Origin of the sequence: Clostridium algifaecis (genome assembly GCF_017874415.1) — a bacterium.
Lineage (GTDB): Bacteria > Bacillota > Clostridia > Clostridiales > Clostridiaceae > Clostridium_B > Clostridium_B algifaecis.
The window spans coordinates 1-44,142 of sequence record NZ_JAGGLM010000019.1 but is presented as its reverse complement, the minus strand read 5'-3'; the positions used below and the strand labels follow the sequence as shown (position 1 = coordinate 44,142).

Sequence of the window (44,142 nt, the reverse complement as noted above, 5' to 3'; positions counted from 1 at the left end):
TTTTAGGAATAATGTCTTCCTCTAAGAGTTATCTGCACAAAAATAACATAACCAATATTTTTGAGCCAGCTTGAAATTAGTTTCCGAGCTTACTCTTCATATTTTCTATTTGCCTTTTTCGAATCACCTTTACACATAACATGTGCAACTCTAGGTTCAACAGCCTCTGCTTTCTTTCCTGTTAATTCTGCTACCTTATCTGCTACAGCAGCTTTTCCTGGAACACAAAGATTTGGGGCTACATCTTTATCAAGTACTACTGCCTCTGCATAAGCACGGCATCCTGCAAATCCACAGCCTCCACATTGACCTTTTGGGAGTTCTTCTTCAACTAAATCTATAAGTGGATTTGATTCAATAGCAAATCTTTTATTTGCATATCCAAGCACAAGCCCGAATATCAATCCTGTAACTGTCATTACAACTAAAACCATAATTGCTATTTCCATAATTTACAAATCTCCTTTCTATACAGCTATCATTCCTGAAAAACCAAGGAAAGCCAATGCTAACATTCCTGCAAGAATAAAAGCAATTCCAAGTCCTTCAAGTGGTTTAGGTACATCAGCAAGTCTCAATTTTTCTCTTAAACTTGCCATCAAAATTATAGCAAGTGCAAAACCCATTCCTCCTCCAATAGCATTAACTACACTCATAAGGAATGAATAGTTTGAATCTACATTTAAAAGAGGTACTGAAAGCACAATACAATTTGTTGCTATTAAAAGTAAATAAATTCCCCACATATTATAAAGTGCAGGTGCCTGTTTTTTAATTATCATCTCAAGAAGTTGTACAAAACTTGCAATTAAAAGTACAAAAACAACTGTAGTTAAAAAAGTTAAATGGAATGGTAAAAGTACAAAGTGATATACAATCCATGCAAATATAGAACTAAGTGTCAAAACTGAAGTAACTGCCATTCCCATACCAACGGAAGCATTTAAATCTTTTGAAACTCCAAAGAAAATACAAAGTCCTAAAAATCTAGTCAAAACAAAGTTATTTATAACTACTGAACTTATAAATAAAGTAAGATACGCCATTACATTTCACCTCTGCTCATTTTTAACTTTTCCTGGTGCTGGTTATATATCTTAACTATAGAAACTAAATATCCAATTAATATAAAACCACCAGGAGGTAAAATCATGATAAGAGCTGGATTATACCATGCCCCTAATACTTTAAATCCAAATATAGCTCCTGAACCAAATAATTCACGAATTATTCCAATTACAACAAGAGCAATACAAAATCCAGTTCCCATACCAAGTCCATCAAAGAATGATGGTATTACTTTATTTTTTGATGCGAAAACTTCTGCACGTGCAAGTATAATAGCAAAAACAACTACAAGAGCCAGATATATACCCAAAGCTTTATACAAAACTGGTGCAACTGCTTGAAGTACAAGTTCAACCATAGTAACTATTGTAGCTATCGAAGTAATATATACTGGTACACGAACTTTTTGATTAACAAACTTTCTAGTTATAGAAACTACTGTATTATTTGCAGTTATAACAAACATTACAGATAATCCCATTGTAAGTGCATTGACTGCTTTGCTGGTTACTGCTAATGCTGGACAAAGGCTTAAAGCAAGCACGAAAATAGGATTTTCTGCAATTATGCCTTTTTTAAATATGTTCCATAAATTCTTCATATTACTACTTACCTCCTGTATACTTAGTAACCTGAACTACAGCCTCTTTAACGCCTTTAGTTACAGCTCTAGAAGTTATAGTAGCACCAGTCATAGCTTGAACATGTTTTGTATCTGATTTATCTTTTGTTACTTCCAAGCCATCTGCACCTTTATTTCTTAATTCTTTTCTAAATGGCTCTTCAGCAGCATTTGCTCCAAGTCCTGGCGTTTCATTATGAGATACAATGCTAAAATCAATAACTTTTCCTTGTGGTGTAACTGCGACAAGCATAGTTATAGCTCCGCCATATCCTTTACTGGAAGCCGGAACAACATATGCTATAGTCTTATTTCCTTTTTCTGCCGCATACCAATCCTTTTTCCCATTAACTTCTTTAAAATTATCTGCATTAGTTACTAATTGTTTCATAGACTGATTTTTTAGCTGTACCTGTTTTTTTGCTGCTACTGGAGCTGTAAAATAATATGTCGTTGCAATTATAATACCAGATATAAAACAGGCTGCTGTTAAATTTTTAGCAACATTAAAAATAGAAAACTTATCCTTTGCCATAAAATTACCTCCCTGCTTCTGAACCAAATTTCTTTGGTTTAACTAAACGATCAATTAATGGTGTAACAGCATTCATCAAAAGTATTGAATAACAAACTCCCTCAGGATAACCACCTTTTAATCTTATAAGTACAGTAATTGCTCCAGCACCGATTGCAAATATAATTTGTCCCTTTATAGTTATTGGAACTGTAACCATATCTGTAGCCATAAAGAATGCTCCTATAACAAGTCCTCCAGCCATCATATGGAATATTGGATCTCCAGTAAATGCACCACTTGGTCCAAATATCCATGTTAAAATTCCTACAGTAGCAATCATAGTAACTGGAATCTGCCAATTTATATAATGTTTGTATATAAGATATGCTCCACCTAAAACAAGAAGTATTGTTGAAGTTTCACCTATACATCCATTTCTATTTCCTATAAATAAAGCCTTATAAAGATTACCTGTGCCGCCAAAAGTTTCTACTAATTTAGAATATCCTTGAAGTTTTAAAATTCCAAGAGGTGTAGCTGATGATACTACATCTACGCTAGTTGTCATTTTACTCCATAGTGTCATTGCTGCCGGCCATGAAGCCATCAAAGCTGCTCTTCCTACGTGAGCTGGATTGAATATGTTGTATCCAAGTCCACCCATAGACTGCTTTGCTATTGCTACCGCTATAAAAGATCCTATTCCTACCATATAAGGTGGCATTTCAGGCGATACACTCATAGCAAGCAAAAGTCCTGTTAAAAATGCACTTCCATCACTGATAGTTATTGGTTTTTTTCTTATTTTTTGAACTATTGCTTCTGTTATAACTGCTGATAAAATACTAACTATCATGATCTTTAAAGCTGGAAATCCAAAATGATAAATTCCAAATATCGCAGCTGGAGCAAGTGCTATATTTACACTCCACATTATTTTAGATATAGACTCGTCACATCTTACATGTGGTGAAGTTGAAACAGTAAAAATTCTTTTTTTTGTTAATTCCGTTTCTGCCATTTTTCATAACCTCTCCTTTATTTTTTTTCAGCTTTAGCCTTATTAGCTGCATTTCTTGCCTTGTCCTTAGAATATTTAATATACTGGACAATGTTTCTCTTAGCAGGACATGTAAATACACAGCTGCCGCATTCTATACAATCTAAAAGATTATAGTCTTCCTTGGCTTCTTCATATAAATCATTTTGTCCAAGAATACTTAGCATACTTGGATTAAGTCCCATAGGACATGCATTTATACATCGTCCACATCTTATACATGGGGATTCTTCTCCAGTGTTTGCATCTTCTTTTGAAATAGCCAGTATGCCTGAAACACCTTTAATTACAGGAACATCTAAATTTGATAGCGCAAATCCCATCATAGGTCCACCTGTAATTAATTTAACTGGATCTTTTGAAAAACCACCGCAAAATTTTATAACTTCCTCAAAGGTTGTACCTATTCTTACCAAAATATTTTTTGGTTCTTTAATTGCGCCTCCACTTACTGTTGTTATTCTCTGTATAAGTGGAATATTTCTTTCTACAGCATCACTTATTGCAATTACTGTACCTACATTTTGAACAACTACCCCTACATCAACTGGAAGCCCGCCTGATGGAACTTCTTTCCCTGTTAAAACTTTTATGAGCATTTTTTCTGCTCCCTGTGGATATTTAGTAGGTAGCCCAACGACTTCCACTCCTGTGCCAGAAAATGCTTTTTTCATATTTTCTATAGCATCTGGTTTATTATCTTCTATACCAACATAACATTTTTTAGGTTTTAAAAGTTTCTCTACTATTTTAACTCCACTTACTATTTTGTCATCATACTCAAGCATAGCTCTGTGGTCTGCTGTTAAATATGGTTCACATTCAGCTGCATTTAAAATAAATGTATCAACTGTTTTGTCTTTTGGTGGACTCAACTTTACATGAGTTGGAAAAGTAGCACCACCCATTCCTACAATACCTTTTTCTTTTATGATGTCCATAATTTCATTTTCACTTAAATCTTCAAATTTTCTTGAAGTTGGAATTCCTTCTTCCCACTCATCTTTTCCATCATTTTCAATGACTATGGATGTACACATTCCAAAATTAGGATGAGGGTAATCGCCTACGTCTAATACCTTGCCAGAAATCGATGCATGTACATTGCTAGATACAAATCCACCACTTTTAGCAATTAACTGACCTTTCTTTACCAAATCACCTTTTTGTACAACAGGTGAAGCTGGAGCTCCAATATGTTGTCTAACAGGTATAAATACCTTATCAGGTATGGGAGCTATTTCGATGGGCTTATTGGCTGTATATTTTTTGCTGCCATCAGGATGAACTCCACCCCTAAAACTTTTTATCACTATCAACACCTCTTTCAATAAATTTTGTTACAGGAAACTTCCTGTAACAAAATCTTAGTTAGTTTTATATTAAATTTATAAAAACATTATGAAAACATATTGTTTAACAATACTATAATAAAATATTTACAGAAATATATCAATATAATATTCCAAATATCTACAAAATACGTTTTATAACTGGTTTCATAGATTGCTTTTTTCCAGTAGATTTATCAAAAATTTTTACATACAAAAGTGATAAAACAAATAATACTATACCTCCTACTATTTGAAATGTTTTTTCATTTCCACCAATTTTATCAGCTAAAACAGTTCCAATAAATACTCCTAATAAGATTGCAATAATTGGCAATATATACACAACAAATGCAGCTTTTAACATATTTGTCTGTTCTATTTCAAACATAACATGCTGACCTGGTTTTGCTCCGATAGGATTTTTAGCATTAACTACAGATGCAGCAGCTCCAGGACAAGCACCACAATTTTCACAATCACCATGTTTGCTTGTCCTAACTTTAGCAATATCGTTATCAACTTCAATTACAATGCCTGAAGATTCATTTTTCATTTATATTACCTCCTTAAATTAGTGATTGTTTTCACAATTCAACTAAAATTTAATTACATTTTAATTATATCACAATTTATAAAAATTTCATCCTGTGTCACTACTTTTTTTTATTCTGTACTAATATCTTATTATAACAACTTTTTAGTACCTATAAATCCAAATTTTAAAAAGCAATTTAATTGAATATTGTTAATTTATAAACATATAAATTTAGTTTCTGTATTATAATTATTTTTACATCTGTTATAATATTTTTATATATTATCTTTTCTTCTTATAAAAATCAAATCATATTATAAAATATTAAAATTGTAGCACCTGATATTTTGTTAAATATTTATTTAATAATTTTATACTGTAAAATGTTATATAATTATTTTATAATAACTAATTTAAAAGGTGAGATTACATTTATGAATAAATCAGACAAGGATATTTTAAAAAAAATATGTGAATATTGTATTACCAATTACTCCATATCAAACAGTTCTCCGATTATATCTTCCCTTATATATGAGCTCTGTAAATTTCACAATATAGATGCAATTCCCGTACAAGGAATTATAACTATATGTATTAATAATATTTATAGTAGAAGCTTTGCCCATTGTTTTAATGTTTATGATGGTATCATAATAGATGCCAGTATATATGAATATGCATTAATAAACAAAAGAATAGAACATCTTATACCAATGTATATAGTTGATCATATTCCTTATCACATAGAATACTCAATACAGAACCCTATGTCCGAGGACTATCGTTTTAAATTTTCCAAAGAATTTTTAAGTACTATATCAAATAATATTAAATTTATGGATCATATACATTTAAAAAGATTTAATTTAACAAATGATTCTAAGAAACAAAATTTATTTTATTGCCATTAACATAATATTAAATAAAAATATGCAAGGACTGTTTCAAAATTTATTTTTTAACAGCCCTTGCATATCTAAAAATTAAATTTATTTAAAAAGTGAAACCTATGTATTCTGAAAGTATTTCCAGCTTTTAGTGAAGTGCTGTATATTTTCTTTCCATCTTTATAAATACATAACTTTCCAACTTTATCTCCTTTTTTTATAGTGCAGCCTATCTTTTCCGGTTTTATTATCTTTGTAGTATATTTACATTCAGGATTTACAGGTATAATTATGTCTTCTCCATACTTAAGTCTTAGTTTCTTTTTATTTAAATTTATATCAACAGCATTATCATCTTTTGAAAACATCTTTTTAAATTCATAATTATTATTCACATATTCAGATATCTTTTTTGTCTCCTTCCACCTGCCAGGACAATTTAATACTACTATAATTACCTCATTTCCATTGATGTTTACAGATGTAACCAGGCATTTTCCAGCTTTTCCTGTATATCCTGTTTTAACTCCATTAGCATATGGAATTTCCCAGAGAATTTTATTTATATTATGATAACTTCTAGTAAAATCATTTTCCTTTCCATCTACATCTTTTGAATTTACAATTTTAGTGAAAAGTTCATTTTCTCTGGCTTTGCTGGTAACTACCGATAGATCATATGCGGTTGAATAATGCTCATCCTTGTCAAGTCCATGTGGAGTTTCAAAATGAGTATTAAGTACTCCTATCTCGCTTGCATATTCATTCATAAGTTTTACAAATTCCTCTACATTTCCGCTTACACCCTCTGCAATAGCTATTGCAGCATCATTGCCAGATCTCAACATGAGTCCGTATAAAAGTTCTTTAAGTTTAATATTTTCACCTTTTTTGTAGCCGACGGTCGATCCCCTAACACCTGCTGATCTCTTAGAAATTTCTATCTTCCTATCCAAATTTCCATATTTTATTGCAACTAATGCCGTCATAATTTTAGTTGTACTAGCCATAGGAACTAATTGATAAGCATTTTTTTCATATAATACAACCTTTGATTTACTATCCAGTGCTATAGCACAACCAGCTTGTATATTAGGAGATTTATTTTTACTATTTTTATCTGCCATTACTACATTAGTATTTATATTGATAACTATAGAAAAAATTAATATGAATACTAAAAAGCTCTTTAATTTTTTATTCATCTGGATATTCCTCCTAATTAAACGAGAATTTATTTATACATAAATTATTTTTTACTAAAATAATTAAATTAAACCTAATCTTAATTCCACTTAAGTATATAATTTACAATTAAGGTTATACTTATATACATATTTATTTATACAAAAATATCCTAATTAAATGGTGGTATTTCATTGAATGTTTATTTTACTAGCTATTTTAATAATTTTATTCATTTTGTTATTTGTACCTATACCCATTAAACTTCATTTTAAATACAATAATAAGAAACTTCAGCTTTACATTTTTAATATAGATATAGTTCATAAATTTAAGAATCAAAAAAAGCGCAAAAAAAAATCAGCAAAAAAAAATATTGATTCTGCAAAACATATTAAAAAAGTAAAGTTCATTTTAAAATCAATTAAAAATATTGGGTTCAAAATTCCTATAAATATTAAGTTGAATATGTCATATGGACTTAATGATGCAGCTTATACAGCTATTTTATATGGAATCATAAACTCAATTATTCAATCACTTTTTATATTACTTTCCAAAGTATTTATATTTAAAAAATGTAAAGTAAATTTATCTCCCTATTTTAATAAAAATTTTTTTAAGATAGAAATTACTAGTATAATTTACATAAGTTTTGCAAAAATTATGTATATAGTTTTACTATTAGCTATAAAAAAAATTAAATTAAAACAAATAACATAATTATGCAGATCAAGGAGGAATTTTTATGGATGGTCATCCTATAGAAAATTTATTAAAAAGCACCATGGAAAATTTAAAAGATATGATAGATGTCAATACTATAGTAGGAGACGCAATAGAATCAAAAGATGGTTCCTTAATAGTCCCAATTTCCAGAGTATCTTTTGGCTTTGCTTCCGGTGGAAGTGAATTCAATACAGAAAATGAAGACGAATCAAAATCCAATTATCCATTCGGTGGAGGTTCCGGTGCAGGAGTTACAGTTAAACCTATAGCGTTTCTAGTTACAAAAGGTGATTCCGTGAGACTTTTGTCTCTCAATCAAAATAATACTTATGATAAAATAGTAGATTCTATTCCTCAAATAATGCAATTTGCAAAGGAAATGATGTGTTCGAAAAAAACTAATGATAACTATAAAAAATCTAACGATAGTTACAAAAGTAAAGAATATAACAGTCAATCATCTGACAAAGTAAAAGACAAATATAATGAATAATATAAAAAATTCAGGCTTACCTTATAGCGTAGGCCTGAATTTTTTATATTATCTATTTTCTAATAATTGACTCTTACAATCCAGAATTTTATATTTTTATCATTCCAGCCCAAGTCCCATGGAACTTTATCCCTGTCGGTATTATGACATGTAACAAGAGCATATCCTTTTGAATCTATACCTGTTACCATGGAAATATGAGTTATGTCTCCTTTTTTTTCATAGGCTACAAAATCGCCCGGAAGAAGTCTATAAGATGCTTTATATACTTTTTCATAACTCCCATGAGCTATAACAGATGCTCTTCCGCTGTATATCATATACTCCTTAAATCCATCAGCATTCAGCCATGCTCTTGTAGCACCACTATTATCATAACTCCATGAAGAATTTTTTTTGAATTTGCCGCCTTCAAATAATATCTGAGATGCAAAATTAGCACAATCTCCGCCCTGTGAATTATAGTTTCTGTATTTTTTATTATATTTGAAACCATATATTTCTTCAGATGCTATTCCACAATATCTGTCAGCATATTCAACTACTGATTTTCTTCTATCACTTATTGTAGACATGTCTCTAATATTTTGTGACATTATATAATTCTTTATTGAGTCCACCTTTAAATTATTTATTTTCAGTGAATCTGCAAAAGGATCCTTATACCACTCTTTTGTAACAATCCATCCATTATCCTTTTTTACAATATTTAATATATGCGATGTTCCTATTCTGAAAACATTAATAACATCCGGTTTATCATTATATGCATATCTATATTGGGTTGAGCAAATCAAATTAACAGAAAGTTTATCTCCATTTTTTCTAACTCTCTTAACTATCACTTTAGGAGTTATGTCTTTAAATTTTATTCCCTGTTTTTCTTCCCAGTTTTTAATATATTTCATCTTTTTTTCTTCATATTCATATGCCCAAGTACCATACTTTGTATTCTTGTCATAAATATTTTCTACAAGCTTAAGATTTCCTTTCAATATAGCATTATTTCTATCACTAAATATTTTCTGAATTTCAGTCTGGATCTCATCTTTAGTATAAGCTTCCTCACCTTTTACTTTAAAAGCAAATAGATTAATTACAAACAAGAACAACAGTATTATATTTGCAAAACGAATGCCTGTTTTCATCAGAGAAAATTTCATATCCATACTCCTATCTCAATAATTGTAATTTAATTGACATATATATTATCTCCAATGAAACATAATTACATTCTGTTAATTTTTTCAATATATTCTTTTACATTTTTGTCCTCGCTGGGAGCTCCTGCATACCATTTTTTTTCATTATTATTTTTATTTCCAAAGTATCTAGCTTTTAAAATTATTTCAGGCCTGTATTCAAAATGTAATATATCAAAGTGGTTCCATTTTCCACCCCATACAAAGTTATTTTTTTCAAATGTTTCTACAATTTCTTTAGGATAAAAATTTATTCTGCTATCTCCTTCATTCTTACTTACCCATTTCCAGTAATCTTTCCTATCACGAGCCAGGTCTATAGCTATTCCAAAAGAATGAGGACTTTTTAAATTAGTTCCTGAAATATTCCTATAGTTAAATGTGCCACTGCTTGGGAACAAACAAGAAGATACCTTTCTGTTACTTCTAGCTATAGGTAAAAGCTCATTTACAGCATTTTCAAGAGATTTTGCAGCATTATTATTTCCATTAAACTGAAATCTCCTATAGCCTAAATTTGCCATCTTAAGATTAGCCTCAACTTTGCTCTTAGACTGTCCATATACCTCATTTAAAATAGGATATACCCTTAACCGTCCAGGATCTACATTTTTATCCATAACTTTATTTATTGAAGTAAGTGGATAAGGCTGTTCCAACATATCCTGAATATCTGTATTGAATAATTTTTCATCGAAGCTTTTATTTTTCTTATCATCATATAAAACTTTTTTTCCTGAGTTCATTATGATATATACTGATCCATCATTTTCTTTTGTTACATCTTTAATATATTCAGGATATGCCATCATTAAACATAATATATCCTGTTTCATTGTAATTTCATATTTACTAGAGTCTGTAGCTCTTACAGGACTTGCTAGTGTAATAATTACGCATATTGTAATAATTATCTTTTTCAACTTAATACCTCCAAAAGTAAATAATTTTTTATTTCTCTTTTAGGATAGTATCTTTTAAAATTAATAATTTATTCAAATCACATTCCCGGTCAAAAAAAATACACTTTCCATAGGCAGAAGTGCCGCTCCAAATATAGCAGCATTGCCTCCTAAACTTGAAAACATAACATTACATTCGTTCTTATCATATAGGCTATTATCCTCAAATACTTTATTTATTAAGTCTTCTTCTATTAAATCTTTATATGAAAACACTTCTCCACCTATAATTATATTTTGTGGATCAAAAATTAAAATTATATTTTTAATGCCCTCCGCTAGAAATCCTACATAATTATCAAGTATTTCTTTAGCCTTTAAATTGTCCTTAGTCATATCTAAAAAATCATTTAAGCTCTTATTTTTAACTCCAAATTCTTTTTTATACTCATTTAAAAGTGCTTTTTTTGAAGCATATACTTCCCAGCAGCCTTTTTTTCCACAATTACACCTTCTGCCGTTTTTTACAACAGTCATATGTCCAATTTCACCTGCTCGCTTGTTAATGCCTTTATAAACATTGTTGTTTATAATAATACCAGCGCCTATACCTTCTGTAATAGATATAAATACAAGATTATTTTTATACCCTTTAAAATTAATAAATGATTCTGCATAAGCTGAAGCGTTTGCTTCATTTTCTATAAAAATTGGCATTTTAAAGTTCTTTTCAAACTCTTTAAAATATATATTTTTTACTTTAAAATTTGTCATGTTTTTTAGAAAAAGCTTTTCTTCATCAATAGTACCTGGAAGAGAAAAACCAATGCCGAGTATTTTATCAAATGGGATTTTGTATACACTTAAAATATCTTCTATTTCGTCCTTTATTTTTAAAATCAAGCTTCTAAAATCCTGCACTTCTTCCGGCATATCAAATGCTCTTTCTTCTATTATATTAAAGTTCAAATTTGTCAAGATTATTCTAACTTTATCTTTTGTAATACAAACGCCAAAAGAATATCTTGAATTAGGAAGGAATCTAATAATTGTTGGTTTTCTTCCGCCTGTAGATTCTGCAACACCAGCATCATCCACAATTCCTCTCTCTATAAGTTCATTTATATTATTTATAACTGTTGGAATGCTTATATTCAGTTCTTGCGATATTTCTTGTTTTGTAAGTTGCTTATTTCTATACAGCAAATTAATTATTTTTTTCTGATTCAATATTTTTATAGTTTCCTGATCTACAGATTTTAATTTATTCATTCCAATGCCACCATTCAATTTTAAAAATTATTTTATATAACTCTATAATTAAGTATTATAACATTAATTTATATAGTTTTTAAATGGGCTTTATAAATAACAAAAATGGTGTTGATGATTTTTTTCATCAGCACCTAAAATTGTAAAAATAATAAGTTGAAACTTATTTGTCAGTTGCAAGTTCTTGTTTTGCTTCGCCAGCACATGCTCTAAGAGTCTCTTCAATTTCTTCAAGTGAACGATTACGTGTTTCAAATACTTTATAATGAACAAACCAGATTGCTGCAAAACAAATAACACCATAACCTATGAATAAATTACCAGTGCCAAAGTAACTTAGTAATGTTGGAAATGTTAATGATACTACTGCGTTAGAAGCCCAGTTAACTACACTTCCAAACGAATTACCTAAACCACGAATATTCAATGGGAATATTTCACCAATCATTACCCACATTACAGGTCCCCAGGTAGCTGAGAAGAAAGCGATGTAAACGGTTAATGCAACGACGCAAATAATTGAACCTGTAAATGAACCATTAGACAACTTCATTGAAAAGCTCATAACCAGTAAAGAAACACCCATTCCAAGGCCGCCATAAATCAACATTTTTTTACGATCAATTTTATCCATTATAGAAACAGCTATGGCAGTAACTATAACATTAAAAATCCCAATTCCAATATGAGCGAGTAAAGCTGCTTGAACACCAAAACCAACATCAGTAAAAATAGTTGGTGCATAATAAAGAACTGTATTACAGCCCATAACCTGTTGGAAAACAGCTAAACCAATAGCAATAACCAATGCCGGACGAACAAATTTGCCGAATAACTCGCTAAGCCCACCACTTTTAATCGCAGCTTGTTTCTTAATATCAACAAGTTCAGCGTCAACAGCTTTTTGATTATGTTCATTCATTTGATTCAAAACTTCTTTAGCTGCATCAAGTTTTCCATCTTTAACTAAGTAACGGGGACTTTCAGGCAGTACAAGAGCTCCCAAGAAAAGTATTGCAGATGGAATAGCTGCAAATCCTAACATCCAACGCCATCCAGTATATAGACCAGAGAAACTATAGTTAGTAATATATGCTAATAAAATTCCACTCATAACCATTAATTGAAATAAGCTTGACATAGATCCACGTTTTTCAGCAGGCGATAATTCTGCCAAATATGTTGGAATTAATGCTGATGCAGAGCCAACTGCCATACCAAGAATAATACGGGATATAATAAGTGTACTAAATCCTTTTGAAAATGCTGATCCAAGTGCTCCAGCAAAGAAAATAACTGCTGATAACAAAATAAGCTTTCTACGTCCATACTTATCAGACATTGGTCCAATAATTGCAGCTCCAAGAACGGCTCCTACTAATACAGCACTAACAACCCACCCTTGCTGCCATGAGTCAAGACTCATCTGTTTTTGAATAAATAAGATTGCTCCTGAAATAACTCCAGTATCATAACCAAATAGAAGACCGCCAAGTGCGCCAAAAATATATACCATTGTACTATTAATTTTTACTCCCATTAAACACATCTCCTTTTTTAATTTATATAACTGAAAATTTGTATATCGTCATATGTTTGTACTCATCTCCTGCTTTCAATACAGGAGATTTAAAATTATCATGGTTTATTGCATCAGGAAAATATTGAGTTTCAAGACAAAGTGCATTATTTTTAGCATAACAAGCATTGTCTTTACAATTTTGAGACTCATTTATATAATTTCCTGAATAAAATTGCACTCCTGGTTTAGTCGTATACACTTCCATAACTCTTCTACTGTAAGGATCAAACACTTTTGCTGCCATTCCTAGATCATTATCCTTTTTATTTAATATCCAATTGTGATCATACCCATGTCCATAAATTATTTGATCATAATTACTTGATATATTTTTACCTACAGTAGTAAGCTCTCTAAAATCCATAGGTGTATCCTCTACACTTTTTATTTCACCTGTCGGAATACTACTTTCATCATTTGCAGTAAACTTATCTGAATTTATCATAACCTGATGCTTCAATATACTGCCAGATGAATGTCCCGATAAATTAAAATAGGAATGATTGGTCATGTTAACTATTGTGTCTTTATCTGAAATTGCAAAATAATCAATTTTGAACTTATTATCATCAGAGAGAGTGTATATGATTCTAGCACTTAAATTGCCAGGATATCCTTCTTCACCATCTCTACTCAAGTAAGACAATTCAATACATTGATTTTCCTCATTATCAGTGTATGTTTTCGATGACCACAGAACTTTATCAAATCCCTTAATTCCACCATGGAGTTGATTTTCTCCCTCATTTTTCGTTAAACTGTATATCTGATCATTTATTTTAATTCTAGAATTTCTTATTCTATTCGCATTACGTCCTATAGTTGCACCGAAAAAAAATTTGCCATCTATATATCCCTGTAAATTATCATATCCAAGTACTATATCATCAAATCTGCCATATTTGTCTGGTACCATAAGAGATACAAGGGCAGCACCAAAATTTGATATTTTTATAGTCATTCCATTACGGTTTTTTACGGTAAAAAGATATACTTTTTTATTTTCTGGTAATACTCCAAATAATTCTTTTACAATCCCCATAATATAAAATCTCCTTAAAAATTTTATAAGTTGTTTATTTCTGTAAATTTGTTCTTTAAACAGTAATATAGTGATGAATATACTTTATAAATTTTATTATATTTTTCAACATTTTCTTTTATTGGCTCTACACTATCTGATGTCTTTATAAGTACCTTGCATGCTTCATCAACAGATTTAAAAAGTTTACATCCTACAGCTGCAAGTATTGATGCCCCGTATGCCGGTCCTTCTTTAGAATTAACTATGTTTACCTTAAGATTAAATACATCCGCAAGTATATGTCTCCAGAGCTTGCTCTTTGCTCCCCCTCCATTTACTCTTATTTCACTCATTTCAACATTCATACTTTTAAGTATCTCAAGAGAATCTCTAAGTGCAAAACAAACTCCCTCTAAAATAGCTCTTGTCATATCTCCTCTTTTATGAGTTATATTAAGACCAATAAAACTGCCTTTTGCATCAGGATCATTATATGGTGTTCTCTCACCCATAAGATAAGGTAAGAATAATAATTTATTACTACCTACAGAAGATCTTCCAGCTTCTGAAAGCAATTTCTCAAATGCATCTCCATCTGTATCTAAATTAACATTCTCAACCCACCATTTAAGACTTGATGCAGCTGAAAGAATAACACCCATTTGATGCCACTTCCCATTTGCATGACAAAATGAATGTAATCTATTTTCCTTGTCCATGTAGAACTTTTCGCTGCTTGAAAATACTACACCTGAAGTTCCAAGTGACACTGAAATCATACCTGAATCAACTACACCCGTGCCTACAGCACCAGCTGCCTGATCTCCAGCACCAGCTATAACTAAAGTTTCAGTCGAAAGTCCTGTTTCTCTTGATGCTTCCTTAGATACATTTCCTATAACATCAGATGATTCATACACTTTAGGCAAAACCTTTTCTTCTATCTTGAGAAGTTCTACAATTTTTTTAGACCATTTTCTATTTTTAACATCAAACATTATAGTCCCTGAAGCATCTGATACATCAGATGCAAATATACCTGTAAGTTTAAAACTTATATAATCTTTTGGGAGCATAATATGTGCTATTCTCTTATATATATCCGGTCTATTTTCTTTAACCCACAGAACCTTTGGCAATGTGAAACCTGTCAATGCCATATTTCCTGTATATTCTGAAAGTTTTTCCTGTCCAAACTCTTTATTCAAATAATCACACTGCTTTTGTGTCCTCTGATCACACCACAATATAGCTGGCATCAAGACCTGATTTTTATCATCAAGTATCACTAAACCATGCATCTGGCCGCTAAAACTTATACCACTAATCTCCTCTGGCTTTATGTTTTCTCTATTTAATAATTCTTTAATTCCATTTTTAGTACTGTTCCACCAGTCATCTGGATTCTGTTCTGCCCATCCAGCATGTGGATAACTTACATCATAATTTTTTGATACGCTTTCTATAATATTACCTTGTTCATTCATTATTATAATTTTAACGGAAGAAGTTCCTAAATCTATTCCCAAAAAATTCATAATCAATCCTTCTCTCATATAAATAATATAAGTTATCGTGGAGACAAACTAATTTGCTATCTCCACATTAATTATTACTTATCTTCAAGCATATACTGATTAACTATAGATTCTAACATTTCCTGTCTTCCTGATTTATTCTTTATGTTGCTGTTTTCAAGAGCATATTTTTCTAGTTCTTTAAATCCAACCTTGCCTTCTACTATTTCCTTACCTATCCCTGTATTAAAGCTTGAATATCTTTCTTTAACAAAATCTTCAATTGGTCCATCCTTTAAAAGTTTATAAGCAATTCTCAAACCTTTGGCGAAAGTATCCATGCCTGCTATATATGCAAGGAATAAATCTTCTGGTTCAAATGATGGTCTTCTAACCTTAGCATCAAAGTTCAATCCCCCAGGTGCAATTCCTCCATTTTTAAGTACTTCATACATAGCAAAAGTTGAATTGTATATATTAGTTGGAAATTGATCTGTATCCCATCCAAGTGCTGGATCTCCCTGGTTTGCATCAAGACTTCCAAGTGCATTATTATTTCTTGCAAGACATATCTCATGCTCATATGTATGTCCTGCTAAAGTAGCATGATTTGCTTCAATATTTATCTTAAAATATTTATCTAATTTATACTTTCTTAAAAATCCTAAAACTGTAGCTACATCAAAATCATATTGATGTTTTGTAGGTTCTTTCGGTTTTGGCTCTATAAGAAATTGTCCTTTAAATCCTATTTCTTTAGCATAATCTACTGCCATTTTAAGAAGTCTTGCAAAATTGTCTAATTCAAATCCCATGTCTGTGTTAAGTAAAGTTTCATATCCTTCACGTCCACCCCAGAATACATAATTTTCTGCACCTAATTCTTTTCCAACTTCAATTGCTTTTTTAAGTTGTGCTGCAGAATATGCAAAAACATCTGCATTGCATGTTGTCCCTGCACCATGAACAAATCTTGGGTTATTAAATAAATTAGCTGTATCCCATAATAGTTTCTTATTATATTTTTCCATTAAATCTTTGCACATTGCCACAATTTCATCTAAATTTTTATTAGTTTCTGCTAAGTCTTTTCCTTCAGGTGCTATATCCCTATCATGGAAGCAGAAATAATCAATCTGTAACTTGTCCATAAATTCAAATGCTGCTTCCATTCTCGCCTTTGCCAAGCTCATGCTATCGTTTTCATTATCCCATGGACGAAGCATTGTACCTGCGCCAAAAGGATCTGTCCCATTTGCTGTTAAAGTATGCCAATACGACATAGCAAATCTCAAATGTTCTCTCATTGGTTTGCCGCCAATTACCTCATCAGGATTGTAATATTTAAATGAATAAGCGTTTTTTGAATTTGGTCCTTCATAATTTATTTTAGAAACATTAGTGAAATACTCTTTCATTTTTATCACTCCACATCTTATTTTTAATTTACGATGTAAGTATATCACGTATAGTAAACTTTTTCAATAGGCTTTATAAAGTTGATTAAATAATTTTATAGAATATATAATTTAGAATTAAAAAAATGATTTGGTAGTGAAATTATTTGAATTTCACTACCAAATCATTGAATAGTTTAAAATGCTTAAGTATTATAATACTTTACACCTAAATACTAAATTTTTCTATTATTTCCTTCAAAACATCTGCACTTTCCCTATTTTTAGTTGCAGTAGAATTAATATTTTCAAGCTTTTTAAATATATTTGAGGTTTTTTCAGATACATTTTGTATTCCAGAAGCACCATCACTTACAGTTTGGGCCATTTCTCCTACAGCTTTTACTATGCCTTCAATTGATGCATTGAGTTCTTCCGAAACTGCACTAAAATCCATCATAAATTCATTCATAGTATCTGCGTCCTTATTGTATTGAACTGCCACATTTCCAAATTTATCATAATCCTTGTTGACTGTATTTTCCAAGAATTTTAATATGCTGCTTGAACTATCAACAAGCTTTTTTACAGAACTTTCAACTATACCAACTACATTTTTTATATTCTCTGCTGTTTGTGATGATTGTTCCGCAAGCTGTCTTACTTCATCGGCAACTACTGCGAAACCTTTTCCTGCTTCTCCAGCTCTTGCTGCCTCAATTGACGCATTTAGAGATAGAAGATTGGTTTGTTCTGTTATATCAAGTATTCCTTCTGTAAGTTCATTTATTTTATTTACAGATTTGCTATCCTCAATTGCATTTTCCATGCTATTCTTTATATCATTATAAATATTTTTTGCTGCCATCTTGGATTGATTGGAAGATTCTTTAAGTTCTTCTGCTTTTTTTGAAACATCCTCGGAATTTTTAGAACCTTCTTCTGCCTTGTTTGCCATATCATTTACCGCATTGCCCATCTCTCCTGAAGATGCCGCAATTTCTTCCGCTACAGCTGAATTTTCCTCCATACCAGCCGATATATTATCTGTTTCATTTGAAGTTTCTTCAACATATTGTTTCAACTCTTTTGTAAGGTTTTCTAGAAAAGCAGCATTTTCAGTTACCTTATTTGATTCGGAAGAAAGGTTGTCCACTACTCCCTTAAGAGTTTTTCTCATAGTCAATATAGATCTAAATATATCCCCTATTTCATCTTTATAATTAAACAATTCTTTATATTCATCAGCTTCATCCAAGCTTTTTAAATCCAATTTTGAAGTTTTATCAATTATTTTTTTAACTTTTTCTATTGGATTTATTATTCTTTTAGATATAATCGCTCCAACTAATATGGATATTATAGCTAGTACAAGCATCATGCTTACTATAAGAAGAGTAATTTTTCTTGCACCTGCAACTATTGCACTTTTATTTGCTGATAACACAAAAGTCCATTTTACTCCAGGTATTAAGTTACAATATGCTATTTTTTCATCACCTTGAAATGTATAATCAACAAATTTTGATCCAACATTTTTTCCTTTTTTCATATCATTTACAAAATTTATAACTGCACTATTTTCTACAGGTTTGCCTATTTTGCTAGTATCCGGGTGAAATATAATATTTCCCTTTTCATCTACAAGATAAGCGTAGCTTCCTTGAGTTTGTGATACTGTTACATTTTTAAATGGTGTCGAAAAGCTTTTCGCAACAACTGCTGCTGCCGAATACCCATACAAATTTCCATTAATTATTAAAGGACTTGAAAATACTATTATCTGAGCTTTCGTAGACTTTGAAGTCATAGTTTCACTAATTACATTTTTCCCCTTCAATGTTTCAATATTATAATTTCTGTCGGATATACTTGTGTTTATTAAATGTCTATCGCTGTCAGCTATTATAGTACCAGTTTTATCAACAATAAATGCATGTTCAAGATTTCCCTCTTTTTTTACATAAGCATCCAATTCTGCACTAACTGTATTAACTGCACTTTTATATGCATCTGAATTAGCTGAACTACTGCGAAGGTTTAAAATATCATATATCGATTTCTTTTGTGTTAACCCTTCTACTTTTATTTGTTCTTTATCTATCATATGTTCCATAGTAATAACATAACTATCTACAAGTGAATCCATTTCAACTTTACTTGCACTATAAAGTTTACTGGAAGTTTCATAATATACTAGACTGGATGCCACTAACATAGTTATTAAAACAAGTATTCCAATGAACATTGGTATCTTTTTCTTTATGCTCATACCTAAAATTACCTCCTTATGATTTTTGCATTGACGCATATTACAATTATAGCATTTAACTAACATTTAAGATATTATTATCTTATTTTTATAATTCGACAAAAGTTAAATAAATCCTATCAAATTAATTATATTATTTTTATTTTTTGTAATTTATGTCCTGGATTAAATAAAAATGGCTGCCTGAATAATTTACAAAGCTTGAAATTATTCAAACAACCATCTTTTTTACTATTTGTCAATATCCTAAAATTTCAACTATATCATTAACCTTTGAATCTGAGTTAAATTCAGCATTATCTATATAAAGAGTTACAACAGGATAACCTGATCTTTCATATCCAAATATAGAATCGCTGTCCTCGCTAAACACCTCTGGATTTCTATTTTTGCATACATCTTTATCAGCTTCTATGAATATTTCTGTATAGTTTTCATTTCCAATTATATTTTTTGCGTATTCCCTGTCTTCTTTAAACCTGCTTACAGAAGTAACTATAGTTATAATTCCGCTATCAGCAAATAAATTTGCTACCTCAGCAATTCTTCTAGTTTGTTCATGTGCATCTTTTTGTGTAAAAGCAAGATCGGAGCTAAGTCCAAATCTAAGATGAGATGAATCAAGATAATATACCTTCTTACCTAAATCCATAAGTTTTTTTTCAAGTTTTACTGCTATTTCATTTTTGCCGCATCCAGGAAGACCTGTAAGCCATATAACTCTTCCGGCCTGTCCTAAATTATTCTCTCTGTCTTTTCTTGATACAAGCCTTTTCCTTATGGATATATTCTTGCTCTTTACATCTTTTATTTCTCTTTTAAGAGAATCTTCTACATTTGAAATTATTCCTCCACCGCATATGTCATATCCATCTACTATTACAAATCTTCCAGTTGATTGAAGTTCACTGAATTTATCAAAACAGATTGGTATCTCTGTCTTTATTGTCACTTCAGCTACATCATTCTTCTTCAGAAAATCAAGATTTTCACTACTGTCCAGTGTAACTGCATCAATTATCTTATTCACGGATATTATCCTAAACTCTGCTTCCTGAGTTTCAATTTTAAGCTTGTAAGTTTTATTTTTTACAAGATTATTATTTCCAAGCCAAAATACATTTGCATTGAATACATTTCCTACAGTAATAGGAGTATCCTTATGACAGATAACCTCTCCTCTCTTGTTGTAAAACTCATCTTCAACAGTAATTCCTACAGACATTCCAGCCTTGACTATATCTGTTTTATCTTTAGCCTGCCATGCTTCAATGGATTTTACTTTTGTAACTTTTCCAGAAGGATAAATTACAACCTCGTCACCTTTTTTAAGTGTGCCTGATTCAATCCTGCCTGCTATAATCCTTCTGCTGTCAAATTTGTATACATCCTGAATTGGGAATCTGAGCTCTTTTTCTTCAATTCCTTTATCTTTCTCTATGCTGTCCATGGATTCTAAAACATTCTGTCCATGGTACCATGGCATCTTATCAGACTTGTTTGCCACATTTTCACCATCAGATGCGGAAATAGGTATATACTTTTCTGGATATATATTTATATTATTTAGGAATTTATTGAAATCATCTTGAACCTGGTTGAATCTTTCTTCAGAATAATCCACTAAATCCATTTTATTTATAGCAACAAACACCTTTTTAATTCCAAGAAGCGAAAGTATGTATCCATGTCTCTTTGACTGCTCTTGAACTCCCTCTTTAGCATCTATAACCAAAATAGCAGCCTCGGCACTTGCAGCACCAGATATCATATTTTTTAAAAATTCCTTATGACCAGGAGCATCTATAATTAAATAATCCCTTTTCTTTGTAAAGAACTGAAGCATAGTTATATCTATAGTTATTCCCTGCTTTTGTTCTTCTTCAAAAGCATCTAACAAATATGCATATTCAAATTTTTTCCCGTTATCCTCGGATATCCTCTTTACTTTTTCAATTTCTCCTTCAGGTAATGATTTTGTATCATAAAGTAATCTACCTATTAAAGTGGATTTACCATGGTCTACATGACCAACAACTACTATATTTAAATTTTCTCTGTCTTTTGCCATTTATATCCCTCCAACTTTTTTAGTTAATAATTACATATATCCATCTTTTCTAAGTTTTTCAAGAGCGTGTGCATCTGCCTTATCTTGAGCTCTTCCAGATCTCTCTGTCTCATTAGTATTTTTGAGTTCCTCTATTATCTCGTCTAACGTAGTTGCATTTGAATCAATAGGGTTTGTACATGGTGCACAACCAAGACTTCTATATCTCTTACCATTTTTAGCAAAATACAAATCTACAACAGGTATATTCTCTCTTCTTATATATTCCCATATATCAAGTTCTGTCCAGTTTATAATTGGATGTACCCTTATATGATTTCCCTTCTTGAAGTCAGTTTTAAATTGATCCCATAGTTCAGGTGGTTGATCTGTATAGTCCCATTTGGATTCTGCATTTCTCTCACTGAATACTCTCTCCTTAGAACGAGAACCTTCTTCATCTCTTCTTATTCCAACTATAAGTCCTTCAAATTTATATTCATCTACTACCTGCTGAAGTCCATCTGTTTTTAACGCCTTACAGCACACAAGTCTTCCTTTTTTAGGTCCCATGCCTTCCTCTAGTGCTTTGGTATTTGTATGAACTATTAAGTTTAAATTGTACTTTTTAGCAACTTCATCTCTGAATTTTATCATTTCTGGAATTTTAAAAGTTGTATCCACATGTATAAGTGGAAATGGGCAATTTCCAAAAAACGCTTTTTGTGCTAGCCAAAGCATTACCGTGGAGTCCTTTCCTATTGACCACAGCATAGCAAGTTTTCCAAGTTTCTTATAGGCCTCCCTAAAAATATAAATACTTTCAGCTTCCAATCTGTCTAAATGATCCATTTTTATTCCTCCCTTAAATTATGCTCTTGTATCAAGTCCACATTTATATCTGATATTCTTTTCAAGTTTTGTAAATATAAGTTTATCAAAAACCAATCCAAGAACAAGTATGACAATCATGACCGCCATTACCTGACTTATATCAGCAAGGTCTCTTCCTACCATAAGAACTTGTCCAAGTCCTTTTGTAGCCGACATCATCTCAGCTGACATAAGTGCTCTCCACGCAAAAGACCATCCCTGCTTCATACCGGTTATAATAGACGGCATAGCTGCAGGCACTACTACATTTTTATAAAGTTTTAATCCCCTTGCTCCCATAGTTCTTGCAGCTCTTACATAGAGTGGATTTACATTCTTAATTCCAGACTCTGTAGCTATTGCTATAGCAAAGGTAGACCCAATTGTAATTACAAATAATATTGCCTTTTCATTTAGTCCATACCAAAGAATTGCAAAAGGAACCCAGCAGATGCTTGGAAGAGTCTGCATTCCAAGTATAAGAGAACTGAAATTTTCATCGATATATTTGTATTTTACAATTAAAAGTCCAACAATTAGACCTATTGCAAGTGATATAAAATATCCACTTATAAGTCTTTTTAAACTAATAGCTACTGCTACTGCGAGCGTATTATCACCTATAAGTTTAATCAAAGTTTTGGCCACATCTATAGGTGATGGGAAAGTATATGCTTTCCATATTCCAAGTACATTTACACCTATTTTATATACCATTTCCCATATTATTATCAGGATCATGTAAAATATTACCCTCTTCAATACTCCAATCACTATCGTACTCAGCTTTTGCAACCTTTTCCACCTCCTCTTTAAGTTCTTTCATTACCTGTGCTACTATATAAGATAAATCGGTATTCTCAATTGTTCTGGGTCTTGCAAGTTTTATGTTGAATTCTCCTTTAATCTTTCCAGGATTAGCAGCCATAACTACAACTCTATCAGCTAAAAGTACGGCCTCTTCTACATTGTGAGTTACAAAAATTATAGTTTTTTTAGTCTCCATCCATATCCTCTGAAGCTGAATTTGAAGTATGCTCCTGGTTTGACTGTCTAGTGCTGAAAAAGGTTCATCCATTAAAAGAACCTTTGAGTCCAGCGTAAGTGCTCTGGCAAGGGCAACTCTCTGTCTCATTCCACCTGATAATTCATGTATATATGAATTTTGAAATTTAGTAAGGTGAACCATCCTCAAATATTTTATTGCTTTTTCTCTTCTTTCTTCCTTTGGTACTCCAGCTATTTTCATTCCAAATTCTACATTGTCTATTACTTTAAGCCATGGAAATAATGCCGAGTCCTGGAACATCATAGCCCTGTCTACACCTACATCGTCTACCTTTTTATCATTTAAAAAAATTTTCCCCTCAGTAGGTTTTTCAAGCCCTGCAATTATATTTAAAAGAGTAGATTTACCACAACCAGAAGGTCCTAAAAGACATATGAATTCACCATCATTAAATGAAATATTTATATTATCAAGAGTTAAAGTTTGTTTTGTCTTTGTAACAAATTTTTTACTTATACCTTTTATAGTTAATGACAATTTTAATCCTCCCTATAGATTTATTGGAGCTGTTTTTCTCCTTTTTCTTTTAGTGCCTTATTAAGTGGCTGTAAATTTATAAGATCTTTTGTATCAGGTTTTTCTTTAATAAATCCTGTACTAACTGACAAATTCACCATTTCAAGTGTAGCATCGCGTTCAGGGTCATTGGTAGTAGTTATCCTCTTAAATGCAGGATCTAGCACATCTTTCGAAAGCTTTTTCTTCGTTAAATTATAAATTTGATCATTCACTACATTACTTGCTTCACTGCTATTCTTCTGTATATAATTTGTAAGCTCAATATGAGTTTTCAAGAATTTATCTACAAGATCAGGATGTTCCTTTAAGAATTCTTTTCTTACAAGTACTACAGCTGTAGGATATTTTCCATCTCTCCAAATATCTTTGTAATCAAGTACAACATTCGCACCAGTTTCTACAACTAATCTTGATCCCCATGGCTCAGGTACAAGCGCCGCATCTATTTGTTTGCTGCTTAATAGAGTTTTTATGTCAGGATTATCTGCCTGTACTATTTCTACATTTCCACCTTTTGTCTTATCTTTAAGTCCATTTTTCTGTAATAAATTTCTGAGTGATAAATCCTGAGTATTTCCAAACTGAGGTACTGCTACTTTTTTATTTGCAAGTTCTTTTACACTTTTTATCTTCTCATCTTTTCTTGAGACAAGTATTGCTCCTGCATCTGTCGCTCCTGCAATTATCTGCACATCACCCTTTGATTTGGTATATCCATTAATAGCCGGTCCAGGTCCTATATATCCTATATCTACTGCTCCTGCTAAAAATGCCTCTATCTCAGATGAACCTGCATTGAATTGTTTCCAGTCAACTTTTACATTATTTCCAAATGCTTTCTCAAAACTTTTCTTCTGTTTTCCAACTAATGCTTGTGAATGAGTTATATTAGGGAAAAATCCTATAGTAACAGTATTACTACTATTTTCGCCGGATTTCGTATTTCCACATCCAGAAAATAACCCCAAAATCAATACTGTTGTTAAAGATAATGCTATTCTTTTAATTTTCATTTTAATGCCTCCTAATTTTAATATTTATTTGATTCTTTTCTATTTGTGTTTATTAATACTTCTTTTCCATCTTTATTTATGTGCCATTTTAACTCTTCCTTATTTTGAGTTGTATACAGATAAGCTCCATTTCCTCCTAAATCTGCTCCCAAATAATAGTTAATAGCGTTATTTTTACATTCTTTAACACAGGCTGTACATCCCCAGCAATCTTTTTCATATTTTATATATGCTTTTCCTTCACGGTTTTTATATATTAAGTTTCCCGGACAGACACTCATGCATCTAAAGCACCCTATACATTTATCGCTGTCAATTTTTATGCTCATATGTCTCATCCTTTCTAACTATATCTCTGAATATAATATTTACCTTTCCATCCTTATAAACAGAATTAACATATTTAAGCCAGTTAACATCATCTCTAAGTGGAAAATCAGCATTTTCTTCATAACATTTCCATCTTGTTTCACATCTTGCTTTTAAATGTGCTATGATGACTTTACATACATAAAGCCTGTCAATCAACTCATATATAAACAAAAGTTCATGACAATCTTTTGCACTTAATTTGTCTACTATTTTGATAATTTCGTCTATTCTGTTTTCCGCAATATTTAGTTTTTTATTGTTGTACCTGTAATTCTTAGATATTCCTCCGGCATATTCATCCATAGTTTTCTGCATAGCTTCTTCTAACTGTTCTACTGTATAAAAGCTATTGCTATTTTCAAAGAACTTATTAACTTCTTTTAGTTTATTATAAATAGTCTCATCATCCAGATCACTAATTTCAACATCTTTAATATAGCCTATTGCAGACTGCATCGCTATTTCTCCTTCGGCAAAACATCCCGTAGCATATTTTTTAGGACTTCCTCCATTTACATCACCTGCTGAATAAAGACCTTGAAGTGTAGTCTGTCTGTTTGTATCCACCCAGTATCCACTGGCAGTATGTCCTCCTACTATATATGGTTCCGTGCCTTCAATTTCTACATTTTTTACAGATGGCATATTTCCACTGTCTATCCACTTGAGTGCTTGGGCTGGTGCCATATTTAAATACGCTTTTAAAAGATCACTTTCTTCCATTTTGGTAATATGTTTTGTGTTTAAAAAGCAGGGTCCCCTGCCATTTTCATTTTCCATTACCGTAGAATAAAGTCTATTTATAGTAGTTGTCTTTCCATATTTTTTTACATACTCTTGTCCATCTTTATTTACCTGTACAGCACCTATTCCTTGGGCTATAGTGCCTGTTGGTGCTATAGTGTCCTTACACCTTAATGCAATAAATCTCATTTCAAAAGTAGTCATCTCGGCACCTGCTCTTATTCCCATGGCATATCCTGCTCCTGTATTAAATGGAGAATACCACATCTTGTGCCTTGAGAAACCTGGATTATTAGGTTTATAAATTCCAGCTGCTCCGCCAGTAGTGCATATAACAGCTTTTGAGTATATGACAAAGAATTTTTCTTCATGAACGGAAAACCCATAAGCTCCTATAACTTTTTCATCTTTATATATATAATCAATAATGTTTATTCCGTTTATTACCTGTATATTTTTTTCTTCACTTACTGCCTTTGCAAGTATAGGCTTAATATTCTCTCCATTTATCTTTATACTTCTCTTTCCCCGCCTTACATATTTTCCTTCTGAATCCTTCAAAATTGGAAGACCCATTTTTTCTATTTTATGTGTAACCTCATTTAACTTTTGGGCCGCTGTATACACCAAATCTTCTCTTACAACTCCATTAAATTCTCTTCTTACATAATCTACAAAGGAAGCCGCTGTTTCTCCTTCATTTATATATGCATTGAGTGCATTAATGCCAGCTGCCAGACATCCACTTCTCTTTATATTGGCCTTTTCTGCAAGTATTATTTTTGCTTCAGATAATTTTGCCCCTTCAATTGCTGCAAAACATCCCGCTGTGCCGGCTCCAATTATAAGTATATCGGCAGACAAAATATTAGGTTTCAATTTCATTCATGAACCCTCCCTGCATTATAAATTTATATAGTTCAATATTTTATTTACACAATCCTCTAAACTACTTATATGTGTTGATATTGTAATTTCAGCATCATGTGGTACTTCATACTCGGAATCTATTCCTGTAAAATTCTTTATTTTGCCACTTATTGCCTTCTTATAAATTCCTTTTGGATCTCTCTTTTTACATACTTCAAGAGGACAATCTACATATATCTCTATAAAATCATCTCCAAGTAATTTTCTTGCCCTGTCCCTGTCTTCTTTAAAAGGCGATACAAAAGTAGCTATAGTAATAAGTCCAGCATCAACAAATAATTTGCACACTTCTGATATTCTTCTTATATTTTCACTTCTGTCCTCCTTTGTAAATCCAAGATTTGAATTTAATCCATATCTTACATTATCACCATCCAGAAGATACGTCAGCTTTCCCATATCATATAATTTACTTTCAAGTGCAGACGCCACAGTTGATTTACCTGAGCCAGAAAGTCCTGTAAACCATATAAGTATTCCCTTCTGATCAAGTAATTCTTCTCTTTTTTCCCTATTAATTTGCATTTTATGCCAGAATATGTTGGTTGATTTTCTATTCAAATAATAACCTCCCATATTTTCCAAAATTTAAAGCCGTTTTTCTATAATAAGAAAAACGGCTTCTGGTTACAAAAATAATATTATCCAACTGACCGGTTTTTCTTATCTTTCGAAAAATTATTCCGTAGGAATTAACACCGATACATTCGAATGAGAATGCCGGTTGTCGGGTTTCATTGGGCCAGTCCCTCCACCTCTCTTGATAAGAATATAATCTAATATATACAAAAAACACTCCTGTCCTCTTTACAGAGGCAGAAGTATTTCCACGATTCCACTCTGTTTATTGCATATAAATACATCTTCATGCAACAACTCATATATATTATAACGCTTTAACGAACGTCTCCGCATAAACCTACTAATTTCAGCTTAAGTACTCTTAAGTGCAATTTCTATTACTTAATCTTAAAATCTTTTCCACCAAATAAGATTTCTCTCTTAAAGACTCCATAATATACTTCTCTTAGTCATAGTATTAATTTATTAAATTAACATTGTCCTAATTATACTTTTTAAAACTTAATTTGTCAACAATATAATTTTAAATTTTTGTATCTTTATCCTAAATATTCTGCCATGGATTTATATTGTATTTTTGTACCATTCTTTTTCAAAATCACAGATGATGTATATATATCCGCCGTGTTCAAACATGTAAATATAAGTCTGTCGTGTACAAGTGCAGTATATCTCAAATCAAAGCCAGGTGTGCCACTAATGTAACCTACAGTCGGAGTATTTATTACTATATCTATCTCCTTTTTCTTTAGATCTTCTATTGCATCTTTTATGCTAAGTTCTTTGCATACTACTCCATTATTCCTTAAAAATTCATAGGTACCCGAAGATGCAAAAATATTAAAACCTAAAGATTCATATTTTTTAACTACAGTAACTGCTTCCTTTTTATCTACATCATTTACTGAAACATAAACATTTCCGCTTTTCAATATATTGATTCCCGCTGCCTTGAATGCCTTATATACAGCATTATCTTTTACAAAATCTACACCAAGTACTTCACCTGTAGATTTCATTTCAGGTCCAAGTGCGACATCAACTCCAGGTAATTTATTGCTTGAGAATACAGGCATTTTAACTGCAAATATTTTACTCTTTTTATACATATTTTGCTCATATCCAAAATCTTTTATTTTTTTACCAAGCATGATATCAACAGCTATCTTTATCATAGGTATATCTGTAACCTTGCTCAAAATAGGAACTGTCCTTGATGCTCTTGGATTTACCTCTATTACATATACTTTTTCTCCATCATACGCATATTGAACATTTAGAAGTCCTTTTACATTTAATGCTCTTGCTATTTTAACTGTATATTCTTCTATTTTTTGAAGTACATCATCTTCAAGATCAAATGTTGGATAAACTGCCATACTATCTCCTGAATGTACTCCTGTCTTTTCAACATGCTCCATTATTCCTGGAATTATAAGATCTTTACCATCTGAAATTGCATCTACTTCAATTTCCTTTCCAATTATATACTTGTCAACAAGTACAGGATATTCTTTGGATAAATTTACTGCTTCTTTAAGATATCTAGATAATTCACTGTCATTATATACGACCTTCATTGCCCTGCCGCCTATTACATACGAAGGTCTTACAATAACCGGATATCCTATTTCACGAACAAGCTCATAAGCTTCTTCAATACTTGTTACAGAACCTCCTATAGGTGAATTTATATTTAATTTTTTTAGAAGTATTCTAAATTTTTCTCTATCCTCAGCCAGGTCAATTGATTCAAAAGAAGTTCCAAGAAGATTAACTCCTCTATCATTTAATTTTTTAGCAAGATTAAGTGCTGTCTGTCCTCCAAATTGTACTATTACACCTTCTACCCCTTCTTCATTTATTACGTTCATTACGTCGTCTATATAAAGAGGATCAAAATACAACTTGTCGGAAGTATCAAAATCCGTACTTACAGTTTCGGGATTATTGTTTATTATAATAGCTTCCCTTCCTGCTTTTTTTATTGCCCAGACTCCATTTACACAGCAGTAGTCAAATTCAATTCCCTGACCTATCCTTATAGGTCCTGAACCTATAACTAGTATTTTTTCATTATTTGAAACCACATTATCGCTTTCAAGATCAAAACAGGAATAGTAATATGAAGTTTTAGCCTCAAATTCTCCGCTGCAGGTATCTACCATCTTGTATACTGGCTTTATACCATTTACTTCCCTAAGCTTTTTTAAATCATCAAGCTTTATACCTATAAGCTTGCATATATATTCATCAGTAAATCCCATGAGTTCAGCCTGCTGAATTAGATCCACACCAGGCACACTTTTAAGAAGCTTGTTTTCCATATCCACTATATTTTTTATGCCGCTTATAAACCATTTGTCTATTTTAGTTATATTATGAATTTCATCTATGCTCATTTTTTTTCTGAGAGCCTCAGCTACAGCAAATATTCTTTCGTCATCTTGCAATTTTAACTTTTTAATTATGCCATCCATGCTGAGTTTTTCAAGCTTATCAAGCTTTAAGCCTATAATCTTTCCTTCAAGGCTTATAACCGCTTTTAAAAGTGCGCTTTCAAAGCTTCTATCTATAGCCATGACTTCACCTGTAGCCTTCATCTGAGTCTTCAAAGTTCTCTCCGCTTTTTTGAATTTATCAAAAGGCCATTTTGGTATTTTGACTACACAATAATCCAGTGCAGGTTCGAATAATGCACTTGAATTTCCCGTTACATAGTTTTTAAGTTCATCCAGAGAATAACCAATTGCAATTTTTGCTGCAATCTTTGCTATTGGATACCCTGCTGCTTTTGATGCAAGGGCACTGGATCTACTTACTCTTGGATTTACCTCGATTACTATATAATTATTACTATTAGGATCAAGTGCAAACTGTACATTGCAGCCCCCTTCTATTTTAAGGGTTCTTATTATCTTTAGTGCAGAACGTCTTAACATCTGATATTCTTTATCATTTAATGTCTGTGATGGTGCCACTACTATGCTGTCTCCTGTATGAATTCCAACAGCATCAATATTTTCCATATTGCACACAACCATACAGTTATCTTTTTTATCTCTCATTATTTCATATTCAATTTCTTTCCATCCGGCTACACTTTGCTCGACTAATATCTGATGTATAGGACTTTGTTCAAGACCATTTTCACATATTTCCATGTATTCTTCATAACTCTCTGCAATGCCTCCACCTGTTCCGCCTAAGGTATATGCAGGTCTTATTATGATTGGAAGACTTACTTTATCTAGAAATTTTTTGCATTCATCCAGATTTGTAGCAATTGCACTTGTTGCTATAGGCTCTCCTATAGTTTCCATTAAATTTTTAAAACTTTCTCTATCCTCAGCATTTTTTATGGATTCTGTTTTTATTCCCAAAAGCTCCACATTATATTTTTCAAGTATTCCGAGTCTATCAAGTTCCATAGCCAAATTAAGTGCAGTCTGTCCTCCGAAGCCAGCAAGTATTCCATCCGGTCTCTCTCTTTTAATTACTTCTTCTACAGCTTCAACTGTAAGTGGTTCTATATAAGTTTTATCTGCTATATTTTTATCTGTCATTATAGTTGCAGGATTACTGTTTATAAGTACAGTTTCTATACCTTCTGTTTTTATAGCTTCACATGCTTGTGTTCCAGAATAGTCAAATTCCGCAGCCTGACCTATTATTATAGGACCCGAGCCTATAATCAAAATTTTTTTCAAGCTATCTCGTAATGGCATTTTATCACTTCTCCTCGTTATTTATACTAAAGTCATGAATTTTAAAAATTTATCGAATAAATATGCTGTATCAGTTGGTCCTGGACAACCTTCTGGATGAAACTGTACTGTAAATACAGGTAAGCTCTTATGTCTTATTCCCTCTACTGTATTATCATTTAAATTTATATGAGTTACTACAATATCTTTTTTATTAAGACTGTTCTCCTTAACTGCATATCCATGATTTTGAGAAGTTATAAAGGCTTTATCCATATCTCTATCATATACACCATGATTTCCACCTCTATGTCCAAATTTCATTTTGTACGTATCTCCGCCAAATGCAAGGGAAATAAGTTGATGCCCAAGGCATATTCCAAATACAGGTATCCTACTTGTTATAATTTTTTTTATATCAGGCATTATTTTTTCTAAATCTTTAGGATTTCCAGGTCCATTTCCAAGCAATATTCCATCTGGATTTATATCCATGATATTATCATACTTAGTATCATATGGGAAAATAGTTATATCACAATTCCTATTCATCAAATTTCTTATTATATTTCTTTTGGCTCCAAAATCCAAAACAGCCACCTTTGGTCCGCTGCCTTTTATATGTTTTACAGTTTTTGTACTGACCTCTTCTACTAAATTGGTATATTTATATGAATTTAATAATTCTTTTATTTCATATATAGACTCATTTTCGCTGCATATTACACATTTCATAGTACCGTGGGATCTTATCTTTTTAGTCACACTTCTTGTGTCAACACCGCTTATTCCAACTATGTCATTTCTTAGAAGAAAATTTTCAAAGCTGTCCTCACTTAAATAATGAGAGGTGTTGTTATACCTATTCTTAACTACTATCCCTTTTGCCTGAATTTTATCCGACTGGTTTACTTTGTGGTCGATTCCATAATTTCCTATATAAGGATAACACATATTTATTACCTGCCCACTATAGGATGGGTCTGTAAGTATTTCCTGATATCCTGTCATTGATGTATTAAAAACCAATTCTCCTACAGTTATGCCTACTTTACCTATGGCCTCCCCCATAAATACAGTTCCGTCTTCCAAATATAAAATAGAATTCATAGTATACCTTCTTTCTAAATATTGTCAAATCCTAAAGTTGCAACCATAACTGCTTTTATAGTATGGAGTCTGTTTTCAGCTTCATCAAACACTATAGAATTTTCTCCTTCAAATACTTCATCTGTAACTTCGATAGCTGAAAGACCAAATTTTTCATATATGTCTTTTCCAATTCCTGTATCCTTATTGTGAAAGGCTGGAAGACAGTGCATGAATTTAACTTTTTTATTTTCACAAGCCTCAATTAATTTTTTATTTACCTGATATGGCATAAGAAGATCTATTCTTGACTTCCACAAATCATCACTTTCTCCCATAGAAAGCCATACATCCGTATATATGACATCTGCATTTTTAACATTTTCATATATTTCTTCACTAATAGTGATATTTCCTCCAGAACTTTTAGCTATATTCTTGCATTCTGCAACTAAATTAGAATCAGGAAAGAGCTCTTTTGGAGTAATTATTTTAAAGTTCATACCCATCTTAGAAGCTCCTATCATAAGAGCATTGGCCATATTATTTCTGCCATCACCTATATATACGAAATTCACTTTATTTAATGGTTTGACTATATGTTCTTTTATAGTCAAAAAATCTGCAAGTACCTGTGTTGGATGATCCTCATCTGTAAGTCCGTTCCAAACAGGCAGTTTTGAATATTTTGCAAGTGTTTCTACATTTCTCTGTGAAAATCCTCTATATTCTATAGCGTCAAACATTCTCCCGAGCACCCTTGCAGTATCCTTTAGTGCTTCTTCATTTCCAATATGACACTCGGATGAATTTATATAAGTTACCTGTGCCCCCATGTCATGTGCACCTACTTCAAAGGAACATCTTGTTCTTAGTGATTGTTTTTCAAATATAAGTGCTATATTTTTATCCTGCAACCTTTTCTTCTGTTTGCCACTTTTCTTTTCTATTTTTAACTTACTTGCTAAATCCAAGAAAAATTCAATTTCCTCCGCTGTAAAATCTTTTAATGTTAAAAAGCTTTTTCCTTGAAAATTCATAATGTATTACCTCCAAAATTATTATTTATATAAACAAGTTCCTATTATTTTTTTAATAAGTTATAATATATTTTATAATTATACATTTATATTCATAAAAATTCAATACGATTTTAAAATATATTTTTAATTTTTAAACTCAATAATTGCTTATTACGGCTATTTTACTTGTAATACTTCAGATATGCTTATTAATATGCAGATTGGTATTATAGTAAAATTTTTTATACATTTGCCTGTAAAAAATAATAAATATTCATATAAAATAATTTTTTCTATAAAAAAAGTGCAGCTTAACGCTGCAGCCTAAATCTCCAAAATTTTATTTGTTAAAGTTCCTATTCCTTCAATAAAACATTCTACCACATCACCATTTTTGAGAATTTTTATAGGGTTAAATCCCATTCCAACACCATTTGGTGTGCCTGTAGATATTATATCTCCAGGTTTTAATGTAAGACCTTTTGACAAATCACTTATTATATAAGGTATATCAAAAATAAGTTTTTTAGTATTGGATTTCTGTCTTACCTCTCCATTTACCTTGCATCCTATGTTAAGCTCCACAGGAAAAGGTATATCGCTTTTATTTACTATACATGGTCCCATTGGACAAAATGTATCCAAACTTTTTCCCTTAAACCACTGCACATGTTTTCCCTGAAGATCTCTTGCTGAAACATCATTTATTATAGTATAACCAAATATATAGTCTTCTGCTTCTTCAGCTTTTATGTTTATTCCTTCTTTTCCTATTATAACCGCAAGTTCAGCCTCATAGTCCACCTGTTTTGTGACTTTTGTAGAAAATTTTACAAAATCTCCATTTCCAATAGCAGGTGATGCAACTTTAGTAAAATATATAGGCTGCTTTGGAATATCAGTTCCAGTTATTCTAGTAAGTTTTACTTCTCTTGCATGCTCCACATAGTTCTTGCCGAGACAAAAAACATTTCTTTCAGGATAAGGTATAGGTGCTTCAATTTTAACAGAATCTAAAGAATCAGCCTCTATGTCCTCATTCTTTAAAAATTCATCTATCTTTTTTAATTTACAATCATCTGAATACTTTATAAAATCTATCATACTCTCAGGTAGATTTTTTTCTCCCATTTTTTTTAATATACACTTTATATCAACCACAGAATTTTGTTTTAGAACTCCTATTTTTTCTTCCTTACCTTTTAAATAAGTAATTAACTTCAATTTATACACCTCCAAAATTAATTTTATCTGGCTAAAACATAGTTTTTAATTATCACAGCTTTTATTTTATCATAGTTTATCTCTTGAGGAACCAATTCTTTAATTGGGTATAATCTTTCAATTCCAACTTTTTTTACTGCTGAAAGTACTGTCTTTTCCTCTTCTTCACTGAATACATTTTGAAAATCTACATTTAAACTTTCACTTTTTCCCTCTTCAAAGTATTTTGTAATATGTGTCAATATAGTACCTATCGTAAGATGGCGTTTTTTTGCTATCTCCAGTATTCCCATATTTTGTTTAATCATGTTTATAGTTATCTCATGAGTCCTAAGCTTATCACTTTTTCTACTTTCATTTTTAAAAGAATTACTTTCTTTCTCAAATGCCCAGTTTACATTTATATTATTTTTTTCAACATAATCCTTAATTTTATCCAAAAACATTTTTCCATATTTTTTTAACTTGAGCTCACCTACGCCTGATATATCAAGCATCTGATCTTCTTTACATGGATATCTGCTGCTAAGTTCTTTTAATGTACTATCTGAAAATACGAGATATGGAGGTACTTCCTCTTCACTTGCTATCTCTCTTCTAAGAGTTCTAAGCTCATCAAAGAGATCATTATTTACACTTATCTTCTTAGCCTTAATTTTCTCTTTCAGCACAACTTTTTCCTGTCCCTTTAAAATCTTTATTGATTCATTATTCAAAATCACTGTAGGATATTCTCCCTCTTTTAAAGATATATGTCCTTGTGCTATAAGAGTATTTATAAAATTAGAAAGCTCAACTTTAGAATATTCTCTCATTATTCCATAGGTAGACAATTCATTAAATCTGTTTTGAATAATCTTTTTTTGAGATGAACCCCTCAAGACATCTACTATCATATTTACGCCAAAATCTCTTTTCATTCTATATACACATGACAGTACCTTTTGAGCATCTATGGTTTTATCTACATATTCACCTTCACTTATGCAATTGCTGCAGTTCCCACATTCATCATACTCTACTTCTTCTCCAAAATAATTTAAAATATATTTTCTAAGGCATCCATTATAATGGACAAAATCTATCATCTGCTGAAGTTTTTTATATTCATTTAGCTTCCTATCCTCTGATTGTATACTCGTTTCTATTAAATATTTCTGGGTAATTACATCCTGAGGAGCAAACATAAGTATGCATTCACTGCTTTCACCATCACGTCCCGCTCTGCCTATTTCTTGATAATAGCTTTCTATATTTCTTGGTATATTATAATGGATTACATATCTTACATTGGATTTATCTATGCCCATTCCAAAAGCATTTGTAGCAACAATTACATCTGCTCTATCGTATACAAAATCCTCCTGATTCTTTTTCCTTTCATTATCGGATAATCCTGCATGATATTTAACTACAGATATATGATTTTTAAGAAGTTTATCATAAATGCTGTCAACTTCTTTTCTTGTAGAAGCATAAACTATACCAGCTTGTTCTTTATTTTCCAATATGTAATTTAGTAAATAAGAAAATCTATCACCTATTTTTAAACAATTTATTCTTAAGTTCTTTCTATCAAAACCGGATATAAATACAGCAGGATCCCTTAACCTTATCTGTTTTATGATATCAGATCTGACTTCCCGTGTAGCAGTGGCTGTAAAAGCTGTAACCACCGGCCTTTTATTCAAACTTTCTATGAACTTCCATATGTATCTGTAGCTGCTTCTAAAATCATGTCCCCATTGTGATACACAATGAGCCTCATCAACAGCTACCTGTGATATGGACATATTTTTCACAAGTCTGAAAAAATTCATAGATTCAAGTCTCTCCGGAGCTATATATAAGATTTTTATGGAGTTTTGCTCTAGCTTTGATATTATGGATGACAGTTCACTCTGATTCAAGGAACTATTTATATAATCAGCCTTTATCCCTAAATCTCTTATACTGTCTACCTGATCCTTCATAAGTGAAATCAGAGGAGAAATTACAATCGTAATTCCGTCAAATAGAAGTGCCGGAATTTGATAGCATATAGACTTTCCTCCCCCTGTAGGCATTATTGCAAGTGTATCTTTTTTATCAAGTATACTATTTATTATATTTTCCTGGGATTCTCTAAAGCTCTCATATCCATAATATTTTTTCAGCACTTTCAATGCATCCTGAGTCAATAATTCACACCTCTTAAAAATAATTTTTTATAAAAATATTATAGCATACTTGATATCTGAAAATTTTCATTTTTCAATTATCCTGAGTTGAAGTGTAATAAAATATTCATCTTTTCTTATAACAAGTACACTATAACTATAATTTTTAAGTATGTGACTTATAAAATCATGAAAATTGTTTCCAATTTCACATATAATATTCGACTCCTTATCTACCAGATTATAATTTCCATTAGCTTTGTTTATATATAAATTCTGCCATTCCTGTACAATAAGATTTCTTGCATTGACTTGAAATATTATACCTCGTGATTTTAATATTTTTATAAGTAATTTGTATGTTTTATCTAATTCATTTTCTTTTTTTTTGATATTCTCCATAAGGCTTAAATTTTCATTATATTTTTTCCCCTGCGTTTCAATTTTAGTATTTAATTCATTTATTCTGCTGTCTAAGTTTTTTATCTTGCTCTTTTTTGACTTATCATAGTCCAATAAAAACTTTGAAAACATATTGCTTATATTATACATATTTCATTTCCTTTCGAAATTTTCAAATAAATAAAATATAAAAATATTACAACAATACTTGTTAATACTTCCATCTTCATATACAATCATATATAGGTGATACTATGATTACTAAACATAAATCGGCAATAAAAAATATTAAAAACTTTATAATATCAAGTATAAATTATTTTAATAAATTCTTCAAACAAAAGAAAATTATTGACAATATGTATTCCAGTATAATAAAAGACAAAACTGCCCAAATAAATAAACTAAAAATAGATTTAAAAGCTGTAAATCAAAAAAATACAGAAATTGTTCATAAAATATCAACTATAAAAAATTCCATAGATAAAAAGAATAAACTTATAAAAAGTATACAGGACCTTACATCCAGAAGAATAAATTAATTTCTATCTTAGGATACTTCCTTCAGTAGATATTACAATTTCTTTATATGGAATTATAGTTTGAGTTTTTAACATAGCATTTTTTACTGCATTTACAATTCCACCACAGCATGGTACTTCCATTCTAATTACAGTTATACTTTTTAAGTTATTGTTCTTTATAATTTCAGCAAGTTTATCTTCATAATATGAAATATCATCTAATTTTGGACATCCAATAACCGTTATATGGTTCTTGATGAAATCCCTATGAAAATCTGCATACGCATATGCAGTACAATCAGCTGCAACCAAAAGATTTGCTTCCTTCAAATAAGGTGCTCTGGTATTTATAAGTTTTAATTGTACAGGCCACTGTCTAAGCTCTGATACCTGATGCTCATTTTTGACTTTAACTACTGAATTTCTTTTTATACTTTTAGCTGCTGTTCCCGGACATCCGCATGGCATTTTTTGTTCAATATTTTCACTCTTTTTCATATCCTTTTTCTTCATAACCAGTTCCTCATTGTAAGCACTACTTTCTCTTTCAATTATGTTTATTGCTCCTGTAGGGCACTCAGGTAGACAATCTCCAAGGCCATCACAGTATTCATCGCTTATAAGTACTGCTTTTCCATCTACAAGTTCTATAGCACCCTCGTGACATGCATTAACACACAAACCGCATCCATTACATTTTTCTTTATCTATATTAACTATTTTTCTTATCATAATTTTCCCTCCTTGTTTTTATATGATTATTATAATAAAATAATTTAATATAATCAGTAACTTATGTTACCTTATTATAAAATTAAAAATAAAATTATTGTGCAGAGGATTAATTTATGAATAAATTCATAGAACCACTAAAAAAATGCATACTGATGAAAGATTTTACTGAAGATGATATAGACAATTTTCTAAATAAAGTAAACTATACTATTTGCAATTATTCCAGAGAAGAAGTAATAGCTTTTGAAGGTTCAAATTGTTCAAGTATTGGAATAGTACTTTCAGGGAATGTAGAAGTTCAAAGAATATACGCTTCCGGCAAATCAATTACAATGGGTGTATTAAGAGAAGGTAATATATTTGGTGAAGTTGTAGTATTTTCAAATAAAAATACTTACCCGTCCACTATAATTTCATCACATAATTCCACCGTGATGTTTATATCAAAAGCAAACATATTAAAGCTGTGCAATCTGGCTCCTATTTTTCTGAAAAATTTTATGACGCTATTATCCAATAAAATACTTATGTTAAATAAAAAATTAAAAAATATATCTTATCAGACTATAAGACAAAAGATTACTTATTTTATTTTAGACGAATACAAAGTTCAAAATAAATTGACAATAAAATTGGACATGACAAAAAAAAGCCTGGCTGAACAGTTGGGCATTCCAAGACCTTCTCTTTCAAGGGAACTTTTAAATATGGAGCGTGAAAACTTAATTCACATGAATAAGAACATAATAACCATAATAGACATAAACTCTATGTATAATTTACTATATTAAACTAATTTTTGTAAAAATGGAAAACGAAATTCATCGTTTTCCATCTTAATACTACTTATTACATAATCTGTTACTAATTTGCTATATTATCTATTGCATCCACAACCACAGCATAATAATAAGATTACTATTATTACTATTATTTCATTTCCACCACGTCTTTTACACATAAAAGATCCCCCCTTATCATCCAAATATTTTAAGTTAAATCATTTTTAATCTTTGGTAAAATTTATTTCCTACAAAAGAGGGAATAAATCCCTCCTCTAGTAATTTGGTTCATAATCTAGCAGTAAATTGGCATTATATTCTAGCATCTAATACCACAGCATAATATTAATAAAATTACTATTATCAATACCTCTCTACCTGATCCTGAACCCCTGCAACATCTGTGTGACATAAAAGATCCCCCCTTATTATCTTTAATATTTATAGGTACTCTACTTTTTTATCTTGTGTTCTATACTTATATAATATTAATTAAATCAATAAATGTTACTTATTAAATTTTTTTAGTAGACAAATAAATCATAAAATCATAAAATTATATTAGATCTTACATTACTAACACTATAATTTAAAATTGGGAGATGGTATAAATAATGGAACAAAATATTGAAGTTCAAAACAAACTTCAGAAATCTTTTGAAACATTGATGCCGTATATGCACTATTTTTTTGATGAAGAAATAGCTTTTACTATGTCTACAACCAGCAATTTTATAAAAGTTGTAAATAGTGAAAACATACACATGAATGCAAAATCTGGAGACCCTCTCAGGCCGAAAGGAGCAGCTTACGAATGCATAAAAGCCGGAAAACCAATTGTAACAATAGTTCCAAAAGAAACTTTTGGAATAGAAATAAAAGCTATTGGCATACCTGTAAAGGATACCAATAAGATAATAGGAAGTATAGTGTTAGTAAAAAGTTTAAAAAGACATTATGAATTTTTAGAAGCTTCCCATATATTAGCCAAATCCATTGATAATATATCTGAAGCTTCCAAGATAATTACATCTGGAATAGAAAAATCTGTGAATTTAACTGAACAAATAGTGTCAGAAGTAAATGATACTACTGAAAAAGCTAAAAACACAGATAAAATACTTGATTTTATAAAGAATCTATCTTCAAAAACAAATCTTTTAGGACTAAATGCTGCGATTGAAGCTTCAAGAGCTGGTAAAGATGGAAGAGGCTTTTCAGTAGTTGCAAATGAAATAAGAAAATTATCAAGTTCCAGTAATAAATCAACTTCCCAAATAAATTCAACACTAAAGCAAATAGAAAAATCCATAAGCAACATATCTACCGATATAAATTCTACTTCTGATACATTTAAGGAACAGCTTTCACAAATACAACAATTGAATTCTTCTATAAACAGTCTAACAATATTAATAGACAAGCTTAATAAATTATCCGAGTAAAAAATTAAGCTACCACACATATTCATGTATGATAGCTTAATTTTTAAATATATAATATTTTAAATTGACATAGCCTGTGACATTATTGCTGCACCTGCCGCTTTAGTGTTTAATAAAACTGATTGAATGTTTAAAGAGTTAATTCCTCCTATAGCAATTATAGGTATTCCTATGCTATTACCTATATCATCTATAAATTTCAGACCTCTACCCTTTAATCCTACCTTGCAGCTTGTCTCAAATATATTGCCTGCCATTACATAATCTGCGCCTAATTTTTCTGCTTCTATAGCTTCAGAGACACTATGAATGGAAACTCCCTTTTTTATATTTTCAGCTTTAAGTAGTCCTAAATCCTCTTTATTATTTTCAACCATATTTTTAAATTTTTCAATCCCCGTATGAAATCCAAAAACTTTAAGCTCTACAGCTGCTTTCAAATTTCCATTTATTATAAGTGGAGTACAGAATTCATCAGTTATCTTTTTTATCTTTATGGCAATTTTTAAAAGTTCTCTATATTCTAAATCTTTTTCTCTAACCATTATATAATCCGCACCAAGTCTGCAGCATTTCTCTACTGCATTATATAAACTCCCCTGTTTTACGAGATATCTATTTGTTACTGCAATTATTTTTTTATTACCTTTTAATTTGAAAATATCTCTATTTTCCATTTAACAGAATTGCCAATCCTTAAATACAGGATTATACCCTAATTTTTCTATTGCATCTTTTATTTCATCTACAGATCTTGGATCAGCTATTTCAAATTGTCCCTCTCCCTTATTTTCATCACTCAATGAGTGACCTCCAACTTCCGTAGTAACTCCAGCAGACATCTTTGTAACTCCAAGTGGTATGAGGTTATTTCTCATTTTTGCATTTTCTCTTGTTGTAACATTAAATCCTGCCCTCTGAAGGAATAATTTATAAGCAACCGCTACCTGTACAAAATTCTTATCCGTAACATCATATATTTTTATTGGAGTTCCTGCATGTGGTCTTATCCTTGGGACAGACATACTTATTTCAACAGAAGGATATGTTTTTGAAATATAATCTGCATGTACTCCAGTTAAAAAAGCTTCATTTCTCCACTTATAAAGTCCGAGTAATGCACTCATACCAACTGAGTGAATTCCTGCCCTGCAGCCCCTGTCTATAGCTTCAAGTCTATACCTGTAATCTCTCTTTTTTCCTGACAAGTGAACAGTTTTATATACCTCTTCATTATAAGTCTCCTGGTATACAGTTAAGCTATCTGCACCAACCTCAACAAGTTCTCTATATTCTTCTTCATCAAGTGGATATATTTCAAGGCATACAGAATCAAAGTATTTTTTAAGAATCTTAATAGCTCCCTTTAAATATTCCATAGGACAATACAGCTTGGATTCTCCTGTGAGGAGTATTACATGCTTTAATCCAGTTTTTGCTATAGACTGAGCTTCCTTTTCTATTTCTTCATAACTCATCTTTTTCCTTGCTATTTTATTTTTTACATTATAGCCACAATAAATACATCCATTCGTACAATAATTTGCAATATACATAGGAGTGTATAAAACTATACTTTTCCCAAAATTTCTAAGAGTTATCTCCTTAGCCTTTCTTGCCATTGGCTCAAGATATTTTTCAGCAGTTGGTGATAAAAGAGCTAAAAAATCTTCTCTAGAAATTCTATCCTTAAGAAGTATAGACTCTATCTGTTCATCTGTTACACTATCAAAAAAACCGTCAAAATCAAAATTATCATATTTTCTTATCTCATCGTATATTCCAATATCCAAAATATTTTACCTCCTAACCTAAGAATCCTGTAAGTGGAGAAGATGCATCAGCTTTGTCCTTCTCAGCCCCAAGCCCTGCAATATATGCTTTTCTTCCAGCTTCTACTGCATATTTAAAAGCTTCTGCCATAAGTACAGGATCCTTTGCTGTAGCTACTGCTGTATTTACAAGCACTGCATCTGCTCCCATCTCCATAGCTAAATTTGCATCAGATGGCTTTCCAATACCGGCATCAACTACTATAGGAATATCTATTTCATCTATGAGTATTCTAAGCATTTCCTTAGTTTTTAATCCCCTGTTTGAACCTATAGGTGCTCCAAGAGGCATAACTGCAGCAGCTCCTGCATCTACCAATCTTTTAGCAGTCCCAAGATCAGGATTTATGTATGGAAGCACTACAAATCCTTCATTCACAAGAATTTCTGTAGCCTTTATTGTTTCAATGTTATCAGGAAGAAGATATTTGTTGTCTGCTATAGCTTCTATCTTTATCCAATTTCCACATCCAGCTGCACGTCCAAGTTTTGCAAGTCTAACTACTTCATCTGCCGTCCTTGCACTTGATGTATTTGGAAGAAGAGTATAATCATTTCCTATAAAATCCATTATATTTCCCGTATTTGAGTGCATGTCTACTCTTCTAAGAGCTACAGTTACCATCTCAGTTCCTGATTTTTTTAGAACTTCAGGCAATAATTTATCTGAAGAATATTTGCCAGTACCTATAAATAGTCTGCTTTTAAATTCTTTTCCACCAATAATTAATTTATCATCCATTAATAAAGCCTCCGTTTTGTAATTTTGTCAAATCATAAACACAAATTTGTTTTAACCTCCACCTACAAACCGTATAATTTCTACTTTTGAATTACTGTCCAATCTTTTAGTTTTGAATTCGTTTTTATCAATTATGTCAAGATCAATTTCCACCGCTACATGAGATGGTTCCACATTCAAGTTGTTTAAAAGATCAGAAACAGTCATTCCATCTTTAAATTCCATATTTTCTCCGTTTACTATCATAAATTTCACCTCCTATTTTCAAAATTTATAAACCATAAATAACAATTATATTCAAGCCTGAAAATGCCAAAATTCTTTACATAAAAAAGAGAAACAAATAAATGTTTCCCCATAATCTAATTAAAGATGTACTAGATAAAATAATACTATAAACTAAAAATACACAAATTCCGGAAGAATTTGTGTATAAAAATAGCAAAATTATATATAGATATACGTCTCCCTACGTTGGCATTATCCAAATCAGGTTATGAGGATAAGGAATAACATTCCACTCTCAGATCATCACATGACCTCTCCTTGTAACATATTAAATTGTCATTAGCTTATATATTTATATTACCACATAAAAGATTAAAATCAATATAAAATTTTAAAAAAATACCAGAAGTTTAGCACTTAAAAAATTTTTAGGACGGTAGTCCTCTAGATTATAAAGGTTTATGAGCATTTTTAGTAGAATTAATAAATTCCGATTTT

40 protein-coding genes, 1 pseudogene and 2 riboswitches are annotated in these 44,142 nt (G+C 31.1%); of the genes and pseudogenes, 6 read left to right on the top strand and 35 right to left on the bottom strand.

Translation table 11 applies throughout. The features are described from left to right. Positions 1-95: 95 nt before the first annotated feature. From J2Z42_RS11825 to J2Z42_RS11795, 7 genes and pseudogenes are all read right to left on the bottom strand, one after another. Positions 96-449: pseudogene (locus J2Z42_RS11825) on the bottom strand (RnfABCDGE type electron transport complex subunit B); the annotation flags it as partial. Between the two features lie 18 nt (positions 450-467). After that, entirely contained in the window at positions 468-1,046 is a 579-nt protein-coding gene (locus J2Z42_RS11820; protein ID WP_209702979.1) for an electron transport complex protein RnfA, read from the bottom strand. After that, positions 1,046-1,669: an electron transport complex subunit RsxE gene (gene rsxE, locus J2Z42_RS11815; protein ID WP_209702978.1), complete on the bottom strand. Its 624-nt coding sequence runs from the start codon at positions 1,667-1,669 to the stop codon at positions 1,046-1,048. The genes J2Z42_RS11820 and rsxE overlap by 1 nt, the downstream gene beginning before the upstream one ends. Before the next feature lie 4 nt (positions 1,670-1,673). After that, a complete protein-coding gene (locus tag J2Z42_RS11810; RefSeq protein WP_209702977.1) occupies positions 1,674-2,225 on the bottom strand; it encodes an RnfABCDGE type electron transport complex subunit G in 552 nt (183 codons plus the stop codon). A gap of 4 nt (positions 2,226-2,229) precedes the next feature. Then, positions 2,230-3,228: an RnfABCDGE type electron transport complex subunit D gene (locus J2Z42_RS11805; RefSeq protein ID WP_209702976.1), complete on the bottom strand. Its 999-nt coding sequence runs from the start codon at positions 3,226-3,228 to the stop codon at positions 2,230-2,232. Between the two features lie 17 nt (positions 3,229-3,245). Continuing rightward, on the bottom strand, positions 3,246-4,580 hold the full coding sequence (rsxC, locus tag J2Z42_RS11800) for an electron transport complex subunit RsxC (RefSeq protein WP_209702975.1): 1,335 nt from the start codon (positions 4,578-4,580) through the stop codon (positions 3,246-3,248). Positions 4,581-4,740: 160 nt separating this feature from the next. Next, positions 4,741-5,154 (bottom strand): SoxR reducing system RseC family protein, encoded by a 414-nt coding sequence (locus J2Z42_RS11795; RefSeq protein WP_209702974.1) that lies wholly within the window; start codon positions 5,152-5,154, stop codon positions 4,741-4,743. A gap of 416 nt (positions 5,155-5,570) precedes the next feature. Between J2Z42_RS11795 and J2Z42_RS11790 the strand changes: the two genes are divergently transcribed. Continuing rightward, a complete protein-coding gene (locus tag J2Z42_RS11790; protein ID WP_209702973.1) occupies positions 5,571-6,050 on the top strand; it encodes a hypothetical protein in 480 nt (159 codons plus the stop codon). Positions 6,051-6,115: 65 nt separating this feature from the next. Here the strand turns inward: J2Z42_RS11790 and J2Z42_RS11785 are convergent, their stop codons facing one another. Next, a complete protein-coding gene (locus tag J2Z42_RS11785; protein ID WP_209702972.1) occupies positions 6,116-7,231 on the bottom strand; it encodes a D-alanyl-D-alanine carboxypeptidase family protein in 1,116 nt (371 codons plus the stop codon). A gap of 178 nt (positions 7,232-7,409) precedes the next feature. Here J2Z42_RS11785 and J2Z42_RS14785 point away from each other — a divergent pair, with 178 nt between their 5' ends. Then, positions 7,410-7,934, top strand: coding sequence for a DUF2953 domain-containing protein (locus J2Z42_RS14785; RefSeq protein WP_209702971.1), 525 nt, complete (start codon positions 7,410-7,412; stop codon positions 7,932-7,934). Positions 7,935-7,959: 25 nt separating this feature from the next. Continuing rightward, positions 7,960-8,433, top strand: coding sequence for a GerW family sporulation protein (gene ytfJ, locus J2Z42_RS11775; protein ID WP_209702970.1), 474 nt, complete (start codon positions 7,960-7,962; stop codon positions 8,431-8,433). Positions 8,434-8,492: 59 nt separating this feature from the next. On the opposite strand, the gene J2Z42_RS11770 is transcribed toward ytfJ, so the two are convergent. The 22 genes from J2Z42_RS11770 to J2Z42_RS11665 form a co-directional block, all read right to left on the bottom strand. Next, on the bottom strand, positions 8,493-9,596 hold the full coding sequence (locus J2Z42_RS11770) for an amidase domain-containing protein (RefSeq protein ID WP_209702969.1): 1,104 nt from the start codon (positions 9,594-9,596) through the stop codon (positions 8,493-8,495). A 65-nt stretch (positions 9,597-9,661) separates the two neighbouring features. Continuing rightward, positions 9,662-10,558 carry a M15 family metallopeptidase gene (locus tag J2Z42_RS11765; RefSeq protein ID WP_439897330.1) on the bottom strand — a complete coding sequence of 299 codons (897 nt, stop codon included), beginning with the start codon at positions 10,556-10,558 and terminating at the stop codon, positions 9,662-9,664. Between the two features lie 72 nt (positions 10,559-10,630). Continuing rightward, positions 10,631-11,809 carry an ROK family transcriptional regulator gene (locus J2Z42_RS11760; protein ID WP_209702968.1) on the bottom strand — a complete coding sequence of 393 codons (1,179 nt, stop codon included), beginning with the start codon at positions 11,807-11,809 and terminating at the stop codon, positions 10,631-10,633. A gap of 163 nt (positions 11,810-11,972) precedes the next feature. Then, positions 11,973-13,349 (bottom strand): sugar porter family MFS transporter, encoded by a 1,377-nt coding sequence (locus J2Z42_RS11755; RefSeq protein ID WP_209702967.1) that lies wholly within the window; start codon positions 13,347-13,349, stop codon positions 11,973-11,975. A gap of 22 nt (positions 13,350-13,371) precedes the next feature. Beyond that, positions 13,372-14,433, bottom strand: coding sequence for an aldose epimerase family protein (locus J2Z42_RS11750; protein ID WP_209702966.1), 1,062 nt, complete (start codon positions 14,431-14,433; stop codon positions 13,372-13,374). Positions 14,434-14,456: 23 nt separating this feature from the next. Next, entirely contained in the window at positions 14,457-15,953 is a 1,497-nt protein-coding gene (gene xylB / locus J2Z42_RS11745) for a xylulokinase (RefSeq protein WP_209702965.1), read from the bottom strand. 74 nt (positions 15,954-16,027) lie between these two features. Continuing rightward, the gene (gene xylA / locus J2Z42_RS11740) at positions 16,028-17,350 is read right to left on the bottom strand and encodes a xylose isomerase (RefSeq protein ID WP_209702964.1); all 1,323 of its coding nucleotides are present in this window, start codon (positions 17,348-17,350) and stop codon (positions 16,028-16,030) included. 208 nt (positions 17,351-17,558) lie between these two features. Continuing rightward, on the bottom strand, positions 17,559-19,601 hold the full coding sequence (locus tag J2Z42_RS11735) for a methyl-accepting chemotaxis protein (RefSeq protein ID WP_209702963.1): 2,043 nt from the start codon (positions 19,599-19,601) through the stop codon (positions 17,559-17,561). Between the two features lie 238 nt (positions 19,602-19,839). After that, a complete protein-coding gene (locus tag J2Z42_RS11730; protein ID WP_209702962.1) occupies positions 19,840-21,672 on the bottom strand; it encodes a GTP-binding protein in 1,833 nt (610 codons plus the stop codon). 30 nt (positions 21,673-21,702) lie between these two features. Next, the gene (gene cysD / locus J2Z42_RS11725; RefSeq protein ID WP_209702961.1) at positions 21,703-22,503 is read right to left on the bottom strand and encodes a sulfate adenylyltransferase subunit CysD; all 801 of its coding nucleotides are present in this window, start codon (positions 22,501-22,503) and stop codon (positions 21,703-21,705) included. Positions 22,504-22,521: 18 nt separating this feature from the next. Then, complete coding sequence (locus J2Z42_RS11720; protein ID WP_209702960.1) at positions 22,522-23,265, bottom strand: ABC transporter permease; 744 nt, start codon at positions 23,263-23,265, stop codon at positions 22,522-22,524. Then, a complete protein-coding gene (locus J2Z42_RS11715) occupies positions 23,231-24,070 on the bottom strand; it encodes an ABC transporter ATP-binding protein (protein WP_209702959.1) in 840 nt (279 codons plus the stop codon). The genes J2Z42_RS11720 and J2Z42_RS11715 overlap by 35 nt, the downstream gene beginning before the upstream one ends. 20 nt (positions 24,071-24,090) lie before the next feature. Continuing rightward, positions 24,091-25,125 carry an aliphatic sulfonate ABC transporter substrate-binding protein gene (locus J2Z42_RS11710; RefSeq protein ID WP_209702958.1) on the bottom strand — a complete coding sequence of 345 codons (1,035 nt, stop codon included), beginning with the start codon at positions 25,123-25,125 and terminating at the stop codon, positions 24,091-24,093. 17 nt (positions 25,126-25,142) lie between these two features. Next, positions 25,143-25,454: a 4Fe-4S dicluster domain-containing protein gene (locus J2Z42_RS11705; protein WP_209702957.1), complete on the bottom strand. Its 312-nt coding sequence runs from the start codon at positions 25,452-25,454 to the stop codon at positions 25,143-25,145. Then, positions 25,438-27,126 (bottom strand): adenylyl-sulfate reductase subunit alpha, encoded by a 1,689-nt coding sequence (locus J2Z42_RS11700; protein WP_209702956.1) that lies wholly within the window; start codon positions 27,124-27,126, stop codon positions 25,438-25,440. The genes J2Z42_RS11705 and J2Z42_RS11700 overlap by 17 nt, the downstream gene beginning before the upstream one ends. Before the next feature lie 18 nt (positions 27,127-27,144). After that, positions 27,145-27,747 carry an adenylyl-sulfate kinase gene (cysC, locus tag J2Z42_RS11695; protein WP_209702982.1) on the bottom strand — a complete coding sequence of 201 codons (603 nt, stop codon included), beginning with the start codon at positions 27,745-27,747 and terminating at the stop codon, positions 27,145-27,147. A gap of 84 nt (positions 27,748-27,831) precedes the next feature. Then, positions 27,832-27,941, bottom strand: a riboswitch (SAM riboswitch). Between the two features lie 351 nt (positions 27,942-28,292). Continuing rightward, entirely contained in the window at positions 28,293-31,481 is a 3,189-nt protein-coding gene (carB, locus tag J2Z42_RS11690) for a carbamoyl-phosphate synthase large subunit (protein WP_209702955.1), read from the bottom strand. Positions 31,482-31,502: 21 nt separating this feature from the next. After that, the gene (gene carA / locus J2Z42_RS11685) at positions 31,503-32,570 is read right to left on the bottom strand and encodes a glutamine-hydrolyzing carbamoyl-phosphate synthase small subunit (protein WP_209702954.1); all 1,068 of its coding nucleotides are present in this window, start codon (positions 32,568-32,570) and stop codon (positions 31,503-31,505) included. A 14-nt stretch (positions 32,571-32,584) separates the two neighbouring features. After that, positions 32,585-33,589 (bottom strand): ornithine carbamoyltransferase, encoded by a 1,005-nt coding sequence (gene argF, locus J2Z42_RS11680; protein WP_245331605.1) that lies wholly within the window; start codon positions 33,587-33,589, stop codon positions 32,585-32,587. Between the two features lie 306 nt (positions 33,590-33,895). Then, a complete protein-coding gene (locus J2Z42_RS11675; protein WP_209702953.1) occupies positions 33,896-34,795 on the bottom strand; it encodes a fumarylacetoacetate hydrolase family protein in 900 nt (299 codons plus the stop codon). A 23-nt stretch (positions 34,796-34,818) separates the two neighbouring features. Further along, the gene (gene recQ / locus J2Z42_RS11670; RefSeq protein ID WP_209702952.1) at positions 34,819-36,975 is read right to left on the bottom strand and encodes a DNA helicase RecQ; all 2,157 of its coding nucleotides are present in this window, start codon (positions 36,973-36,975) and stop codon (positions 34,819-34,821) included. Positions 36,976-37,041: 66 nt separating this feature from the next. Beyond that, entirely contained in the window at positions 37,042-37,506 is a 465-nt protein-coding gene (locus tag J2Z42_RS11665; protein WP_209702951.1) for a hypothetical protein, read from the bottom strand. A 104-nt stretch (positions 37,507-37,610) separates the two neighbouring features. Here J2Z42_RS11665 and J2Z42_RS11660 point away from each other — a divergent pair, with 104 nt between their 5' ends. Further along, on the top strand, positions 37,611-37,898 hold the full coding sequence (locus tag J2Z42_RS11660) for a hypothetical protein (protein ID WP_209702950.1): 288 nt from the start codon (positions 37,611-37,613) through the stop codon (positions 37,896-37,898). Between the two features lie 3 nt (positions 37,899-37,901). Here the strand turns inward: J2Z42_RS11660 and J2Z42_RS11655 are convergent, their stop codons facing one another. After that, a complete protein-coding gene (locus tag J2Z42_RS11655; RefSeq protein WP_209702949.1) occupies positions 37,902-38,612 on the bottom strand; it encodes an ATP-binding protein in 711 nt (236 codons plus the stop codon). 116 nt (positions 38,613-38,728) lie between these two features. Between J2Z42_RS11655 and J2Z42_RS11650 the strand changes: the two genes are divergently transcribed. Beyond that, positions 38,729-39,406 (top strand): Crp/Fnr family transcriptional regulator, encoded by a 678-nt coding sequence (locus J2Z42_RS11650; protein ID WP_209702948.1) that lies wholly within the window; start codon positions 38,729-38,731, stop codon positions 39,404-39,406. A gap of 605 nt (positions 39,407-40,011) precedes the next feature. After that, positions 40,012-40,842 (top strand): methyl-accepting chemotaxis protein, encoded by an 831-nt coding sequence (locus J2Z42_RS11645; protein ID WP_209702947.1) that lies wholly within the window; start codon positions 40,012-40,014, stop codon positions 40,840-40,842. A gap of 59 nt (positions 40,843-40,901) precedes the next feature. Here J2Z42_RS11645 and J2Z42_RS11640 read toward each other — a convergent pair whose 3' ends face one another. From J2Z42_RS11640 to thiS, 4 genes are read right to left on the bottom strand one after another with little or no spacing between them, the layout of a single operon-like run. Next, entirely contained in the window at positions 40,902-41,519 is a 618-nt protein-coding gene (locus tag J2Z42_RS11640) for a thiamine phosphate synthase (protein ID WP_209702946.1), read from the bottom strand. Beyond that, complete coding sequence (gene thiH, locus J2Z42_RS11635; RefSeq protein WP_209702980.1) at positions 41,520-42,629, bottom strand: 2-iminoacetate synthase ThiH; 1,110 nt, start codon at positions 42,627-42,629, stop codon at positions 41,520-41,522. It abuts the gene before it with no gap. A gap of 19 nt (positions 42,630-42,648) precedes the next feature. Next, positions 42,649-43,416: a thiazole synthase gene (locus J2Z42_RS11630; RefSeq protein ID WP_209702945.1), complete on the bottom strand. Its 768-nt coding sequence runs from the start codon at positions 43,414-43,416 to the stop codon at positions 42,649-42,651. Positions 43,417-43,467: 51 nt separating this feature from the next. Further along, positions 43,468-43,662, bottom strand: coding sequence for a sulfur carrier protein ThiS (gene thiS, locus J2Z42_RS11625; RefSeq protein WP_209702944.1), 195 nt, complete (start codon positions 43,660-43,662; stop codon positions 43,468-43,470). A gap of 201 nt (positions 43,663-43,863) precedes the next feature. Then, positions 43,864-43,973, bottom strand: a riboswitch (TPP riboswitch). Positions 43,974-44,142: the final 169 nt, after the last annotated feature.

Bases quoted from the DNA above. Each gene is read 5' to 3' on its own strand.
- J2Z42_RS11735 (WP_209702963.1), bottom strand. From the start codon at position 19,601: ATGAGCATAAAGAAAAAGATACCAATGTTCATTGGAATACTTGTTTTA.
- carA (WP_209702954.1), bottom strand. From the start codon at position 32,570: ATGAATTCTATTTTATATTTGGAAGACGGAACTGTATTTATGGGGGAG.
- J2Z42_RS14785 (WP_209702971.1), top strand. From the start codon at position 7,410: ATGTTTATTTTACTAGCTATTTTAATAATTTTATTCATTTTGTTATTT.
- J2Z42_RS11665 (WP_209702951.1), bottom strand. From the start codon at position 37,506: ATGTATAATATAAGCAATATGTTTTCAAAGTTTTTATTGGACTATGAT.
- J2Z42_RS11650 (WP_209702948.1), top strand. From the start codon at position 38,729: ATGAATAAATTCATAGAACCACTAAAAAAATGCATACTGATGAAAGAT.
- J2Z42_RS11660 (WP_209702950.1), top strand. From the start codon at position 37,611: ATGATTACTAAACATAAATCGGCAATAAAAAATATTAAAAACTTTATA.
- J2Z42_RS11785 (WP_209702972.1), bottom strand. From the start codon at position 7,231: ATGAATAAAAAATTAAAGAGCTTTTTAGTATTCATATTAATTTTTTCT.
- J2Z42_RS11705 (WP_209702957.1), bottom strand. From the start codon at position 25,454: ATGAGCATAAAAATTGACAGCGATAAATGTATAGGGTGCTTTAGATGC.
- J2Z42_RS11820 (WP_209702979.1), bottom strand. From the start codon at position 1,046: ATGGCGTATCTTACTTTATTTATAAGTTCAGTAGTTATAAATAACTTT.
- J2Z42_RS11700 (WP_209702956.1), bottom strand. From the start codon at position 27,126: ATGAAATTGAAACCTAATATTTTGTCTGCCGATATACTTATAATTGGA.
- rsxE (WP_209702978.1), bottom strand. From the start codon at position 1,669: ATGAAGAATTTATGGAACATATTTAAAAAAGGCATAATTGCAGAAAAT.
- thiS (WP_209702944.1), bottom strand. From the start codon at position 43,662: ATGATAGTAAACGGAGAAAATATGGAATTTAAAGATGGAATGACTGTT.
- xylA (WP_209702964.1), bottom strand. From the start codon at position 17,350: ATGAAAGAGTATTTCACTAATGTTTCTAAAATAAATTATGAAGGACCA.
- ytfJ (WP_209702970.1), top strand. From the start codon at position 7,960: ATGGATGGTCATCCTATAGAAAATTTATTAAAAAGCACCATGGAAAAT.
- J2Z42_RS11655 (WP_209702949.1), bottom strand. From the start codon at position 38,612: ATGATAAGAAAAATAGTTAATATAGATAAAGAAAAATGTAATGGATGC.
- J2Z42_RS11630 (WP_209702945.1), bottom strand. From the start codon at position 43,416: ATGGATGATAAATTAATTATTGGTGGAAAAGAATTTAAAAGCAGACTA.
- J2Z42_RS11645 (WP_209702947.1), top strand. From the start codon at position 40,012: ATGGAACAAAATATTGAAGTTCAAAACAAACTTCAGAAATCTTTTGAA.
- J2Z42_RS11805 (WP_209702976.1), bottom strand. From the start codon at position 3,228: ATGGCAGAAACGGAATTAACAAAAAAAAGAATTTTTACTGTTTCAACT.
- J2Z42_RS11790 (WP_209702973.1), top strand. From the start codon at position 5,571: ATGAATAAATCAGACAAGGATATTTTAAAAAAAATATGTGAATATTGT.
- J2Z42_RS11810 (WP_209702977.1), bottom strand. From the start codon at position 2,225: ATGGCAAAGGATAAGTTTTCTATTTTTAATGTTGCTAAAAATTTAACA.
- xylB (WP_209702965.1), bottom strand. From the start codon at position 15,953: ATGAATTTTTTGGGAATAGATTTAGGAACTTCTTCCGTTAAAATTATA.
- J2Z42_RS11760 (WP_209702968.1), bottom strand. From the start codon at position 11,809: ATGAATAAATTAAAATCTGTAGATCAGGAAACTATAAAAATATTGAAT.
- J2Z42_RS11640 (WP_209702946.1), bottom strand. From the start codon at position 41,519: ATGGAAAATAGAGATATTTTCAAATTAAAAGGTAATAAAAAAATAATT.
- carB (WP_209702955.1), bottom strand. From the start codon at position 31,481: ATGCCATTACGAGATAGCTTGAAAAAAATTTTGATTATAGGCTCGGGT.
- J2Z42_RS11720 (WP_209702960.1), bottom strand. From the start codon at position 23,265: ATGATCCTGATAATAATATGGGAAATGGTATATAAAATAGGTGTAAAT.
- J2Z42_RS11770 (WP_209702969.1), bottom strand. From the start codon at position 9,596: ATGAAATTTTCTCTGATGAAAACAGGCATTCGTTTTGCAAATATAATA.
- cysD (WP_209702961.1), bottom strand. From the start codon at position 22,503: ATGGATCATTTAGACAGATTGGAAGCTGAAAGTATTTATATTTTTAGG.
- cysC (WP_209702982.1), bottom strand. From the start codon at position 27,747: ATGGGAGGTTATTATTTGAATAGAAAATCAACCAACATATTCTGGCAT.
- J2Z42_RS11755 (WP_209702967.1), bottom strand. From the start codon at position 13,349: ATGGGAGTAAAAATTAATAGTACAATGGTATATATTTTTGGCGCACTT.
- J2Z42_RS11730 (WP_209702962.1), bottom strand. From the start codon at position 21,672: ATGGCAAAAGACAGAGAAAATTTAAATATAGTAGTTGTTGGTCATGTA.
- J2Z42_RS11710 (WP_209702958.1), bottom strand. From the start codon at position 25,125: ATGAAAATTAAAAGAATAGCATTATCTTTAACAACAGTATTGATTTTG.
- J2Z42_RS11750 (WP_209702966.1), bottom strand. From the start codon at position 14,433: ATGGGGATTGTAAAAGAATTATTTGGAGTATTACCAGAAAATAAAAAA.
- argF (WP_245331605.1), bottom strand. From the start codon at position 33,589: ATGAATTTTCAAGGAAAAAGCTTTTTAACATTAAAAGATTTTACAGCG.
- J2Z42_RS11795 (WP_209702974.1), bottom strand. From the start codon at position 5,154: ATGAAAAATGAATCTTCAGGCATTGTAATTGAAGTTGATAACGATATT.